Below are 55,820 nucleotides of genomic sequence, written 5' to 3' on the forward strand. Positions count from 1 at the left end.
GTTGCGCCGGGTGCGGTGCACCGCGGTCAGCGGGACGAGGTCGGCGGGGTCGACGGTGACACCGAGCTCCTCGTGGGCCTCGCGCACCGCGGCGGCGGCCGCGTCCTCGCCCGCCTCGACGTGCCCGGCCGCGGCGGCGGCCCAGTGGCCGTCCATGAACCCGGTGCCCGCACGCAGCTGGAGCAGTACCTCGGTGCGTTCACCGGTGCCGCGCAGCAGCAGGACGTAGGACGCCGGGACGACCCGGTAGCGCTCGCTCACGCCGTCGACCCTAGGTGCCGTACCGCCGTTCGCCGACGGCAACACCGGGGTAACCCGGCGGTCCTACCGTCGGGCGGATGGCGGCCCCCACCTCGCGCCCGGCACCGGTCGGCGACCGGCTCGGCGTCGTGCCGCCGCGGGACTCGGAGCTGCGGTTCCGCACCGTGCACGGCTACCGGCGGGCGTTCCGGGTGGCCGGCTCCGGGCCCGCGGTCGTGCTCGTGCACGGGATCGGCGACAGCTCGGCCACGTGGGAGGCGGTGTTCCCCGCACTGGCCCGGCGGCATCTGGTGATCGCCCCGGACCTGCTCGGGCACGGGCACTCGGACAAGCCGCGCGCCGACTACTCCGTCGCCGCCTACGCCAACGGGGTCCGCGACCTGCTCGGGGTCCTCGGGGTGCCCCGCGCGACGCTGGTGGGGCACTCGCTCGGCGGCGGCGTCGCCATGCAGTTCGCCTACCAGTACCCCGAACGCACCGAGCGTCTCGTGCTGGTCGGCACCGGCGGGGCGGGACCGGAGGTCACGCCGCTGCTGCGCGCGGTGAGCCTGCCCGGCGCGCACGCGGTGCTGGCGGCCTCGCAGCTGCCACCGCTGCGGTGGCAGCTCGGGTGGGCCCTGGACGCGCTGCGCCTGGTCGGGGCCGACCTCGGCCGCGACGCCGCCGACCTGCTCCGGCTGGTCGACGCGCTGCCCGACGCGACGTCGCGGACGGCGTTCATCCGGACGCTGCGCGCCGTCGTCGACTGGCGCGGGCAGGTGGTGACCATGCTCGATCGCTGCTACCTGACCCGTGGGATGCCGACCATGCTCGTGTGGGGCGCCCGGGACGCCGTCGTGCCGCTGGCGCACGCCCGCACCGCGCACGCCGCGATGCCGGGCAGCAGGCTGGAGGTCTTCGACGACGCCGGGCACTTCCCGCACCACAGCGACCCGGCCCGGTTCGTCGGGGTGCTGGAGGAGTTCCTGGGGTCCACCGACCCGGCGCGGTGGAGCCCGGAGCAGTGGCGCCAGCTGCTGCGCTGCCCCGCTCCCCCGCCCGCCGGCGTCGCCGGGGCGCGGCCGGGACCGGTCTCGGCGACCTGACCCGGGCCCGCGGTCAGAACACGAACCCCAGCCAGGTGCCGGCACAGCCGTGGCAGGCGCCGTGCGTCGTCGCGGCGCGGTGCACCGGGCGCAGGCAGATCACGCAGTGGGTCAGCCGGCGCCGGGCCCGGCGCAGCAGACCGTCGCGCACCTGGCGGACGGCGAGCCCGGCGTCGCCGTCCGGGTCGTCGCAGCCGGGCAGGACGGGTACCTCCACCGCGTCCGCCGGGTCCAGCACCGGGAGACGGCCGTCCCGTCGTGGTTCCGGGCGGGCCAGCAGCACCGGACCCGCCGGGGCGAACCCGAGCATCAGCTGCGGCGGCTCCCCGGCGACGAACCAGGCCACCGGGTCCGGCGTCGCGCCGGGCGGGAGGAGCCCCGCCGAGCGCAGGTCGGCGTCGGTCCAGCCGCCGCGACGCAGGTCGGCAGGGGTCAGCCCGAAGTGCCGCAGCCCGTCGGCGGGCAGGTCGAGCTCGCGCAGCTCCGTCGGGGACGGGACGCCGACGTAGACGGTCCCGCGCTCCCCCGCCGGCTCCGGGACGGGCCCGGTGTCGTGGCCTTCCGCGACGCGCCACGGGGCGGCGACGAGTACGGCGAGCACCCGCGGGTCGACGCCGAGGCGCCCGGCCACCTCCGCGGTGCGGTCCTCGGTCACGTGGTCCCCGATCCCTGCCTCCATCACACGCGCCGGGGCGGCTCCGGTGTCGGAGCCGCCCCGGTGTGGTGCGGTGTCGGTCAGCTGCAGCCGCTGGTGGAGCCGCAGCCCTCGCAGAGGTAGCAGGACCCGGCGGGGCGCATCTTCGTCCCGCAGGTCATGCACAGCGGTGCGTCGGCGGCCTTGCCCAGACGCAGCTCGAGCAGCTCGGTGGAGCTGCCGACCTCGACCGGCGCCGGATCGACACCGGCCTCCTTGCGCTCCTCGGTCGTCGGCACGGAGGAGCGGAACTCCTCCATGTCGAGCTTCTCGCCGGTGCCGTAGTCGTTCTCGACCTGCGCGGACCGCTCGTCGGAGGAGAAGATGCCCAGCTGGGCGCGCTTCTCGTACGGCAGGTGGTCCAGCGCCAGGCGGCGGAACAGGTAGTCCAGCACCGAGGTCGCGATCCGGACGTCCGGGTCGTCGGTCATCCCGGCAGGCTCGAAGCGCAGGTTGGAGAACTTCGAGACGTAGAACTCCAGCGGGATGCCGTACTGCAGACCCACCGAGATCGACATCGAGAAGGCGTCCATCACGCCGGCCAGGGTCGAGCCCTGCTTGCCGAGCTTGACGAAGATCTCGCCGAGGCCGTCGTCGGGGTAGCTGCCGGCGGTGAGGTAGCCCTCGGCGCCACCGACGGTGAACGACACGGTCTCGCTGGGCCGCTTCTTCGGCAGCCGCTTGCGGACCGGCCGCTGCTCGACGACGACGTGCTTCTCCGGCTCGGCGTCGGCCTTCTTGTCGCCGCCCTTGCCTGCGGACAGCGGCTGGCCGACCTTGCAGTTGTCGCGGTAGATCGCCAGGGCCTTGAGGCCGAGGCGCCACCCCTCGAGGTAGATCCGCTCGACGTCCTCGACGCTCGCCCGCTCGGGCATGTTGACCGTCTTGGAGATGGCACCGGACAGGAACGGCTGCGCGGCGGCCATCATGCGGACGTGGCCCATCGGGGCGATCGTCCGGTCGCCCATGGCGCAGTCGAACACCTCGTAGTGCTCGGGCTTCATGCCCGGGGCGTCGACCACGTGGCCGTGCTCGGCGACGTACTCGACGATCGCCTCGGCCTGCTCGGCCTGGTACCCGAGGTTGTCCAGGGCGCGGCGCACCGACTGGTTGACGATCTGCATGGAGCCGCCGCCGACCAGCTTCTTGAACTTGACCAGCGCCAGGTCCGGCTCGATGCCGGTCGTGTCGCAGTCCATCATCAGGCCGATCGTGCCGGTCGGGGCCAGCACCGACGCCTGCGCGTTGCGCCAGCCGTTGACCTGCCCGATGTCCTGGCACTGCTTCCAGACCTCGGTGGCGAGCTTCTGCACCGGGGTGCTGGAGGCGAAGGTGCGGATGCGGTCGTTCTCCGCGGCGTGCTTGCGGATGACGCGCTGGTGGGACTCGGCGTTGCGGGCGTAACCCTCGTACGGGCCGACGACGCCGGCGAGCTCGGCGGAGCGCTTGTACGCGGCACCGGTCATCAGCGAGGTGATGGACCCGGCGAGCGCGCGGCCGCCCTCGGAGTCGTACGCGTGGCCGGTCGCCATGAGCAGCGCGCCGAGGTTGGCGTAGCCGATGCCCAGCTGGCGGAACTTCCGGGTGGTGTCGGCGATCGGCTCGGTCGGGAAGTCCGCGAAGCAGATCGAGATGTCCATCGCGGTGATGATCAGCTCGACGGCCTTGGCGAAGGTCTCGGCGTCGAACCGGTCGTCGGAGTCGAGGAACTTCAGCAGGTTCAGCGACGCCAGGTTGCAGCTGGAGTTGTCCAGGTGCATGTACTCCGAGCACGGGTTCGACGCGCTGATGCGCCCCGACTCCGGGGTGGTGTGCCAGTCGTTGATCGTGCCGTCGTACTGGATGCCGGGGTCGGCGCAGTTCCAGGCCGCCTCGGCGATGCCGCGGAACAGCTTGCGGGCGTCGACGCGCTCGATGACCTCACCGGTCATGCGGGCACGCAGACCGAAGTCGGTGCCCCCCTCGACGGCGCGCATGAACTCGTCGGTGACGCGGACGGAGTTGTTGGCGTTCTGGTACTGCACCGAGGTGATGTCGGAGCCGCCCAGGTCCATGTCGAAGCCGGCGTCGCGCAGGACGCGGACCTTGGCCTCCTCCTTGGCCTTGGTCTCGACGAACTCCTCGATGTCGGGGTGGTCGACGTCGAGGACGACCATCTTCGCCGCGCGCCGCGTGGCGCCGCCGGACTTGATGGTGCCCGCGGAGGCGTCGGCACCGCGCATGAACGAGACTGGGCCCGAGGCGGTGCCGCCGGAGGACAGCAGCTCCTTCGACGAGCGGATGCGCGAGAGGTTCAGGCCGGCACCGGAGCCGCCCTTGAAGATCAGGCCCTCCTCGCGGTACCAGTTCAGGATCGACTCCATCGTGTCGTCGACCGAGAGGATGAAGCAGGCGCTGACCTGCTGCGGGCTGGCGGTCCCGACGTTGAACCACACCGGCGAGTTGAAGCTGAACACCTGGTGGATCAGCATCCAGGTCAGCTCGTGGTCGAAGATCTCGGCGTCGCCGTCGGTGGCGAAGTAGCCGTGCTCGAGACCGGCCCGCTTGTAGGTGCCGACGACCCGCTCGACGAGCTGCTTGAGGCTGGACTCGCGGGTGTCCGAGCCCACCGCGCCGCGGAAGTACTTGCTGGTGACGATGTTGGTGGCGTTGACCGACCAGCTGCGCGGGAACTCGACGCCGCGCTGCTCGAAGTTGACGGTGCCGTCGCGCCAGTTCGTCATGACGACGTCGCGGCGCTCCCACTCCACCTCCTCGTAGGGGTGGACCCCTTCGGTGGTGAAGACACGCTGCACGGTCAGGCCGGGCGCGCGCTTGGCGCCGGTCTTCCCGCGGCCACGCGACGGCTTGGCAGCCGCGCTCTCACCGGTGTCTGTCGTCGGGCCCCCGACGGTCTCGGTCATGAACTGCCTCCGCACATCCGACGCTTCTCCGCCCGCACGCTGGGGTGCGCGGACGGCTCTCTTCCCGGTACGACCGGCGACGACGACGCGCCGCTCAGCCGTCCGGGTGGTGACCGGCCTCGTCGTCGGCTGCTTCCCCGGCAGCCGCCGAACGCAGGTCGGCGATCTCCTTCTCGAAGTCCTCGATGGAGGAGAAGGACCGATAGACACTCGCGAACCGCAGGTACGCGACCTCGTCGAGCTCACGCAGCGGCCCGAGGATCGCCAGCCCGACCTCGTGGCTGGGGAGCTCCGCCGCCCCGCGCGCCCGCACCGTCTCCTCGACCCGGTGGGCGAGCTGTTGCAGGTCGTCCTCGTCGACCGGCCGGCCCTGGCACGCCCGCCGAACCCCGCCGACGACCTTCTGCCGGCTGAAGGGCTCGGTCACCCCGCTGCGCTTGACGACGGCGAGCACGGCCTCCTCGACCGTGGTGAACCGTCGTCCGCACGAGGTGCAGGACCGGCGCCGGCGGGTGCAGGTCCCGTCGTCGGCGGTCCGGGAGTCGATCACGCGGGAGTCCGGGTGTCGGCAGAACGGGCAGCGCATGGACGCTCACACCCCTCTTCCGTGACGTTCCAGAAACTCTCCGCAGCGATCCGTCCCCCCAACCAGTGGCGGAACGACACCAATGTAACCCCTACATCTAGGGGTACGCCATCCCGGGCCCGGTGCCACGCCGAGCTTCGCCCGATCGGGAACCGAGCCTCGCACACCACGTTCCGCGACCGGTCCGTCGCCGACGATCATGGAGCGGGGCATCGGCGCTGGTGGCGCCGAGGAACGTCGCGGGCGGCGCCGTCCGTCGCGCCGGAGGGACCGCGACCGGCGGCCACCCGATGCGGGGACACGCCCTGCGGACGCGCCCGGCGGCACGTCGCCGACTCCTCCGGCGACATCCCGGCGACCACGTCCCGACACCCGCGCGCCACCCCGCGCACGCCGTCACCCGATGCGACGCCGACGCGGCGTCCGTCGCTCCGCACCGTCACCACCTCGGACCGCCCCGCAGTGCACAGCCGTGCGAACCACGGGGAGCGGCGTCGCGCTGCGCGGCGCCGGCCGACGTCAGCGCACGGCGCCGACCGACGGCACGGCGGCCGCGGGGGCGTTCCAGCCCGCCGCCGCGTCGCCCAGCAGCCCGAGCGCCACCACCGCGGTCGTCGCGCAGAGCAGGGCCGCGACCCCGGTGAGGAACCGCTCCAGGCGCCCGCGGGCGCGGCTGCGGGCCGGACGCGGGCGCGCCGGGACCAGGCAGCGCCGGGACGGCGGACGGACGGTGCGCGGTGCCGGCACGGCCACCGACCGAGGACGGGGCGGCGCCGCGGCCGGCGCGGGCCGCGTCAGGGTCGCCGTCGCCCTCGGGGCCGGGTCCGCGGCGGTGCAGCGGGGCGTCCGGACCGCGGGGTTCGGACCGCCGGCGGGACCGGACACCGGGACACCGGCCCCGGGGGCGCCGGACACCGGAGCGCGCCGGGAACGGGCGGCGGGATGACGGGCCACCGACTCGGTCAGAGCGCGCTCGCGCGCCCCGTGGGCGGCCCACCGGTGGGCCGCGCGCGCGGCGGCCGACGAGCCGGCACCGGCCGCACCGGCGAGACCGTCGGCGGCCCGCACCCGCTCCCGGGCGGCGCGCCGGGCGCGCGAGGTGGGGGTGCCGGGCGCCGGGGCGCCGGTCAGGCAGCCGACCGCGCCGTGGTCGCGGATCCGCTCGTCGAGCTCTCGCATGGTTCCTCCTGCCGTCGGACCGCCCGTCCCCCGGGCGGTCTCGTCTCCCCCGCTCCCGACCGGCCCTTCCCCGAGCCCGGTCGAACGGGCGTACGAGCGGTGTAGCACCCGGCACCGACAACAACCGCGTTTTCGCAGGTCGTCGCCCGTGCCGGGGACGTTCTCAGCGTGGTGCGCCGACCGCGGGCGGCCCGGCCGGGCCGTGGGAGGCGACCGCGACGTCGGCGAGCACCCCGAGCGCGACGACCGCGGCCGCCGAGGCGAGCAGGACACCCGACGCGGCCACCGCACGGCGCACGACGCCCGGCACCCGGCCGGGCCGCACCCCGTCGGTCGCGGTGCGCCCCGGGACCCGCCCGATGACCGTCACGTCCCCGATGACCGCCGCACCCACGATCGCCACCCCCGCTGCCGTTCCCGCTGCCGGTCGCCCCCGCGCGGCCGGACGGCGACGCGGACCGCGTTCGATCGAACCAGTGTTCGATCGAACGCGTGTGCGATGTTGTACCACCGCGGCCCGACGGAATCCACGACACGCCCCGGGCGACTTCGAACGCATGTTTGGCGAACGGGCCCGTGGCGGCTAGGGTCGTCGCCGTAAGTACCCGAGGAGGCGAATGCGATGGCAGCGGACGACACCGGACACGGTGGTCCCGGCGTGACCGGCACCGCCGCGGACCGGGGATCCGCGAAGGTCCGGGAGTTCCCCGACCCCGCGGCCGACACCCGCGGCCTGACCCCGCGGCAGAAGAAGGTCCTGGCCGTCATCCGGGACTGGGTGGACCGGTACGGCTACCCGCCCAGCGTCCGCGAGATCGGTGACGCGGTGGGCCTCACGTCCACCTCGTCGGTGCACCACCAGCTCCGCACCCTGGAGCGCAAGGGCTTCCTCCGGCGCGACCCGAACCGCACCCGCGCGGTCGACGTCCGCAGCCCGGAGCAGATCGCCGGTACCGACGGGACGGACTCCGACACCGACACCGCCGACCTGCGTTCCGCGCGGCCGGCCCCGGCGTTCGTGCCGCTCATCGGCGACATCGCCGCCGGTGGCCCGATCCTGGCCGAGCAGGCCGTGCAGGACGTGTTCCCGCTGCCGCGCGAGATCGTCGGCGAGGGCACGCTGTTCCTGCTCAACGTCAAGGGCGACTCGATGGTCGACGCCGCGATCACCGACGGCGACTGGGTCGTCGTGCGCCAGCAGCCGGTGGCCGAGCAGGGCGAGGTCGTGGCCGCGATGATCGACGGCGAGGCGACCGTGAAGACGTTCCGCCGCAAGGACGGGCACATCTGGCTGATGCCCGCGAACGACGCCTACGACCCGATCCCGGGTGACGACGCGTCGATCCTGGGCCGCGTCGTGGCGGTCCTGCGCCGCCTCTGACCTCCTCGGACGGCGCCCGCTCCCGCGATCAGCGGGACCGGCGGCGCCGTCCGTGCAGGGACATCGCGACGGCGCCGGCGGCCAGCAGCGCCCCGAGCGCCGCGGCCCCGCCCGCGGCAGGCAGCCACGACGGGTACGTGCGGTACTCGGGCACCGCGGCGGGCTGAGGCACGACCGGTGCCTGCGGAACGGTCGCCGCGGACACCGCGCCCGGGACGACCGTGACCGCCGCCGCGGTCAGGCCCCGCGCCTCGCTCCCGGAGTGCAGCGCGCCCCGGCCGTCCGGGGCGATCGCCTCACCCTGCGCCTCCCCCGGCAACGGCACCGGCAGCGGTGCCCCGCCCAGGGCCGCGACCAGCGCGTCGGCCGTCGCCGGTCCGCCGGCGGGCAGCGGGAACACCCAGGCGTCGGTGTAGGTCCGCAGCACGGCGGCGCGCCCGCCGCCGGCCCCGGCCGGCGAGAGCCCGCCGCCGGTGACCGTACGCGACCCGGCGGCCCCGAGCGGCCCGCCGCCGGTGCCGGACCAGGGCAGCACCACCTGTGCCACCCGGCGCAGCTCCACGGGGCCCCCGCCGTCGCGCAGCGGCGCGGCGGGCCGGTACACCCCGGCGGCCCCGGTGGTCTTGTCGACCAGCAGGGGCACGCCGTCGTCGCCGACCAGCAGTGCCTCGACGTCGCGCGGACCGTCGGGGTGGACGAGGTCGTGCACCCGTGGCGGCCCGGACGGGGGCAGCACGACGAGCCGGACCGACCCGCGACGCGCCCCGTTGTCGCCGGTGTCGGCGAGCCACAGCTCCCCGCCCGGTCCGAGGCCGAGGTCCTCGACGTCGGTGACCGGGACGTCGGCCTGCCGGGTGCCGGTGACCGCACAGCCGGCCGGGTCCAGGGTGAACGTCCGCGCGGTCCCGCCGCCGTCGACGACGGCGTGGTAGCGCTGCGGGGCCGCGCCGGGCGGGCCCTCGGCGACCAGCCCGGACAGCTCCGCCAGCCGCGGGTCGTCGATCGAGCAGGCCGGGATCGCCCCGGGCGGCGGCGCGGCCGCACCCGTGAGCGCGCCGGTCAGGCAGAGGACCGCGGTCAGGCGGCGGGCCACGGTCCCGGGACCCGGCCGCCCGGCCGGTGGGACGCTCAGTGGCCCGCCGCCGTCGCCGGCAGGTCGGTGCCGGTCCCGGTCGGCAGGGCCGAGCCCGCCACCGCGAACGGCAGCACCGCGGTGCCCAGCTCGGGCTTCACCCGCGCCCGGATCCGGGTGCCGTCGGCGGTGTGTTCCTCGGCGAGGATCTCGCCGTCGTCGTGCAGCCGCGCGACCAGCGCACCCTCGGTGTAGGGCAGCAGGAGGTCGACCTCGTACTCCGGGCGCGGCAGTCGCTCGGCGATGCTCTCCCGGAGCCGGCTGATCCCGTCACCGCTGTGCGCGGAGACGAACACCGCGTCCGGCTGGGCGTGCCGCAGCCGGGCCAGCGCGAGGTCACCGGCCGCGTCGGTCTTGTTGATCACGAGCAGCTCGGGCGGCATCGTGTCGCCCGCAGCCTCACCGACCTCGACGAGCACCTGGCGGACCGCGGCGATCTGGTCGTCGGGCAGCGGGTCGGACCCGTCGACGACGTGCACCAGCAGGTCGGCCCGGGCTGCCTCCTCCAGCGTGGAGCGGAACGCCTCGACGAGCTGGTGCGGCAGGTGCCGCACGAACCCGACGGTGTCGGTGAGGGTGTACTCGTGCCCGTCGGGCGTCTGCGCCTTGCGGGTGGTCGGGTCCAGCGTCGCGAACAGCGCGTCCTGCACCAGCACGCCGGCGTCGGTGAGCTGGTTGAGCAGGCTCGACTTGCCCGCGTTGGTGTAGCCGACGATCGCGACCGACGGGATCTCGTTGCGGCGACGGCTGCCGCGCTGGGTCTCGCGGACCTGGCGCATCGCACCGATCTCGCGGCGCAGCTTCGACATGCGCGCGCGGATCCGGCGCCGGTCCAGCTCGATCTTCGTCTCACCGGGGCCACGGCCACCGATACCGACACCGCCCGCGGCGCGGCCACCGACCTGCCGGGACAGCGCCTCACCCCAGCCGCGCAGCCGCGGCAGCAGGTAGGACAGCTGCGCGAGCTCGACCTGGGCCTTGCCGTCCCGGGAACGGGCGTGCTGGGCGAAGATGTCGAGGATCAGCGCGGTCCGGTCGATGACCTTGACCTTGAGCCGCTCCTCCAGCTGGCGGAGCTGGCCGGGTGACAGCTCGCCGTCGCAGATGACGGTGTCGGCGCCGGTGGCGCGGACGGTTCCGAGCAGTTCCTCGACCTTGCCGGAGCCGATGAACGTGGCCGGGTCCGGGCTGGAGCGGCGCTGGACCAGGCCGTCCATCACCTCGGAACCGGCGGTCTCGGCGAGGCGGGCCAGCTCGGTCATCGAGTTCTCGGCCTGCTCGGCCGTGCCCTCGGTCCAGACGCCGACGAGCACGACCCGCTCCAGCTGGAGCTTGCGGTACTCGACCTCGGTGATGTCGGTGAGCTCGGTGGACAGCCCGTGGATCCGGCGCAACGACGTGCGCTCCTCCAGGTCGAGCTCGCCACCCGTCGGAACCGGGTTCGACGCGGAGGGGGTCACGGAGGGGTGCGTGTGGGCATCAGTCATCTCGACCCCATCCTCCCACGTCGCGGGGCCCGTGTCCGCCCGGATTCGCGACGCTCAGGCGGGCGCGTCCCACCACGCCCGGTCCAGCTCCCCGGACGCGAGCAGCACGGCCGGGCCGTGCAGCGTCGTGGGCCCGGTCCGTTCGTCGGTACCCGCCTCCACCGTCACCCGCAGCAGCCCGCCCGGGACGGTGACCTGCACGTCGCCGGCGGAGTGCCCGGCGTGCCGCAGCGCGGCGACGGCGGCGGCGACGGTCCCGGTGCCGCAGGAACGGGTCTCCCCCACGCCGCGCTCGTGCACCCGCATCCGGATCCGGCCGCCGTCGGCGGGACCGTCCAGCGGGGTCAGGAACTCGACGTTCACCCCGTTCGGGAACAGCGCCGGGTCGAACGAGGGCGCGTGGGTCAGGTCGAGGGTGTCCGGGTCGGCCGCGGTGACGCAGGCCAGGTGCGGGTTGCCGACGTCGAGGGCGATGCCGTCGACACGCGCGTCGCCGCTGGTGGCGACCGACGCCGGGCCGACGCCGACCGTGCCGAGCCCGACCGAGACCCCGTCCGGCCCGACCGCGGTGTCGAGCACCCCGTTGCGGGTGCCGACCGGCCCGCCGGTGGCCCAGCCGCGCTCGTGCAGGTAGCGGGCGAACACGCGCAGGCCGTTGCCGCACATCTCGGCGAGCGAGCCGTCGGCGTTGCGGTAGTCCATGAACCACTCGACGCCGTCGGCGGGCTCACCGACGCCGGGCTCCCCGGCGAGCTTCGCCCAGCGCACGACCCGCAGCACCCCGTCCGCGCCGAGGCCGCGGCGGCGGTCGCACAGGGCGGCGACGCGCGCCGGGGTGAGGTCGAGCGCGGCGTCCGGGTCGGGCAGCACCACGAAGTCGTTCTGCGTGCCGTGCCCCTTGCTGAACGCGATGCCGCCGGTCATGCCACCAGCCTACGAGCGAGCACCGCGCGCGCCGCGGCCACCAGGTCCGGGTCGGCACCGTCGAGCCAGTGGATGCGGCGGTCGCGGCGGAACCAGGAGCGCTGGCGGCGCACGAACCGCCGGGTCGCCCGGACCGTCTCCTCCCGGACACCGGCGAGGTCGGGGTGGGCGGGGTCGCGGTCGAGGGCCTCGATCACCTGCCGGTAGCCCAGCGCGCGGGACGCCGTGCGGCCCTGCGCCAGCCCGTGGCGGAGCAGGGTGCGGGTCTCGTCGACCAGACCGTCGTCGAGCATCCGGTCCACCCGCAACGCGACGCGCTCGTCGAGCTCGGCGACGTCGCGGTCCACGCCGAGCAGCACGGCGTCGTAGCGGGGGGTGCCCGCGCCGGGCAGCGTCGCCCGGAACGGCCGGCCGGTCAGCGCGATCACCTCGAGCGCGCGGACGATCCTCCGCCCGTTCGAGGGCAGCACCTGCTCCGCGGCGACCGGGTCGACCGCGGCGAGGCGGGCGTGCAGCGCGCCGGACCCGTCGCGGTCCAGCTCGGCCTCCAGCGCGGCGCGCAGCTCCGGGTCGGTGCCGGGGAACTCCAGCTCGTCCAGCACGGCCTGCACGTAGAGACCCGAGCCGCCGACGAGCACCGGGGTGCGTCCGGCGGCGCGCAGCTCCTCGACGACCGCCCGGGCCTCGCGCTGGTAGGCCGCGACCGAGGCGGTCTCGGTGACGTCGAGGACGTCGAGCTGGTGGTGGACGATGCCGCGCCGCTCGTGCGGGGCGAGCTTCGCGGTGCCGACGTCCAGGCCGCGGTAGAGCTGCATCGCGTCGGCGTTGACGACCTCCCCGCCCAGCGCCAGTGCCAGCTCCAGCCCGAGGTCGGACTTGCCGGTCGCGGTCGGCCCGACCACGACCACGAGCGGCGGTGCCGTCGACGGAGGGGCGTTCACGCCGGTTCCCACAGCGCCACGTGGTAGGCGACGCCGTAGGGCATCGAGGTGTGCCGGTGCGCCGCCGTCCAGGCCCGCCCGCGCGCGGCACCCGCGAGGACCTGCCAGGGCGCGCGGCCGGACGCCCAGAGAGCGGCGGCGCCGTCCGGGTCGAGCCGGGCGAGCGTCTCGGGGTCACCGGCGTCGAACGCGGCGGCGACGACGGCGTCGAACGCCTCGGCGCGGCCGTCGAACCCGCCGGGGGCCTTCGCGGTGTGCTTGGCCGCGCCGTCACCGACGACGAGCAGCCCGACCCCCTCGCCGGCGAGCTCCGCGCCCAGCGCCAGGCAGTCGGCGACCGGGGCGTCCGGCGCGACGAGCTCGCCGCGCGCCGACCCGACCCCGGCCGGCACCGCGGCCCAGGCCGCGACCAGCAGCGGGAGCGGGAGCTCCGGGCCCTCGTCGGGACCGGCCGGACCGGGCAGCGCGACGGGGACGTCGCGGCCGTAGCCGGCGAAGGTGCCGCGGGTACCCGGGGCGACGGTGCGCCGCCCGCCGGGATCGGCGCCGACGACGACCCAGCTGTCCGCGGCCGCGGCCAGACCCGTCACGGCGGTGGCGACGGCCTCGCGCAGCCCCTCGGTCTCGACCGCCGCGTCGCCGCTCAGGGCGGGGACGAGGAGCGGGGGCTGGGGCAGGACGGCGATCGCGGCGGGCACGGGATCCGAGGGTAATCAGCGCTCCCCCGCCGCGACGCCCGTACCCGGCCGGGGGCGCGCGGTTCCCCCGAGGGCGGTGGACCTGCTTGAATCGCCGTTCCGGCCTCCGCACCGCGCGAGGGGCCCGGTGCGCGCACGGCCCCGGACGGACATCCGCACCGGGGCGCCCGCCCCCGCGGCGGGCCGAACGAGGAGGACCTACCGGTGTCCGAGACCCACGCGACCGACGCTGCAGGACAGGGTGCCGAGCCCACCCGGCCCACCCCGCCGAAGCCGGGGCCGCCCCGGCCCGGCCCACGGCCCGGACCGCCGCCCGCCGCGCGACCCGCGCCCACCCCGGCCGCGGTCGCACCGCCCGCGCCGCCCGCAGCGCTGCCGTCGCCGGTGCCCTCGGCGGCCGGTGACCCGGGGCGCTGGGGCCGCGCCGACGACGACGGGACCATCACCCTGGTCACCGCCGACGGCGAGCGGGTCGTCGGCTCCTACCAGGCCGGTCCGCCCGCGGAGGGCCTGGAGCACTACGCGAAGCGGTTCGACGCGCTGGTCACCGAGACCGAGGTGCTCGCCGCCCGGATCGCCGGCGGCGGGGACGCGAAGGCGTCGCTCACCGCGCTCACCGCGCTGCGCGAGGGCCTCGGCGAGGCGCACGTGGTCGGGGACGTGCCCGCCCTGCGCGAGCGGCTCGACGAGCTGGTCGGCCGGGCCGAGCAGGGCGTCAGCGCGGCGAAGGAGGAGCGCGAGCGCGCCCGGCACGACGCCGTCGCCCGCAAGGAGGCGCTCGCCGTCGAGGCCGAGAAGATGGCCGCGGACTCGACCCAGTGGAAGCAGGCCGGGGACCGGTTCAAGGCGATCCTCGACGAGTGGCGCACCGTCCGCGGCGTCGACAAGAAGACCGACGAGCAGCTGTGGAAGCGCTTCTCGAAGGCCCGTGAGGCGTTCAACCGGCGGCGCGGCTCGCACTTCGCCGACCTCGACCGCCAGCGGGTCACCGCGAAGGCCCGCAAGGAGGAGCTCGTCGACCGGGCCGAGGCCCTGGCCGACTCCGACGAGTGGAACGCGACCGCGGCCGCCTACCGCGACCTGATGACCGAGTGGAAGGCGGCGGGCCGCGCCCACCGCGAGGCCGACGACGCGCTGTGGGCCCGCTTCCGCGGCGCGCAGGACCGCTTCTTCGCCCGCCGCGGGGAGCACTTCTCCGCCCGCGACACCGAGTTCGCCGAGAACGCCGAGGCGAAGCGGGCCCTGCTCGCCGAGGCCGAGACGATCGACCTGTCCGACCCGGACGGCGCACGGGCCCGGCTGCGCGAGGTCCAGGAGCGCTGGGAGGCCATCGGCAAGGTCCCGCGCGAGGAGATCCGCACCCTGGAGGGGCGGCTGCGCGGGATCGAGGACAAGGTCGCCGCCGCCGCGGACGCGCAGTGGCGCCGCACCGACCCCGAGGCCCAGGCCCGCGTGGAGCAGTTCCGGGTGCGGGTCGAGCAGTTCGAGGCGCAGGCGGAGAAGGCCGAGGCGGCCGGCGACGGCAGGCGCGCCGAGCAGGCCCGTGCGCAGGCGGCGCAGTGGCGGGAGTGGCTGACCGCCGCCGAACAGGCGGTCGACGAGCGGTAGGGGGTCAGTCGCGCTGCAGCGCGGCGCCCGCCCACACGAAGGTCAGCAGCACGACCGCGATCACGCCGAGGACCATCCCGAACCCGGGGCCGGCCTCGGCGCCGGTCTGCTGCGACCAGATCGCCCACAGCCCGTTCACCGAGGAGATCCCGCAGCCGAAGGCCGCGAGCCACGCGAGCGCCCACAGCCGGGTCAGCAGCGCGGCCGCGGACACCACGACGGCGAACCCGGTCATCGTGAACGAGAACAGCGTCGGCAGCGGCCCGGAGGTGCCGGAGGCCAGCACCTGCCAGCCCGGGGTGCCCGCCACCCACGGGAGCAGCAGCGCGGCGACGGCGGCGACGATCGCCACCGCGATCAGCATGGCGCGCGCGCCCGGGTCGATCCGGCGGGCGACACCGCGCCCGGCCCGGTCGATCTCGGCGCGGGTCTCCGGGGACACGTCGCTCATCGGGTACCTCCGGTGGTGGCGGGGACGCCGCAGGACGGCGCGGCGGGTGCCGGCTCGGGCGCCGGGGCGCCGAACGCGGGCAGTCCCAGGGTGGTGGGTGCCCCGGACGGGCGCTCGCCGGCCTCGGCGGCGTCACCGGCGCGGGTGCGGCGGTGGGTGAGCACACCGCCGTCGGCGACGAGGTGGTGCGGGGCACCGCGGTCGATCCGGACCGTGACGATGTCGCCCGGCCGGATGCCGGTCGCGTCCCCGGGCGCGAAGTGCACGAGACGCCCGTCGCGGGCGCGGCCGGTGAGCCGGGCGGTCGCCGCGTCCTTGCGGCCCTCGCCGGTGGACACCAGCAGCTCGACCTCGGTGCCCTCCTGCCTGCGGTTCTCCTCCCAGGAGATCCGCTCCTGCAGCGCGACGAGGCGCTCGTAGCGCTCCTGCACGACGGCCTTGGGCAGCTGGTCGGGCAGGTCCGCGGCAGGCGTCCCGGGGCGCTTCGAGTACTGGAAGGTGAACGCCGCGGCGAACCGGGCCCGCTCGACGACGTCGAGGGTGTCCTGGAAGTCCTGCTCGGTCTCGCCGGGGAAACCGACGATGATGTCGGTGGTGATCGCCGCGTGCGGGATCGACTCCCGCACCTCGGCCAGGATCGACAGGAACCGCTCCGAGCGGTAGCTGCGGCGCATCCGGCGCAGGACGTCGTCGGAGCCGGACTGCAACGGCATGTGCAGCTGCGGGCAGACGTTCGGGGTCTGCGCCATCGCGGCGATCACGTCGGAGGTGAAGTCGCGCGGATGCGGGCTGGTGAAGCGCACCCGCTCCAGCCCCTCGACCTCGCCGCAGGCCCGCAGGAGCTTGGAGAACGCCTGCTTGTCGCCCATGTCCGAGCCGTAGGCGTTCACGTTCTGGCCCAGCAGGGTCACCTCGAGCACGCCGTCCGCGGCGAGGGTCTGCACCTCGGCGAGCACGTCGCCGGGGCGCCGGTCGCGCTCCTTGCCGCGCAGCGACGGCACGATGCAGAACGTGCAGGTGTTGTTGCAGCCCACCGAGATCGACACCCAGCCGGCGTAGGCGGAGTCGCGGCGCGCGGGCAGCGTCGAGGGGAACACCTCGAGCGCCTCGGCGATCTCGACCTGTGCCTGTTCGTTGTGCCGGGCCCGCTCCAGCAGCGTCGGCAGGGCGTGCACGTTGTGCGTGCCGAACACGACGTCGACCCACGGGGCCCGCCGCGTGATCGTGTCGCGGTCCTTCTGGGCCAGGCAGCCGCCCACGGCGATCTGCATGTCCGGGTTCGCGACCTTGCGGGGGCGCAGGTGCCCGAGGTTGCCGTAGAGCTTGTTGTCCGCGTTCTCCCGCACCGCGCAGGTGTTGAACACGACGACGTCGGCGGTGTCGGGGTCCTCGGCCCGGGCGTACCCGGCGTCCTCCAGCAGACCGGCCATCCGCTCCGAGTCGTGCACGTTCATCTGGCACCCGTAGGTGCGCACGGTGTAGCTGCGGCTCACACACCCGAGGGTAGGCGCCCGGTGCGACGACGCCGGGACGGGGCCGTCGGGGATGATGGGCGGGTGCACCGGCCCGGGCCCCCGCTGACGAGGCGCACCGTGCTGCGCGCGGGGGCGGCGTTCGGTCTGGGGGCGGGGCTGGCCGCCTGTACCGGGCCCCGGCCCGCCGCCCCGCTGGTGATCGCCGGCGGGGTGCAGCCGGGGGTGTACATCAACCTCGCGCGCACGCTGTCGGAGATCTGGCGGGAACGGCTCGGGCTCGCCGCGGCCCCGCAGGTGCTGGAGACCGCGGGCAGCGCTCAGAACATGGAGCTTCTGACCACCGGGGCGGCCGCGGTCACGATCAGCCAGGTCGACGTGGCCGCCGACGTCGCCGCCCGCACCACCGGCCCGGCCGAGCCGCGCGCACTGGCCCGGCTCTACGACGACGTCACCCACATCGTCGTGCGCGCCGACTCCGGCCTGCGCAGCATCGCCGACCTGCGCGGACGACGGGTGTCGATCGGCCCGGGTGGCAGCGGCTACCAGCCGATCGCGATCCGGCTGCTCGACGTGGCCGGGATCGGCGTCGCGGGCCTGGGCACCCGCGCGGAGCTGGGCCTCCCGGACGCGGCGGCGGCGCTGCGCGAGAACGGCCTCGACGCGTTCTTCTGGTCCGGCGGGGTCCCCACCGACGGCGTGCGGGAGCTGGCCGCACAGGTCCCGATCCGGCTGCTGGAGCTCGGCGGCGTGCTCGACCGCATGCGCGACCGGTACCCCGTCTACTCGGTGGCGACGGTCCCCGCGAACACCTACGGCCTGCCCGGCCCGGTGTCGTGCCTGTCGGTGCGCAACGCTCTGCTGGTCACCGAGGGGATGGCTGCCGACCTGGCGGGCGCGCTCATCCGCGCCGCCTTCGACGAGCAGCCGCGACTGGCCCAGGCCAGCCCGGCCGCGGTGACCGTCGACTCCCGCTCGGCGATCGGCACCCAGCCGATCCCGCTGCACGACGGCGCCGTCGCGTTCTACCGGGCCACCAAGGGCTACTGAGCCGCCCCCGGGCGCAGCCACAGCGTGACCCGCAGCCCGCCGCCCGGGGCGGCGCCCAGCTGCAGGCTCCCGCCGGCCGCGGCGGCGGTCCGCACCGCGATGGCCAGACCCAGCCCGCTGCCCTCGACGTTGGTCTGACCGGGCGCCCGCCAGAACCGGTCGGTGGCCCGGGCCCGGTCCTCCGGCGCCAGGCCGGGCCCGCCGTCGACGACGCTGACGCCGATCCGGTCCGCGGTGCGCAGCGTCGCGACCCGCACCCGTCGCCCGGCCGGGGTGTACTTGAGCGCGTTGTCCAGCAGCGCGTCGAGCACCGACTCCAGCGCGGGCTCGCCGATCAGGGCGTGCAGGCCGTGCGGGCCGCTGCGGCGCAGCTCGATCCCGGAGTGCTCGGCCAGCGGCCGCCAGTTGTCCACCCGCTCGGCGATGACGACGTCGAGGTCGGTGTCCTCGGCGTCACCCGGGTCCTCCACCGCGCGCTCGGCGCGGGCCAGCGCGAGCAGCCCGTCGAGCACCCGGGACAGCCGCTCGGCCTCCTCCATCGCCGCGAGGTGGTCGTCGGCGGCGGCCGGGTCGACGTGCCCGTCGAGGTTGGACAGCCGCAGGCGCAGCGCCGTGAGCGGGTTCCGCAGCTGGTGGGAGGCGTCGGCGACGAACGCGCGCTGCGCGGCCAGCGCCTCGCGCACCGTCTCGGTCATCCGGTCGAACGACCCGGCCAGCGAGCGCAGCTCCGGCGGGCCGCTGCGCCGCGACGGCGGACCGGGCGGCCCCCCGGCGACGACGGCCGTCCCGACCCGGCCCATCGCCTCGTCGAGCCGGCGGACCGGGCGCAGCACCCAGGCGGTCAGCGGCAGCGCGACCAGGGTGCCGGCGAGCAGCGCGAACACCGCGGCCCCGGCGATCAGCGACCAGGTGCGCACCGCCTCGGCCCGCAGTGCGTCGGTCGGTGACACCGTCGCCACCGCGCCGACGACCTCGCCGTCGACGAGCACCGGCTCGGCCAGCACCAGCGGCCGGGCGTCCCACGGCATCAGCAGCGGGTAGGTCGACGAGCGGCGCCCGGCCAGCGCGACCGCGGTCCGCTCCGTGGCGTAGTCCCCCAGCTCGGGCAGCCGGTCTGCCGGGCGGGACGCGGTCAGTGTCCGGCCGGTCCGGTCGAGCACGAGCACCGCGACGCCGTAGACGTCGTCGTAGCGGGTGATCTCGTCGGTGAAGGTGGTGAGCGCGGAGCTGCCCGCGGGGGCCTCGATGAGCGGGCGCTGCGCGGTGGAGGCGAAGGAGATCGTGTCGGTGAGCCGGTCGGTGAAGACCTCCTCCTGGGCGCGCTGGGCGGCGGTCCAGGCCAGCGGGACGCCCAGCCCGGCGGCGAGCAGGCCGACGAGCACGAGCACGACCAGCAGCAGCCGGCTGCGCACGGGTCAGTCCTCGGTGGCGGCGAAGCGGTACCCGACGCCGCGCACGGTGCGCACCAGCTCGGGGCGGCCGAGCTTGGTCCGCAGGGTCGCCACGTGCACGTCGAGCGTCCGGTTCGCGCCCGCCCAGCCGCGCCCCCACACCTCGGCGACGATCTGGGCGCGGGTGCAGACGGCGCCGTCGGCGCGGGCGAGCAGCGACAGCACCTGGAACTCCTTGCGGGTGAGCACCACCTGCTCCCCGGCGACGGTGACCTCGTGCCGTTCGGGGTCGACGCGGACGTCGCCGACGGTCACCGGGGCCGACCCGGCCGGGGCGACCGACCCGTCGTCACCGACCTTGCGGCGGCGCTGCACCGCGTGCACCCGGGCCACGAGCTCGCCGATGTCGTAGGGCTTGACCAGGTAGTCGTCGGCGCCCGTGTGCAGCCCGGCGATGCGGTCGGTGACCTCGCCGCGGGCGGTCACCATCAGCACCGGGACCTCGGAGACGGCGCGGATCGCACGGCAGACGTCGAGCCCGTCGGCGTCGGGGAGGCCCAGGTCGAGCAGCACGACGTCGACGCCGTCGAGGTGGTCGACGGCGCCGCGGCCGTGGTCGAGGCGGGTCGTGGTCATCCCGTGCCGGTGCAGCGCCGGGCGCAGCGCGGCGGCGACCCGGTCGTCGTCCTCGATCAGCAGGATGTGCACCGCTGCCCGCCCTTTCCGTTACGTGGCCGAGACCCTAAAGGTTCCTCAAGGTGGTGGACTCGCATGTCCGTTCCGTCCAGGCTCTCGCCATGTCCGGAGGCAGCATGACCAGCCCGCCCGCGTCCAGCACTCCCATGGTGCGGATGGCCGGGGTGCAGAAGCACTTCGGCGACCTCCACGTGCTGCGCGACATCGATCTCGACGTCGCCCGTGGTGAGGTCGTCGTCGTCCTCGGCCCCTCCGGTTCCGGCAAGTCCACACTCTGCCGCACGATCAACCGGCTCGAGCCGATCGACACCGGCACGATCGAGATCGACGGCACCGCACTGGCGGCGGAGGGCAAGGCGCTGGCCGCCCTGCGGGCCGACGTCGGCATGGTCTTCCAGTCGTTCAACCTGTTCGCGCACAAGACGATCCTGGAGAACGTCACGCTGGCCCCGCTCAAGGTCCGCGGCGCCTCCAAGGCCGAGGCCGAGAAGACCGGGCTGGCGCTGCTGGAGCGCGTCGGCATCGCGAACCAGCGCGACAAGTACCCGGCGCAGCTGTCCGGCGGCCAGCAGCAGCGCGCGGCGATCGCCCGCGCGCTGGCGATGAAGCCGAAGGTGATGCTCTTCGACGAGCCGACCTCGGCGCTGGACCCGGAGATGGTCAACGAGGTGCTCGACACCATGACCTCGCTGGCCAAGGAGGGCATGACGATGGTCGTCGTGACCCACGAGATGGGCTTCGCCCGCCGGGCCGCGCACCGCGTCGTGTTCATGAGCGACGGCGAGATCGTCGAGGACGCGACCCCGGACGAGTTCTTCACCGCCCCGCGCAGCGACCGCGCCAAGGACTTCCTCGGCAAGATCCTCTCGCACTGAGGACACCTTCCACCACCACCCCCGACGAGCGGAGCGAACCGTGAAGAGAACCCGCATCCTGGTGGCTGCCGCCCTGGCCGCCACCCTCGCCCTGGCCGGCTGCGGCCGCGAGGGAGCCCCCGGCGCCGAGGGCTCGGGCTACCAGCCGACCGTCGCGCAGAACGTGACCGTCGAGGGCTCTCCCACCTTCGACGCCATGAAGCAGCGCGGCCGCGTCGTCATCGGTGTCAAGGACGACCAGCCGAACCTGGGCTTCCGCGACGCCACCACCAACGAGTTCTCCGGGTTCGACATCGACATCGCCCGGATGGTCGCGGGCGGTCTCGGCTTCTCCCCCGACCAGATCGACTACAAGGTCATCCCGTCGGCGGCGCGCGAGGACAACATCGAGCGCGGCGACGTCGACTTCTACGTCGGTACCTACACGATCAACGACAAGCGCAAGCAGCGCGTCGGGTTCGCCGGTCCGTACTACGTCGCCGGGCAGAGCCTGCTCGTCCGCGCCGACGACGACACGATCACCGGCCCCCAGACCCTGCAGGGCAAGCGGGTCTGCTCGGTCACCGGCTCCACCCCGATCCAGCGGGTCAAGGACCAGAAGCTGACCGACCAGGTCGTCGAGTTCCAGACCTACACCCAGTGCGTCGACCAGCTGATCAACAACCAGGTCGACGCCGTCACCACCGACGACGCGATCCTGCTCGGCTACGCCGCGCAGAACCCGCAGCAGCTGAAGGTCGTCGGCGAGAAGTTCTCCTCCGAGCCCTACGGCATCGGCGTCCCGAAGGCCGACACCGCGCTCCGCAACAAGATCAACGACCTGCTGCAGGCGTCGATCGACGACGGCACCTGGAAGACCATCTACGACGGCACCCTGGGCAAGTCCGGTACCCAGACCGAGCCGCCGGCCATCGAGCGCTACTGATCCCGCCCGCGGCCCGGCGGGGCGGTGCCCGCGCCCCCGCCCCGCCGGGCCGCGGCGGGTCCAGACACGTCGGGACCAGAGAAAGGAGAGCCGCCCGGTGGATGTCCTGCTGGACAACCTCGACCTCTACGTCGGCGGGTTCGCCGGCACGATCGGCCTCTTCGTCGTCGCCGCGATCGGGTCGCTGCTGCTCGGCACGCTGGTGGCGGGCATGCGGGTCAGCCCCGTCCCCGCGCTGCGTGCCTTCGGCACCGGCTACGTGACGATCCTGCGGAACACCCCGCTGACGCTGGTGCTGTTCTTCTTCGCGTTCGCCTACCCCCGCCTCGAGCTCGTCCAGCTCAGCTTCTTCGCGCTGGCGAGCGTCGGCCTGATCCTCTACACCGCCGCGTTCGTGTGCGAGGTCGTGCGGTCGGGCATCAACACGGTCCCGGTCGGACAGGCCGAGGCCTCCCGGGCGCTGGGCTTCACCTTCACCCAGACCCTCGGCCAGGTGGTGCTCCCGCAGGCGGTGCGCGCCACCGTCCCGCCGATGACGAACATCCAGATCGCACTGCTGAAGAACACCACGATCGCGTCCGGCTTCTCGGTGTTCCAGGCCGGCGGCATCTACCAGAACCTCTCCGAGCGCGGCTACAACGTGCTCGTCGGGCTGCTGTGGGTGGCGCTGATCTTCGTGATCCTGGTGGCCCCGCTGACCTGGATGCAGCGCCGCCTCGACGCCCGCTGGGGGGTGGCCCGATGAGCTCGGTCCTCTACGACATCCCGGGCCCGGCGGCCCGTGCCCGCAACCGCACGATCGGCGTCGTCGGCGTCGCGGTGATCGTGGCGATCCTCGGGTTCGTCGTCTACCGCTTCTGGGCCACCGGCCAGTTCAGCGGCCGGATGTGGGACTGGATCACCTACGAGGCGATCCAGATCCGGATCCTCGAGGCGCTGTGGAACACCATCCGCGCGTTCGCCGTCGCGGCGGTCCTGTCCCTGCTGTTCGGGGCGGTGTTCGCCGCCGGGCGGCTGTCGGACCACGCGTGGATCCGGGTCCCGTGCACCGTGATCGTGGAGTTCTTCCGCGCCGTCCCGCTGCTCGTCCTGATCTTCATCATGTACTACGGCATGTCGCAGGGCGCGGGCATCGAGATCACCGCGTTCTGGGCCGTCGTGCTCGGCCTGATGCTCTACAACGGCTCGGTGCTCGCCGAGGTGTTCCGCGCCGGGATCAACGCGGTCCCGCGCGGGCAGAGCGAGGCCGCCTACGCCCTGGGGCTGCGCAAGACCCAGGTGATGTCCTCGGTGCTGCTCCCGCAGGCGGTCCGCTCGATGCTGCCGACGATCCTGTCGCAGCTGGTGGTGGTCCTGAAGGACACCGCGCTCGGCTTCCTGATCCTCTACGAGGAGCTGCTGCTCGTGGCCCGCCAGCTCGGCAGCCAGGTACAGCTCGGGTCGCCGATCCTGCAGGTCGCGCTCGTCGTCGCGGTCATCTACATCGGGCTGTGCCTGATCCTGACCGGGCTGTCCCGGCTGGTGGAGAAGCGGCTGTCGCAGGGCCCGCGCAAGGCCACCGCGCAGGCGGCTCCGGAACCCGTGCCCACCGGCGGCGCGTCGGTCTGAGGCCCGTCGCCCTACAGGTGCCGCAGGAACGCGTCGGGGTCGGCGAGGAACCCCCGGGTCAGGACGACCGGGAGCGCCTCGTCGTACCCGACGCGGCGGACCGCGCCGTCGTCGCCGATCTCCAGGATCGTCGCCCCGGGCAGCGCGAGCAGCACCGGCGAGTGGGTGGCGACGACGAACTGGCTGCCCTGCGCGGTCAGGTCGGTCATCCGGGCGAGCACCGCCAGCGCCCCGGTGACCGACAGGGCGGCCTCCGGCTCGTCGAGCAGGTACAGCCCGCGCGGGGAGAACCGGTGCCTCAGCAGCGCGACGAACGACTCGCCGTGGCTGCGCTCGTGCGGCGAGCCCCCGAACGCCGGCGACAGCGGCGGGCCGCCGCCCTCCCGGTCGAGGCGTTCGACCTCGGTCGCCACGTTGTAGTACGACTCCGCGCGCAGGAAGAAGCTGGTCCGTTCCCGCCCCGGCCGGCGCACCGTCCGCAGGTGCGTCCCGAGGTCGGACTCGCTGGCCCGGGTCGCGAACCGGAACGACGCCGAGCCGCCCTCCGCGTTGAGCCCGAGCGCGACGGCGAGCGCTTCCAGCAGGGTGGACTTGCCGGACCCGTTCTCCCCGACCAGGAACGTGACGCCCGGGTAGAGCGCGAGGCCGCCGTGCGCGCGCAGCCACCGCACGACGCCGAGGTCGAACGGGTAGCCGTCGGCGGGCGCGTCGGGGTCGAGGGTCACACGGGCGACGAAGTGCCCGGCGCTCACAGGTTCTCGATGTCCACCGGCTCGATGCCCTCCTCCGCGGGCAGCGCGAACCCGAACACCCGGGAGTAGAACGCGAGCTCGGCGTCGAGGGCCCGGCGGATGTTCGCGGCCTGCCGGAAGCCGTGCTGCTCCCCGGCGAACAGCAGGTAGGCGACCGGCACCCCGCGCTCGCGCAGCGCGTCGACGATCATCTCCGACTGGTTGGGCGGGACGATGGCGTCCTCGTCGCCCTGGAGCACGATCAGCGGGGTGCGGAAGCGCCCCACGTGGGTGAGCGGGGAGCGCTCGGTGTACACCGCCTCCGCCGCGGGCCACGGCCCGACCAGGCCGTCGAGGTAGCGGGACTCGAACTTGTGGGTGTCCCGGGCGAGGGCGGCCAGGTCGGCGACGCCGAAGTGGTCGGCCCCGGCGGAGAACGGGGTGTCGTCCCGGGCGAGGGCGGCCAGGGTGGTGAACCCGCCCGCGGAGCCGCCGCGGATCGCCATCCGGGCCGGGTCGACGCGGCCGGTGTCGGCGAGCGTGCGGGCCGCGGCGAGGCAGTCGGCGACGTCGACGATCCCCCAGGCGCCCTTCAGCTGCTCGCGGTAGGCGCGGCCGTAGCCGGTGGAGCCGCCGTAGTCGACGTCGACGACGCCGAACCCGCGGCTGGTCCAGTACTGCACGGCGACCGAGAGGACCGGGGTCGCGGAGCCGGTCGGCCCGCCGTGGATGACGACGAGCAGCGGCGGCAGCTCGCCCTCGGGGGCGTCGTGGCCGGCCGGCGGCGGGTAGAACAGCGCGTAGCCGGTGCGCGGGCTGCCCGCGGCGTCCGAGGACAGGAACGTGATCGGCTCGGGCACCGACACGGTCTCCGGGCGCAGGCCGAGGTCGCGCGGGGCGCGCAGGGTCTGCACCCCGGCCGCGCCGGGCTCCCCCGCGCCGTCCGGGGCGGGCACGACGCGGTGCACGCCCGGCTCGGCGGTGGGCGACCCGGCGACGCAGACGACGGCGTAGGGCCCGTCGGCGCGCACCGAGCCGATCGCGGTGAACGGGGTGTCGAGCTCGATGATCCGGCCGTCGACCTCCCGCACGACCAGCGCGTCGAAGCCCCGCGAGGAGCGGGCGAACACGACGCGGCCGTCCTCCAGGACGGCGTAGCGCGACCCGCCCAGCACCCAGCCGGGCACGCCGATCTCGGCGTCGATGCGCACGAGCGCCTCGATGTCGTGGCCGGGCAGCCAGCGGTAGAGGTTCCACCAGCCGGTGCGGTCGCTGATGAAGGTGAGCGACCCGTCGGGCTGCCACTGCGGCTCGGTGACCGACTCCCCCGGCCCGCCCGCGACGACGGTGTCCACCCCGGACGCCAGGTCGCGGACGGTGAGCTCGACGTCGTCCCACGGCATCGACGGGTGGTTCCAGGACAGCCAGGCCAGCGTGCCGCCGTCCGGGGAGATCCGCGGCGCGGCGACGAAGTCCGGGCCGCCGACCAGCACCTCCGGCTCCGACGGGGCGCGGGCGTCGAGCCGCACGATCTCGTTGACGACCTCGGCGGCCGGGGTGTGCGCGGCGTGGTGGCGCTCGCGGACCACGACCATCCAGGTGCCGTCGGGGGCGACGTCGCCGTCGGCGTGGCGGTCGCCACGGGGCACCGCGGGCTCCGGGGTGAGCGCGACCGGGGCGGCGCCGCGGTCGAGCCGGTACAGGCGCTGGTCGGCCCACTCGACGTACCAGACGACGCCGGGGCTGCCGGCGTGCAGCCACCACGCGCCGCCGCCGTACTCGTGGACCGCCGAGCGGGCGTTCGCGCCCTCGGGCAGCAGGTCGGTGCGCGAGCCCGCGGCGTCGCCGCCGGTACGGCGCACCAGCTGGGTCCGGCCGCCCTCCGCGGCGCGGCCCTCGGCCCAGACCACGCCGGTGTCCTCGGTGCCGGGTGCACCGTCGGGGCGGACCTCCCCGAGCCGCACCGCGGCCGTCACCACCACTTCGGACGTGACCGGTGTCGGCCACGACCCGTACCCGGAGATCGTCACGGCGCCCACGCTAGTCATCGCCGGGCCGCCGTGCCCGTAGGTTGTCGCCGTGCCGACACTGCGAGCGCTGGAATGCCTGGTGGCCGTGTTCGACCACGGCTCGGTCACCGCTGCCGCCGCCGCGCTGCACCTGTCCCAGCCCGCGCTGTCGCACCAGCTCGCCCAGCTGGAGCGGGAGGTGGGGACCCCGCTGCTGGAGCGGCTGCCGCGCGGGGTGCGCCCGACCGTCGCGGGCCGGGCGGTGCACGCCGACGCCGTCGCCGCGCTGGCGGCCGCGGACCGGGTGCTGACGACCGGGCGCGCGGTCGCCCACGGCGGCGCCGGGGTGCTGCGGGTGGCGTGCGCGGAGACGATGACCGCGGGGCTGCTCGCACCGGTGCTGCGGGCCTCCTCCGGCGCCGCCGCCCGGACCCGGGTGGAGCTCACCGAGCTGACCAGCGCCGACGAGATCGCGGCCCGGGTGGCCGACGGCGCGGCCGACGTGGGGGTGTCCCCGCGCCCCGGCCGCGACGGCGTCGACGCCGAGGTGCTCGGCCGCGAGCCGCTGGTCGCGGTGCTCCCCCGTCACCACCCGCTCGCCGACACACCGGGCCCGGTCCCGGTCGCCGCGCTCGGCGACGGGCCCGTGGTGCACTACGACCCCGGCAACGGCCTGGCCGGCTGGCTCGACACCCTCGCCGCCGGGCACGGCGTCGCCCTCGACGCGGTGACCCGCACCCGCAGCGCGACGACCGCGGCCCGGCTCGCCGACGCCGGGCTGGGCGTCGCGGTGGTGCCGGTGACGGCGCTGCCCGCGGGCGCCCCGGGCGTGGTGCGGGCGCTGGACCCGGCGCAGGACCGGGAGGTGGTCGCGCTGACCCGGCCGGGCCGGGACCCGGTGGTGACGGCGTTCGTCGCCGCGCTGCGACGGCGCGGGGTGCCCGTGCACGCCGCCGTCGCCGCGCAGCTCACCCCCTAGAACTGCGCCGCCGGTCAGGCCAGCCGGCCGCCGCCGTCGACGTGCAGGGTCGTGCCGGTGACGAAGGGGTTGGTGAGCAGCGACCGGGCCGCCGCGGAGACCTGTGCCGGGGTCCCCGTGAGCCGTGCCGGGTTGGCCGCGGCGGTGGCGGCGAGGAAGGCGTCCTTCCCGTCGCCGAGCCGGTCCCACTGGCCGGAGTCGACGATGCCGGGCGAGAGCGCGTTGACCCGCACCGGGGCGAGCTCGACGGCCAGCGCCTCGGCGAGGAACGCGACCGCGCCGTTGGTCGTCGCCATCACCGACCGTCCGGGCGCCGGGCGCCAGGCCGCGACCCCGGAGAACAGCAGGAACGAGCCCCGCACCAGCGGGGCGAGGTGCTTGGCCAGCAGCAGCGGGCCGACGACCTTCGCGTCGAACGCGGTGTGGACGGCGTCGCGGTCCAGCTCGGCGACGGGCCCGTTCGCCGGTGCGGCGGCCAACGACACGACGTGATCCAGCGGCCCCGAGGTCGCGGCGAAGGCGGCGATGCTCCCCTCGTCGGTCAGGTCGATCCGGGCGGTGGCGGCGCCGACCTGCGCGGCCACCGGGGCGAGCCGCTGCGGGTCGCGCCCGGCGAGGGTGACCGTGGCCCCCTCGGCGACGGCGTCGGCGGCGAGCGCGCGGGCGATGCCCGAGCCGCCGCCGACGATCAGCAGGTCCTGTCCGGCCAGTGTGGTGATGTCCATGCCCGGTACAGCGCCGCCGGACCGTCGCGCAGTCCCGTCGGGCGATCGATGCTTCCGAGCGCTGCGATAGACGCCGTCTATGCCTCGGCCAGTCGTAGCGTCGCCCGGGCCCGGGCGAGCACCGGTGCGTCGACCATCTCCCCGCCGAACCGGAAGACCCCGGGGTGCCGCTCCGCCTCGGCGAGCAGGGCGCGGGCGTGCTCGGTCTCGGCCTCACCGGGCCGGAACCCGCGGCGGACGACCTCCACCTGCGACGGGTGGATGCACACCTTCGCCGCGAACCCCGCGTTCGCCGCGTCGACGGAGTCGACGAGCAGGGTGTCGGTGTCGGCGATGTCGGTGAGCACCGTGTCGACCGGGGCCCGGCCCGCGGCGCGGGCGGCGTAGAGGATCCGGGTGCGGGCCTCGGCGAGGGCCGGTCCGTAGCCGCCGCCGGCCGCGCGCCCGGTGCGCCCGCCCAGGTCGGCGAGCAGGTCCTCGCTGCCCCACATCAGGCCCGCGCAGTTCGACGCCCGGGCGATCGACGGCGCCTCCAGCACCCCGTGCGCGGTCTCGCACAGCGCGATCACCGGGTGCGGGGCCAGCGCCTCCACCGCGGCGGCGCTCGTCGCCATCGGCAGCATCAGGGTGAGGTCGGGGTGGGCGGCCAGCGCGGCGACGTCGCCGTCGTGGGCGGGGGCGCCGGGCGCGTTGACCCGCACGACCACCCGGGTGCGGTCCAGCTCCGCCAGCGCGGCGACGACGGCGTCCCGAGCGCCGTCCTTGTCGTCCGGGCCGACGGCGTCCTCCAGGTCGAGGATGACGGCGTCGGCCGCGGCGAGCGCCTTGGCGAACCGGTCGGGCCGGTCGCCGGGGCAGAACAGCAGGGCCGGCCCGTGGTCGAGGGGGCGGGCGACGGTGTCCACGGGTGGGTCCCTCCGGTCGGACGGCGAGTCGGGTCCGACCAGGATCTCCGGTGCGTCGACGGCCGGCTCACCGGGGCCCGGCCTCAGCGCCGTACCGCGGCCGCCTCCCGCAGCAGCCGGACCGCGACCGGCAGCGCGCCGGGCCGCAGCACCGGCGCCAGCCCGACGATCCCGCGCATCCCGGTCCACCAGCGGACCTGCCCGTCGGTGCGGAGCACACCGACCGCGGGCGCCCGGCACCCGGCGACGGCGGCCGGCAGGTTCGGGTAGATCTCGGCCAGCCGTGGCTCGTGGCAGGACCGCGCACGGACCCGGACGGTCACGCAGCCCGGCAGCTCCCGTGCGATCCGCGAGCACGGCGCGCAGGCCGCGTCGTGCACCACCACCAGCTCCCGGATCCGCGTGCGTGCCACGGCGCCATCATCGCCTGCCCTCAGCGAGCGAGCACCGCCGCGGCCAGCGCGCCGGGGTGCGACAGCATCGGGTGGTGCCCGCCGGGGACCATCTCGGGCACGACGCCGCGCAGCCGCCGGGCGAGCATCGTCCGGACGAACGCGGCCGGGAACAGCTTGTCCTCGCGGCACAGCAGGTACCGGGTCGGCACGTCCGGCCAGGCCGCACGCGGCCACGGCTGGGTCCACGGCGTCGCGGACTGGTCGCGCTCGTGACGCAGTGCCTCGTTCGCCACCGACTCCTCGACGTCGTGGTAGAAGAGCCCGACGACGTCGTCGGGGTCGCGCCCGTCGCGGGCGTCCTGCTCGGCGAGCGCCACCCCGGCGCCGGTCGCGTCGCCCCACTGCGCCGCGGACTCGCCCGGCAGCGGCACCATCGCCGTCACCAGGACGAGCCCACGCACCGCGATCCGGTCGCACACCAGCGGTGCGCTGAACCCGCCGAAGGAGTGCGCGACGACCACGAGGTCGTCGGCACCGCCGACCGCGGCCACGATGGCGTCGGCGTAGGTCTCCAGCCCGGCGGTGTCGTCGTCGCAGGGCAGCTCGACCGGCACCGCGCGGTGGCCGCGCCGGGTCAGCTCCCGTTCCAGCGGACCCCAGTACCAGGTGTCGGTCCCCGCCCCGGGGACGAGTGCGAAGGTCGTCATGCCGGTGACGACCGCCCACCGGGGGCGTTCTCATCGCCTACCGTCGGGGGCGGAACCGAGGAGGCCCGATGACCGACCCGACCCACCTGCCCGCCGTCCCCGACCCGGAACCGGCCGTGCCCGACCCTGCCGTCCCCGACCCGGTCGAGCCCGTCACCGACTACACCGACCACGGCGTCCCCACGTTCTCCTACGTGCGCGACCGCATCGAGGGCCGCGCCGCCACCGCGGCGGCCGCCGAGGAGCTCGCGGGCGGCGACGCGCGCGCCGCGGAGGCGGAGGACGCGTTCGCCGAGCGCGAGCGCAAGGCCGCCGACCGGCTCGCCGAGATCCGCCGGTCGATGGAGCGCTGAGCGACCCGTCGCACCCCCGGGGCGGTCCCCGCACCCCGTGCGGCGGGTGCGGCGCCCGCCGCCGGGGTGCGCGGGCACGCTCAGCTCCCGGAGCGCCGGAAGATCTTGTCCCCCAGCCACACCAGCGGGTCGTACTTGCGGTCCACCGCGCGCTCCTTGAGCGGGATGAGCGCGTTGTCGGTGATCTTGATGTGCTCGGGGCACACCTCGGTGCAGCACTTGGTGATGTTGCAGAACCCCAGCCCGTGCTCCTCCTGGGCCTCGACGGCGCGGTTGCCGTGCGCGTCGAGCGGGTGCATGTCCAGCTCGGCCATCCGCATCAGGTAGCGCGGCCCGGCGAACGCCTCCTTGTTCTCCTCGTGGTCGCGGACCACGTGGCAGGTGTTCTGGCACAGGTAGCACTCGATGCACTTGCGGAACTCCTGGCTCCGCTCGACGTCGACCTGCGCCATCCGGTACTCGCCCGGAGCCACGCCCTCGGGCGGGGTGAAGCTGGGGATCTCGCGGGCCTTGGTGTAGTTGAACGACACGTCGGTCACGAGGTCGCGGATCACCGGGAAGCTGCGCAGCGGCGTGACGGTGACGACCTCCGCGTCGTCGAAGGTGTTCATCCGCGTCATGCACATCAGCCGCGGCCGGCCGTTGATCTCCGCCGAGCACGAGCCGCACTTGCCCGCCTTGCAGTTCCACCGCACGGCCAGGTCGCCGGCCTCGGTGGCCTGCAGCCGGTGGATGACGTCGAGGACGACCTCGCCCTCGTTCACCTCCACCGGGTAGTCGACCAGCTCGCCCTTGGTGTCGTCGCCGCGCCAGACGCGGAAGTGGTGCAGGTGACTGCTCACTGGTTCCCCTCCGCGGAGTCGGCGCGGTGACCGCCCAGCTCGTCTCCGGTGTAGTACTTCTTCAGCTCGTCCATCTCGAACAGGTCGAACAGGTCCGACCGCATCGGGAGCTGCTCCTGACGGGTCAGCTCGACGTCGTCCTCGCCGATCGCCCGGCACACCAGCAGCAGGTGCCGCCAGTCCGAGTCCATGACCGGGAAGTCGTCGCGGGTGTGCCCGCCCCGGGACTCCTGGCGCTCCAGCGCGGCCTTGCCGGTGCACAGCGCGACCAGCAGCATGTTCCGCAGGTCCAGGGCCAGGTGCCAGCCGGGGTTGAACCGGCGGTGCCCCTCGACCGAGACGGTGCGGGTCCGGGTCGCGATGTCCTCGAGCTTCTTGAGGGCGAGCTCCATCTCGTCGCCCTTGCGGATGATCCCGACGAGCTCGTGCATCGTCTTCTGCAGTTCCTGCTGCACCACGAACGGGTTCTCCCCGCCCTCGGTCGCGCTGGAGAACGGCAGCATCGCCCGCTCCAGCGCGGCGGCGACGTCGGACTCGGCCACGGCGGGCCGGCCGGCGTCGGCGTGCTGCGCGGCGTGCAGCCCGGCGCGACGGCCGAACACCAGCAGGTCCGACAGCGAGTTGCCGCCGAGCCGGTTGGAGCCGTGCATGCCGCCCGCGACCTCGCCCGCGGCGAACAGCCCCGGCACCTTCGACATCGCGGTGTCCGGCTCGACCTCCACCCCGCCCATCACGTAGTGGCAGGTCGGGCCGACCTCCATCGGCTCCTTGGTGATGTCGACGTCGGCCAGCTCCTTGAACTGGTGGTGCATCGACGGCAGCCGCTTGAGGATCTCCTCGGGCTTGAGCCGGGTGGACACGTCGAGGAACACCCCACCGTGCTCGGTGCCCCGGCCGGCCTTCACCTCGGAGTTGATCGCCCGGGCCACCTCGTCGCGGGGCAGCAGCTCCGGCGGGCGCCGGTTGTTGTCCGGGTCGGTGTACCAGCGGTCGCCCTCCTCCTCGGAGGTCGCGTACTGCTCCTTGAACACGTCCGGCACGTACTCGAACATGAACCGCTTGCCGTCGGTGTTGCGCAGCACGCCGCCGTCGCCGCGGACCGACTCGGTGACCAGCAGGCCCCGCACCGAGGGCGGCCACACCATGCCCGTCGGGTGGAACTGCAGGAACTCCATGTTGATCAGCGTCGCGCCGGCGCGCAGGGCCAGCGCGTGACCGTCGCCGGTGTACTCCCAGGAGTTCGACGTGACCGAGTAGCTCTTCCCGACCCCGCCGGTGGCGAGCACGATCGCCGGGGCGTCGAAACGCACGAACCGGCCGTCGCCGCGGAAGTAGCCGAAGCAGCCCGAGATCGCGCCGTCGGTGGTGAACAGCTCGGTGATCGTGCACTCGTGGAAGACCCGGATGCGGGACTCGGCATCGCCGGTCTCGGCGAGGTCCTCCTGCTGCAGCGAGACGACCTTCTGCTGCAGGGTGCGGATCAGCTCCAGGCCGGTCCGGTCGCCGACGTGCGCCAGCCGCGGGTAGGTGTGCCCGCCGAAGTTGCGCTGGCTGATCTTGCCGTCCGTGGTGCGGTCGAACAGCGCACCGTAGGTCTCCAGCTCCCAGACCCGGTCCGGGGCCTCCTTGGCGTGCAGCTCGGCCATCCGCCAGTTGTTGAGGAACTTCCCGCCGCGCATGGTGTCGCGGTAGTGGACCTGCCAGTTGTCGTTCGGGTTGGCGTTGCCCATCGACGCCGCACAGCCGCCCTCGGCCATCACGGTGTGCGCCTTGCCGAACAGCGACTTGGAGATGATCGCCGTCCGCTTGCCCTGCAGCCGCGCCTCGATCGCCGCCCGCAGGCCGGCACCGCCGGCCCCGATGACGACGACGTCGTAGTCGTGCCGCTCGATCTGTTCGTCCATCTCGGTGCTCACCCCACGATCCGCAGGTCGCTGATCCAGCCGGCGGAGACGGCCATGACGTAGAAGTCGGTGACGGCGAGGCTCACCAGCGTCGCCCACGCGAACTGGTTGTGCCGCGTGTTCAGCTTCGAGACCTGGGTCCAGAGCTTGTAGCGGACCGGGTGCTTCGAGAAGTGGTTGAGCCGCCCGCCGACGGCGCTGCGGCACGAGTGGCACGAGAGCGTGTAGCCGAACAGCAGCACCACGTTCACGACCAGGATGATGTTGCCCAGCCCCAGGCCGAACCCGCCGCCGGGCTTGGCGAAGGCCAGCACCGCGTCGTAGGCGTTGATCAGCGTGATGATCCCGGCGATGTAGAAGAAGTAGCGGTGCGCGTTCTGCAGGATCAGCGGGAAGCGCGTCTCACCGGTGTAGCGGCGGTGCGGCTCGGCCACCGCGCAGGCCGGCGGGGAGAGCCAGAACGCCCGGTAGTAGGCCTTGCGGTAGTAGTAGCAGGTCAGCCGGAACAGCAGCAGGAACGGCAGGGAGACCGCCGCGTAGGGCAGCCACCAGACGTCGGGCAGGAACCGGCCGAAGTGCGACGCCTCCTCGACGCAGCCCGTCGAGACGCACGGCGAGTAGAACGGCGTCAGATAGCCGTACTCGGGGACGAAGTAGTAGTTCTGCATGAACGCCCGCACGGTCGCGTAGGCGACCCAGGCGACGAACGCCACGAAGGTGGCCAGCGGGGGAAGCCACCATCGGTCCGTGCGCAGCGTGCGCGCGGCGATGGTGGCCCGGCCGGTGGACGCGTCAGTGGTGGATGACACGTACGGGAGCTCCTGTCGTCTCGACGACGCCGAAGAGACCTGACACGACGTCGTGTCCTCGTGAACACCCGCCGCACACACGGTGCGGTGGTCGCCAGAGAGTACGACCCAGATCACATGTGATCTACGTCGGGACGGTGATTGGGCGTCGCATCGAGACGTGGCTCACACGTCACGGGCCGTCGAGACCCGATTCGCGCAGCGTGACGTTCAGCCGCCCGGACCGCAGGCCGGTACCGGGCGGTCCGGGGTCGTCGAGCAGCCGGGGCACCCCGTGGAACGCCAGCCGGCTCGCCCCGCCGAACACGACGAGGTCACCGGAGTACAGCTCGACGTCGGTCCACGGCCGCCCGCGGTGCCCGGCGGAGCCGAGCCGGAACAGGCACGCCCGCCCGACCGACAGCGACACCACCGGGGCGGGCGAGCGTTCCTCGCGGTCCTGGTGCAGGCCCATGCGGGCGTCGCCGTCGTAGAAGTTGACCACCGCGACGTCCGGCCGGTACGCCTGCGCGTCCGGGTGGCCGGTCGCGGCCAGCGCGGCCCGGCCGAGGTCGGCCAGCCACGACGGGACCGGTGGGACGGCACCGCCGTCCTGGTCGTCGCGGGTGCGCGAGTAGCGGTAGGGCAGCCAGTGCCATCCCAGGCAGACGCTGCGGACCGACATCACGCCACCGCCGGGGAACGTCACCGTGCGCAGACCGGGGCCGTCGCGGACCCACTCCCGGCAGGCGTCGGCCAGCCTGCGCTGCCCGGGGAGGTCGAGCCAGTCCGGGACGTGCACCGCGCCGGGCCCGAGCGCACGCCGCTCCCGTCCGAACAGTCCGTCCACGACCCCTCCCCCACGACGCACGACGGCCCGGGCACCCCGCGGAAGGGGTGGCCGGGCCGTCGCGACGGTGTGTCCTACTTCTTCCGGCCGCCCACCGTGGCCGCGAGGTAGTCGCGGTTCAGCTGGGAGATCACGTCGAGCGGGATCTCCTTCGGGCAGGCGGTGGCGCAGGCACCGGTGTTGGTGCAGCCGCCGAACCCGGCGGCCTCGTGCTCCTCCACCATGCTGACGACGCGCTCGTAGCGCTCCGGCTGGCCCTGCGGCAGCTCACCCAGGTGGGTCAGCTTGGCGCCCAGGAACAGCGACGCCGACCCGTTCGGGCAGGCCGCGACGCAGGCACCGCAGCCGATGCAGTTCGCCGCGGCGAACGAGCGGTCCGCGGCGACCTTCGGCACGGCGTTGGAGTTGGCCTCCGGCGCCGACCCGGTGTTCACCGAGACGTAGCCGCCGGCCTGGATCATCTTGTCGAACGCGGCGCGGTCGACGACGAGGTCCTTGATGACCGGGAACGAGCCCGAGCGGAACGGCTCGATGACGATCGTGTCGCCGTCGGAGTAGTGCCGCATGTGCAGCTGGCAGGTGGTGGTCGCCCGCTGCGGGCCGTGCGGCCGGCCGTCGATGACCATGCTGCACGAGCCGCAGATGCCCTCGCGGCAGTCGTGGTCGAACGCGACCGGCTCGTCGCCGGAGAGGATCAGCTTCTCGTTGAGCACGTCGAGCATCTCGAGGAACGACATGTCCTCGTCGGCGTCGACGGTGTAGGTGACCAGGCGCCCCTTGTCGACCGCGTCGCGCTGGCGCCAGACCTTCAGGTTGAGCTTCATGTCCGTCGGTCCTCTTACTTGTAGCTGCGCTGGGTCGGGTGCACGTACTCGAACGTGAGCTCCTCCTTGTGCAGGACCGGAGCCTGCCCGCGGCCGGTGTACTCCCAGGCCGAGGTGAAGGAGAAGTTCTCGTCGTCGCGCTGCGCCTCGCCGTCCTCGGTCTGGCTCTCCCCGCGGAAGTGACCGCCGCAGGACTCGCGACGCACGAGCGCGTCGAGACACATGAGCTCGCCGAGCTCGAGGAAGTCGGCCACCCGGCCGGCCTTCTCCAGGCTCTGGTTGAGCTCCGCGCCGGTACCCGGCACCTTGACGTTGTTCCAGAACTCGCGACGGAGCTCGGGGATGCGGTCCAGCGCCTTGCGCAGACCCTCCTCGGTGCGCTCCATCCCGCAGTAGTCCCACATGATCTGGCCCAGCTCGCGGTGGAACGAGTCCACCGTGCGGGTGCCGTTGATCGACAGGAACTGGTCGATCCGGTCGGTGACCGACTGCACGGCCTCGACGACCTCGGGCGCGTCGTCCGGGACGGCGTCGAGCTCGTTCTTGGCCAGGTAGTCGCCGATCGTGACCGGGAGGACGAAGTAGCCGTCGGCCAGGCCCTGCATCAGCGCGGACGCACCGAGCCGGTTCGCGCCGTGGTCGGAGAAGTTGGCCTCGCCCGCCACGTAGAGACCCGGGACGGTCGACTGCAGGTCGTAGTCGACCCAGAGGCCACCCATCGTGTAGTGCACGGCGGGGAAGATCCGCATCGGGACCTCGTACGGGTTCTCACCCGTGATCCGCTCGTACATCTCGAACAGGTTGCCGTACTTGTTCTCGACGGCCTTGCGGCCGAGCCGCTGGATGGCGTCGTCGAAGTCCAGGTACACGCCCAGGCCCGACGGTCCGACGCCGCGCTTCTCGTCGCAGACCTCCTTGGCGGCCCGGGACGCGATGTCGCGGGGCACCAGGTTGCCGAACGCCGGGTACTTGCGCTCGAGGAAGTAGTCGCGCTCCTCGTGCGGAATCTCGTTCGGCCCGCGGTCGTCGCCGAGCTTCTTCGGGACCCAGACGCGGCCGTCGTTGCGCAGCGACTCCGACATCAGGGTCAGCTTCGACTGGTGGTCGCCGGAGACCGGGATGCAGGTCGGGTGGATCTGGGTGAAGCAGGGGTTCGCGAACAGCGCGCCCTTGCGGTGCGCCCGCCAGGAGGCGGTCACGTTGCAGCCCTTGGCGTTCGTCGACAGGTAGAAGACGTTGCCGTAGCCGCCGGAGGCGAGCACGACCGCGTCGGCGGTGTGCACCTCGATCTCGCCGGAGACCATGTCGCGCGCGACGATGCCGCGGGCGCGCCCCTCGACGACGATCAGCTCCAGCATCTCGTGCCGGGCGTACATCTCGACGGTGCCGGCCTTCACCTGGCGCTCCAGCGCCTGGTAGGCGCCGATCAGCAGCTGCTGGCCGGTCTGGCCGCGGGCGTAGAAGGTGCGGGAGACCTGCACGCCGCCGAACGAGCGGTTGTCGAGCAGACCGGCGTAGTCGCGGGCGAACGGGACGCCCTGCGCGACGCACTGGTCGATGATCTGGCGGGAGATCTCGGCGAGCCGGTGGACGTTGGACTCCCGCGCACGGAAGTCGCCGCCCTTCACGGTGTCGTAGAACAGCCGGTAGACGCTGTCGCCGTCGTTGCGGTAGTTCTTCGCCGCGTTGATGCCGCCCTGCGCGGCGATCGAGTGCGCGCGCCGCGGGCTGTCCTGGTAGCAGAACGTCTTGACGTGGTAGCCGGCCTCGCCGAGCGTGGCGCTCGCGGAGCCGCCGGCCAGGCCGGAGCCCACGACGATGATCTTCTTCGAGCGCTTGTTCGCCGGGTTGACCAGCTTGACGCCGAAACGACGGCGCTCCCAGCGGGTCTCGATGGCGCCCGAGGGGACCGCCTTGTCGACGACCGGCTCACCGGTCGCGTAGTCGGCGTAGGCCACGTGGTGGGACGAGGCGTCAGTGCTGTCAGTCATGGGATCAGACCACTCCGAACGTGACGGCGAGGGGCACCGAGATGAAGCCGAGGGTCAGCACGGCGGCGAAGACCGTCGACACCACCTTGATGGTGCGCTCACGGCTGTTCGACGACCACCCGAGCGTCTGGATGCCCGAGAAGATGCCGTGCTGGACGTGGAAGCCCAGCGCGACCACCGCGAGGACGTAGAACAGGGTGACGTACCAGCGGGCGAGGGTGAAGTCGGCCGCGAGGTTGTCGGCCACCGCGAGGTGCACGCCGTTCGGGTTCAGCGTGCCCGCGGTGAGGTCGAGCAGGTGGTAGATCACGAACAGCGCGATGATCACGCCGCCCCAGCGCATGGTGCGGGCCGCGTAGCTGCCCTTGACCTGGTAGGAGCCACCCGCGTACTTGATCGGGCGGGCCCTGCGCGCACGCAGGGCGAGCATCGTCGCCGACCAGATGTGGGCGACCACCGCGACGACCAGCACCACGCGGACGATCCAGAGCATGCCCGAGTAGGGCAGCGCCGGCTCCAGGATGGTGCGCAGCCAGGCCGCGTAGTGATCGATCGCCTCGGGGCCGAAGAAGATCTTCAGGTTCCCGATCATGTGCAGCGTGACGTAGCCGAGCAGCACGACGCCGCTCACCGCCATCACGAACTTCAACAGCGCACTGGGCGTGCGCGGGCGCCGGGGTGCGGCGGGCTTGGCTCCGCCGCCGGCCCGGGACTTCTCGGACATCGTGACCACGTCCTCCAGTGGACATACCAACGGGTAAGGCAGTCCAATGCATGAAACGGTCTCCGCTCATAGCCGTAAGCTATGCACGTGACACTTCAGCAGCTCATGTACTTCGTCGCCGTGGCGAACGTGCGCAGCTTCACTCGGGCGGCCGACCAGGTGGGTGTCGCCCAGCCGACCCTGAGCCGCGCGCTGCGGGCGCTGGAGGACGAGCTGGGCTCCCCGCTGATCAACCGCGGGTCGGCCGTCACGCTGACCCCGGCCGGTGAGGCGGTGCTGCCACTGGCACGCAGGATGCTCGCCGATTCCGACATGGTCCGCACGACGGTGGCCGAGATGGTCGGCCTGCGCAGCGGCCGGGTACGGGTCGGGGCGACGCCGTCGCTGTGCATCGGCGTGCTGTCCGACGTGCTGCGGGTCTTCCACGCCCGGCACCCCGAGATCGCCGTCGAGCTCGCCGAGGACGGCTCGCAGCCGCTGGAGGCGGCGCTGGTGCAGGGGGAGCTGGACGTCGCGCTGGTGATCGTGCCCCCCGACGGTGTGGACCCGACCCTGCACACCGCTCCCCTGCTGCGCGAACGGCTCTCGGTCGCCTCGCCGCGGGCGCGCAGGCCGCTGACCCCGCGCGGGTCGATGACGGTGTCCGAGCTCGCCCGGCACGACCTGGTGATGGTGCGCCGGGGCTACGACCTGCGGGAGGTGACCCTGCGGGCCTACGCCGTCGCCGGGGTCACGCCGCGGATCGCCGTCGAGGGCGGTCAGATGGACGCGGTGCTGCGCATGGTCGAGGCCGGCACCGGGGTGGCGGTGGTGCCGGACCTGACGTTCATCGGGCGGCCGCGGCTGCGGCGCACGGTGCTCAACCCGGCGATCCACCGCACGGTGGCGCTGGCGCGACGGGCCGACATCGCCCCCACCCCGGCCGTCATCGCCTTCGCGGACACGCTGCTGGAGCACATGTCCGACACCTCGGCGTCGCTGCGGGAGGGCACGACCGACGTCCAGGTGCTGCACCGGCACCGGACCGGCCGGGAGCTGCTCGGCTGAGGGCCGGGGTCAGTCGGGCACCGGGAACAGCGGGGCGTGACCCCCGGGGCTCTCCGGCGGCGGGTGCGGGTCGAGCACCCGCAGGTGCTCGCACGTGCCGGTCACCTGCAGGACCCGGCGGACCTGGCGCGCCGCGCCGCAGTACAGCTCCAGCACGACCCCGGCCGCGGCGGCGTCGCGGTGGCAGTCCAGCAGCGCCGCGATCCCGGCCGAGCCGAGGAAGCCGACCGCGGACAGGTCCAGCACGATCCGCGGGGCCGCGGCGAACCAGGCGCCCACCTGCTCGGCCAGGAACGGCGCGGTCGCGACGTCGACGTCGCCGACGGCGTGCAGCGCCACCGGCCCCGACGGGTGCGGCACCGCCTCCAGGGCCAGGCCGCCGCCCTCCGCGGTCGCGGCGGACAGGCCGGGCACTCCTCCCGGGCCCTCCGTCGGATCGGTCATCACCGGCCGCCTCCCGCGGGGCGCCGCGCCACCGCCGGGGCCAGAGTGCCAGTACCGCACGCTGATCGCCCGATGGCGGCGGTGTCGACGCCCCGTCGACGCGCGGGACGCCGCCGGTCTTCCTACGCTCGGCGGGTGGCCCATCACGATCTCGCAATCGTCGGCACCGGATCCGGGAACATGATCGTCGACGACCGCTTCGACGGTCTCGACGTCGCCCACGTCGAGGCGACCCGGTTCGGCGGGACCTGCCTGAACGTCGGCTGCATCCCGACCAAGATGCTCGCCTACACCGCCGAGGTCGCCGAGACCGTGCGGGCGGCGTCGTCCTACGGCGTGGACGCCCGGATCGACCGGATCCGCTGGAGCGACATCCGCGACCGGGTCTTCGCCCGGCTCGACCCGATCGGCGACGAGGGCCGCGACCACCGCCGTGCCCACGGCACCGTCTACGACGGCACGGCCCGCTTCACCGGGCCGCGCGCGATGACGGTGGATCTGGCCGACGGCGGCACCGCGGAGTTCACCGCGGACCGGATCGTGCTCGCCGTCGGGGGACGGCCGGTCGTCCCGCCACCGGTCGCGGACTCGGGCGTCCCGTTCCACACCTCGGACACGATCATGCGGATCGACGAGCTGCCCGAGCACCTGGCGATCATCGGCGGCGGCTACATCGCGGCCGAGTTCGCGCACGTGTTCGGCGGGCTGGGCTGCGAGGTCACGATCGTCGAGAGCGCCGACACCCTGCTCGGAGGGATGGACGAGACCGTCGTGAAGCGGTTCACCGACGCCGCCCGCGAGCGCTTCACCGTCCACACCGGCCGGACGGTGGAGAAGGTCACCGGCGGCGAGGGCGACGTGCGGCTGCACCTCGACGACGGCACCGAGGTCCGGGCCGACCGGCTGCTCGTCGCGGCCGGGCGCCGTCCGAACTCCGACCGGCTCGACCCGGACCACGCCGGGGTCGACACCGACGACGCCGGCCGCGTCGTCGTCGACGCCTACGGCCGCACCACCGCCGACGGGGTGTGGGCGCTGGGTGACGTCTCGACCCCGCACCCGCTCAAGCACGTCGCGAACCACGAGGCCGAGGTCGTCGGGCACAACCTCGCCCACCCCGACGACCTGCGCGAGGTCGACCACGGGTTCGTGCCGGCCGCGGTGTTCACCACCCCGCAGATCGGCTCCGTGGGGCGCACCGAGCAGCAGTGCCGCGAGGAGGGCCTGGAGTTCCGGGTCGGGTTCCACGAGTACGCCGACGTCGCCTTCGGCTGGGCGCTGGAGGAGCAGCGCGGGTTCTGCAAGGTCCTCGTCGCCCCCGACGGCACGCTGCTGGGGGCGCACCTGCTCGGCCCGCAGGCGTCGACGATGGTCCAGCAGCTGGTGCAGGCGATGGCGCTGGGCGTGACCGCGCAGCGGCTCGCCGACGTCCAGTACTGGATCCACCCCGCCCTGACCGAGGTGCTGGAGAACGCGCTGCGCGACGCCGTCGAGGAGGACTAGGCGCGCCGCTCGGTCAGCTCGGTGACCACGGCCAGCCCGACCACCACGGCGAGCACGACCAGGCCGATCACGATCGCGGGCAGCGCGTGCCCGGCGACGAGCGCGACCGCCGCGGCCACGACCAGCACGGCCGCGGCGACGTAGCGCGACCGCCCGACCGTCCCGGTGCGGCCCTGCAGGTAGAGCTTGTTGCCCACGAGGTAGAGCAGCGGACCGCCGACCGAGGTCAGCACCAGGGCCGGGGTGTTCTCCGGGTGTGTGAGGTGCAGGTCGATCGCGACCGCGAACAGCACCGCGCCGGCCACCATCAGGCCGTGTGCGTAGGCGAACGCGGCCCGCGCCGCGCGGGTCGACCCGTCGCCGGAGGCCGCCCGGGTGCCGTGTCCGGCGAGCGCGAAGTAGGACCACCACAGCGCGACCAGTCCGGCGAACCCGAGCAGGGTGATCACCACCGCGTAGGGAGGGGGTCACGACCTCCATCTCCGACAGCGTGAAACCCATGATCAGGATCGACTCGCCGAGCGCGATGATGAACACCAGCCGGTTGCGCTCGGCGAGGTGCTCCACGTCGGTCGGCCACTCCTCCATCGGGGTGCGGCCGAGCCCCGGCACCCGGAACTCGAACCGCGGGCCCGCCATGTCGACGGCGACGGCGACGGCCCAGACCACGAGCCGCGCCACCGGCGGGAGGAACGCGCCGAGGACCATCAGCACCGACGCGGCCGTGCTCCACACCAGCAGGTTGCGGTAGTTGCGGGCCATGACGTGCCCGCGCACGGTCACGACGAGGAACAGCGGGCGGCCGATCTGGGCGGCGGCGAAGCACAGCGCGAACAGCAGGCCCGAGTCGCCGAACGCGCCCGGCAGCGCCAGGGCCATCCCGAGTGCCGCGAGCATCAGCCCGGCGTTGAGCATCCGGACCGACGGCCGGGCCGGGTCCAGGTAGTTCATCGCCCAGGCCGAGTAGTTCCACAGCCACCAGACCGCGGCGAACAGGACCGCCGTCTCCAGCGCCCCGACCGGAGTCAGGTGGTACAGCAGCGTGTGCGAGACCTGGACGATCGCGAACACGTAGACGAGGTCGAAGAACAGCTCGATCGGGGCGACCTCGGAGTCGCCCGCCCGGCGCAGCACCCGTGGCCGGGTGTCCGGTGTGGTGTCCGGTGTGGTCATCGGTGGGTCCTTCCCCGTGTCGGCGCAGCCGAAGGGTAGTGCGGCGCGCAACGATGGCCGGTGTGAACCTCGGTCTGCGCGCGATGCGCCCCCGCGACCCGGACGAGCCCCACCGGGCGGCCAGTCCGCTGGAGCTGTTCTTCGACCTGGTGTTCGTGGTGGCGGTGTCGCTGTCGTCGGCCGCGCTGCACCACTCCGAGTCCGGCGGGCACATCGGTGCCGGGGTCGGGTCGTACCTGCTGGTGTTCTTCGGCATCTGGTGGGCCTGGATGAACTTCACCTGGTTCGCCTCGGCCTTCGACGTCGACGACTGGCTCTACCGCGTCACCACCCTGGTGCAGATGGCGGGGGCGCTGGTGCTGGCCGCGGGGACCCCGTCGGCGATGGCCGGCGAGGGCTACGGCGTGCTCGTCGCGGGCTACGTGGTGATGCGCCTGGCGATGGTCACGCAGTGGCTGCGGGCGGCCCGCTCGCACCCGGAGCTGCGGGTCACGGCGCTGCGCTACGCGGGCGGCATCGTCGTCGTCCAGCTGCTGTGGATCGCCTGGGTGCTGGTCGATCCGCACCCGGTGGGGTTCGTCGTGCTGGCGCTGGCCGAGCTGGCGGTCCCGGTGGTCGCCGAGCGGGCGCGGACGACGCCGTGGCACCCGCACCACATCGCCGAGCGCTACAGCCTGTTCACCCTGATCCTGCTGGGCGAGTCGGTCCTCGCGTCGACGACGGCCGTGGTCGACGCGCTGTCCTCTGCCGAGCACCTCGGCCCGCTGCTGCTGCTCTCGGCGTGCGGGCTCGTGCTGGCCGCGGGCATGTGGTGGGTCTACTTCGCCCGCGACCAGCACGAGCACCTGCGGGCCATGCCGCGGGCGCTGGTGCACGGCTACGGCCACTACCTCGTCTTCGCCGCGGCCGGGGCGTTCTCGGCGGGCATCGAGGTGGCCGTCGACGTCGACACCACCGCGACCGGGCTGTCCGCCGCCGCGGCCGGGGCGACGCTGACCGTGCCGGTCGCGCTGTTCGTCCTCGGGGTGTGGGCGCTCGCGCTGCGCCCCACGCTCACCGCCGGGCGCAGCGCCGCCGTCGTCGTGCTGGCGGGGCTGCTGGGGCTGTCGGCGTTCGCGCCGTTCACCCCGGTCGTCGCCGCGGTGGTGATGGTGGCGGTGGTCGTGACCGTCGAGACAGCACCCGCCCGGAACACCGTCGCCGCGTGACGGGTTCGGAGGTGACATGGGCCGGGTGTGGATCGACAAGCAGACCCCCGAGGTGTTCCGGGCGATGACCGACGTCGTCGCGGTCGTGCGCGAGCGCGCCGCCGCGGCCGGGGTGGACCGGGACCTGCTGGAGCTGGTGAACCTGCGGGTCTCACAGATCAACGGCTGCGAGACCTGCCTGGACACGCACTGGCGGTCGGGGCTCGCGGCCGGGCTGACCCCGCAGCAGATGGCGCTGCTCCCGGCCTGGCGCGACAGCGCCCTCTACGGCGACCGCGAGCGCGCCGCACTCGGTCTCGCCGAGGCCGTCACCCGGACCGCCGGGACCCACCTCGACGACGACGCCTACGCCGCCGTCCGCGGTGACCTCACCGACGACGAGGTGTCGGTGCTGGTCTGGGCGGCGATCACGATCAACGCGTTCAACCGGGTCTCGATCCTGTCGGCGCACCCCGTCCCCGAGCGCGACACCGACGGCCGCGTGGTGCGCCGCCGGGCGTCCTGAGAGGCTGAGCACATGTCCGGCGACACCGACGACACCGTGGTCACCCACGACACGGGCCACCACCGCTACGAGATCCTGCTCGACGGCACCGTGGTCGGCCGGGCCGAGTACGTCGACGACCACGAGCAGCGGATCTTCCACCACACCGAGGTCGACCCGGAGCTGTCCGGGCGCGGGCTCGCGAGCACCCTGGTCCGCTTCGCGCTGGACGACACCCGCGCCGCCGGGAAGCGGATCGTGCCGGTCTGCCCGTACGTGCGGCGCTGGGTGTCGACCCACCAGGGCTACGCCGACATCCTCGACCTGGTGACGCCCGACGCCGTCGCCACCGTCCGGCGGAGGGCGCGGTGAGCAACGTCGAGACCGTGCCGGAGGAGGTCGTCTGCGGGGGCGACACCGCCGCCGCGGAGCTGGTGACCCCGCGCGACGTGCCGTTGGGCGGGCCGCGTGCGATGACGGTGCGCCGCACGCTGCCCCGTCGCACCCGGTCGCTGATCGGGGCGTGGTGCTTCCTGGACCACTACGGCCCGGACCGGGTCGCCGACACCGGCGGGATGGCCGTGCCGGGGCATCCGCACACCGGGCTGGCGACGGTGTCGTGGCTGTTCACCGGGGAGGTCGAGCACCGCGACACCACCGGCGCGCACGCGGTCGTGCGCCCGGGCGAGCTGAACCTGATGACCGCGGGGTCCGGCATCGCACACTCGGAGTTCTCCACACCCGGTACCGAGGTGCTGCACGGGGTGCAGCTGTGGCTGGCGCTGCCCGCCGCGCACCGGGACACCGCACCCCGCTTCGAGCACTACGCGCCGCCCCGGGTGCGGGCCGGGGACGCCGCGCTGCGGGTGTTCCTCGGGTCGCTGGCCGGGTCGTCGTCGCCGGTGGAGACGTTCACCCCGCTGCTGGGCGCCGAGGTCGTGCTGCCCGCCGGGGCGGCGGTGACGCTCGACGTCGACGCCGGGTTCGAGCACGGCGTGCTGGTCGACACCGGCGCGGCGCGGGTGTGCGGGACGGCGGCCGCGTCGGCCGAGCTCGTGTACCTCCCGCCGGGCCGTACGACCCTGGACCTGCACGCCGGCGACGACGGCGCGCGCCTGGTGCTGCTCGGCGGGGAGCCGTTGGGCGAGCAGATCGTGATGTGGTGGAACTTCGTCGGTTCCACCCACGACGAGATCGCGGCCTTCCGGGAGCAGTGGCAGGACGAGCGTGCCGCCGGGGGGCGGGACGGCGGGCGCTTCGGGGTGTTCCCGGACGTCTGGGAGTCGACGTTGCCGGCGCCGGAGCTGCCGAACGCGCGGTTGACCCCTCGGGGGTAGCCCCGGATCAGCCCAGGTCGGCGCGCACCACCGGCACGACCCGGCGCAGCTGCTCGAGGAGCAGGTCGGCGTCCCGGCCGTCGCGGGTGACGACGAGGTCGACCCTGCCGATCTCGCCGGACATGTCGACCCGCAGCGAGCGGACCCTCCAGCGGCGCGACCGCAGCGTGGTGAGGACCTTGTACAGGCCGTCGTCGGCGTCGGTCAGCAGCAGCGAGACGACGTGACCGTGCTCGGCGGGATCGCTTCCGGGACGGGTGCGCTCGGCGGTGGGGGCGTTCATCGGATCTCCGGTGTTCGAGGGCGAACGTCAGGATCCGGCCAGGTCCGGCGGGCACGACGTGCCACGCGCCGGCTCCCTGGCTTCAGCCGGCGCGCCGGGTAATGATCCGACCGCGCACGAGCCGAGGGTAACAGCCGTCACCACCCCCGGGCCGAACCGTGGCGGCCGCGACGCGGATGCTGACCCCGTGCGGTACGTGGCGATCGGGGACAGCTTCACCGAGGGCGTGGGCGACGAGGACGCGGCGGGCATCCCCCGCGGCTGGGCCGACCGGGTCGCCGCCGGGCTGGCCGGCGCCTCCGGCGAACCGGTGCACTACGCGAACCTGGCCGTACGGGGCCGGCTGCTGGCCGACGTCGTCGGGCCACAGCTGGACGCCGCGCTGGCGCTGGACCCCGCACCGACGCTGATCACGCTCAACGGTGGCGGGAACGACATGCTGCGGCCCCGCACCGACGTCGCCGGGCTCGCCGCGCTGACCGCCCGCGCCGTCGACCGCTGCGCGGCGGCGGGGGTCCGGCTGGTGCTCCTCAGCGGCGCCGACCCGTCGGACCGGCTCCCGCTGGGACGGGTCGTCCACCGCCGCGGCGCCGAGCTGTCGGCGACGGTGCGCACGCTCGCCGCCGCACACGGGCTCACCTTCGTCGACGTGTTCGGCGACGCCGAGATCCGCAGGCCGGGCTACTGGTCGGACGACCGCCTGCACCTGGGCACGCCCGGGCACCTGCGCGCCGCCGGGCTGGTGCTGGAGGCACTCGGGGTGCGCGGCGCGACGCCCGCGACGACCGTCGCCGCGACCTCGCCGACCGGGCCGGCCGCGGGACTCGCCTACTACCGCGCCCACGTCCTGCCCTGGGTCGGACGACGCCTCCGAGGACGGTCCTCCGGGGACGGCCGTCCGGCGAAGGCCCCGGCCTGGACGGTCGTCCCGGCACGCTGAGCTGCGCCGATCTGTGACTGCGCCATCACGGAAGCCGCTGAAAGTGATCACCCCGATGGATCACCGTCCGCCATACCGTTGCGACTGGCAACGATTTCGGTGGAAGGAGCAGACCATGACAGGGATCAGCAGGCGACGGGCCCTGGGCGCGGGTGTCGCGGGGATGGCGGGACTGGCCGCGACGGGCGGGACCGCCGGGGCGGGTGCTCCGACGCCGCCGCGGACCGGGCAGCCCGGCCACCTGTTCCACCTCGCGGCGACCGAGCCCAACAACTTCGACGGCGGATGGCTGCGCGGGGCGAACGAGCAGAACTTCCCGGTGCTCGCCGGCCAGCAGGGGTCGGTGTACCTGGCCCACCTCGACCCCGGCGGGATCCGGGAGCCGCACTGGCACCCGACCGCGTGGGAGCTGAACTACATCGTCTCCGGCACCGCGAAGTGGACCATCCTCGGCACCCACCCCGACGGCGAGTACCACAACGACGTCTTCACCGCGGAACGCGGTGATCTCGTGTTCGCGCCGACGGGCCTGTTCCACTACTTCGAGAACGCGTCGACGACCGAGCCGCTCGACGTGCTCATCGTCTTCAACACCTCGACCGCCGAGCCGGACGACGACATCGGCATCGTCGGCAGCCTCAACGCGATCCCCCGGGACGTGCTGGCCGCGTCGTTCGGGGTGCCCGAGTCGGCGTTCGCGCAGGTGCCCCAGCGGATCGAGCCGGTGGTGATCACCCGCCGCCGCTGAGCACCGGGCGGGCTCAGACACGACCCATCAGAGGTCGGCGAGCGCGGACAGCGGCGACTCGACGGCGTCGGCGACGAAGCGGAGGAAGCCGCCCGCGGTGCCGCCGTCGCAGACCCGGTGGTCGAACACCAGTGACAGCTGGGTGATCGACCGCGGGACGACCGCGCCGTCGACGACCCACGGCCGCGGCAACACCCGTCCGACGCCCATCATCGCGACCTCGGGATGGTTGATGATCGCGGCGCTGCCGTCGACGCCGAGCACCCCGTAGTTGTTCAGGGTGAACGAGCCGCGGGTCAGCTCCGCGGCGGTGACCGAGCCGTCCCGGGCGGCTGCGGTGAGCCGGCGGATCTCGGTGTCGAGGCCGCGCATCCCGAGGCGATGGGCGTCGGCCACCGACGGGACGACCAGGCCACGGTCGGTCTGCGCGGCGATACCGAGGTGCACCCCGTCGAGGTGCACGATCTCCCCCGCCTGCGTGTCGACCCGGGCGTTGAGCTCGGGGAACCGCGCGAGACCGGCGACGACGAACCGGGCCAGGATCGCGAGCAGCCCGACCGGGCGGCCGTCGGCGCCGGTGAGCTGCGGGCGCAGGGCGAGCAGGTCGGTGGCGTCGACGTCGACCCAGGTCGTGGCCTCGGGGATCTCGGCGCGGCTGCGGGTCAGGGTCTCGGCGACGGCGCGGCGGACCCCGCGCAGCGGCACGATCCCCCGCACCGCGAGCCCGGTGCGGGGGTCGCGGCCCGGTGCGGTGCCGGTCGTCGGAGCGGACGGTGCAGCAGCAGGCGGCTCGGCGGCGGGCGGCGCGGCGGCGCTCTCCGCCGCGCGGGCGGCGGCGAGCGCCACGTCGTGGCGCAGCACCATGCCGCCGGGGCCGGTCCCCTCGACGGTCGCGAGGTCGATGCCGTGGTCGCGGGCGAGCCGCCGCACCACCGGGGACTGCACCGGCCGGCGCTCCCCCGGCGCGCGCTCGGCAACGGACGCCGCCACGACCGCGGGCGCGGCAGCCTGCTCGGGCTCGGGCGGAGCCGCGGGCGCGGGCGCCTGCTCGGGCTCGGGCGGAGCCGCGGGCGTGGCGGCACGCATCGCGGCCCGGCGGCGCCGGCGGGCCCCCTCGTGCCCGCCGGACGTGCCGTACCCGATCAGGACGTTGCCCGACCCGGCTTCCTCGGCGTCCCCGACCGACACCAGCGGCTCCCCGACCCGCAGGGTCTCGCCCTCCGCGCCGTGCCGGGTCAGCACCGTGCCCGCGTACGGCGACGGCACCTCGACCACGGCCTTCGCCGTCTCCACCTCGGCCACGGGCTGGTCGACGCCGACGGTGTCCCCGTCGGCCACGAGCCAGCGGACCAGCTCGGCCTCGGTCAGTCCCTCCCCCAGGTCGGGCAGGGTGAACACCTGGGCACTCACGCCGCGTCCTCCCAGCCGAGCGAGTCGACGGCGTCGAGCACCCGGTCCACCCCGGGCAGGTGGTGCTGCTCCAGCTTCGGCGGCGGGTAGGGCACGTCGAACCCGGTGACCCGGCGCACCGGCGCCTCGAGGTGGTGGAAGCACCGCTCGGAGACCCGGGCGGCGATCTCGGAGGCGACCGAGGCGAAACCCGGGGCCTCCGCGACGACGACCGCCCGCCCGGTCCGGCGGACCTGCGCGCAGACGGTCTCGTCGTCGAACGGGACGATCGACCGCAGGTCGACCACGCCCAGGTCACGGCCCTCGCGGGCGGCCTCCTCGGCGGCGGCGAGCGCGACCGGCACCGTCGGGCCGTAGGCGATGAGCGTCGCGTCGACCCCGGGGCGGCGGACGACGGCCCGCCCGATCGGCGGCACCGGGACGGTCGTGTCCACCTCCTCCTTGGTGAAGTAGTGCCGCTTCGGCTCCAGGAAGACCACCGGGTCCGGGTACGCGATCGCCGCGCGGAGCAGGCCGTGGGCGTCGGCGTTCGTGGCCGGGGCGAGCACGGTCAGCCCGGCGGTGTGGGCGTAGTACGCCTCGGAGGAGTCGCAGTGGTGCTCGACGCCGCCGATCCCGCCGGCGTAGGGCACCCGGATGACCATCGGCAGCCGCATCCGGCCCGAGGTGCGGTTGCCGAACTTCGCGACGTGGCTCGCGATCTGCTCGAACGCCGGATACGCGAACGCGTCGAACTGCATCTCGACGACGGGCCGCAGCCCGTTCATCGCCATCCCCACCGCCGTGCCGACGATGCCGGACTCGGCGAGCGGGGTGTCGAAGCAGCGGTGCTCGCCGAACTCGGCGGCGATCCCGTCGGTGACCCGGAAGACCCCGCCGAGCGGACCGACGTCCTCCCCGAACACGACGACGGTCGGGTCGGCGGCCATCGCCTCGCGCAGCGCCGTGGTGATCGACTGCGCCATGGTGAGCTTCACGGGTCCGGTGTTCACGGCGTGACCTCCAGCTCGGCGCGCAGCCGGTCGCGCTGCTCGCGCAGCTGCGGGGTGGGGTGGGCGTAGACGTGTGCGAACAGGTCCTCGGGGTCCACCGGGGACTCGGCCGCGATGCCGGTGCGCAGGTCGGCGGCCATCCGCTCGGCGTCGTCGGTGAGAGCGCGCTCGGCGTCGTCGTCGAGCAGGTCGTCGGCGCGCAGCCGGGCGCGCAGACGCAGCAGCGGGTCGCGGCCGGCCCAGGAGGCGACCTCGCTCTCGTCGCGGTAGCGGCCGGCGTCGTCGGCGTTGGTGTGGGCCTCCATGCGGTAGGTGTCGGCCTCGACCAGGGTTGGGCCGCCCCCGTCGCGGGCGCGGCGCAGCGCCTCGTCGAGCACGGTGAGCAGGGCGGGCAGGTCGTTGCCGTCGACGCACACCCCGGGCATGCCGTAGCCGAGCGCCTTGTCCGCGAGCCGGGCCGCGGCACTCTGCCGGTGCAGCGGCACCGAGATCGCGTACTTGTTGTTCTGCACCAGGAACACGACCGGGGCGCGGAACACCGCGGCGAAGTTCAGCGCCTCGTGGAAGTCGCCCTCGCTGGTGGCGCCGTCGCCGCAGAGCGCCAGGACGGCGTCGGGCTCGCCCTTGAGCCGCGCCGCGTGGGCGACGCCGACCGCGTGCAGCAGCTGCGTCGCGAGCGGGGTCGCCTGCGGGGCGACGCGGTGGGTGGCGACGTCGTACCCGCAGTGCCGGTCCCCGCGCAGCATCGTGAGCACCTCGACCGGGTCGACGCCGCGGGCGACGATCGCGGCGGTGTCCCGGTAGGTCGGGAAGAGCCAGTCGCCGTCGGCCAGCACCATCGCCGCGGCCACCTGGCAGGCCTCCTGGCCACGCGAGGACGGGTACACGGCCAGGCGTCCCTGCCGGACCAGTGCACCGGCCTGCTCGTTGAGCCGCCGGGCGTGCACCAGGCCGCGGTAGCCGGCGAGCAGCCGGTCCGGCGGCGGGAGCTGCGCGCCGGGCACGGTGGTGCCGTCCGGTTCCAGCAGACGGACGGTCTCGCGCCGGTCGTCCACGATGACTCCCCTCCGTGCGGACACAGTGCCTCGAGAATGGCGCATGATCCGTACGATCGACTGCGAACAGTGAGATGACGAGACGAACGGCCCGCAGCGCGGCACCGCTCCGGACGAGTGGTCCGGGTCACCGGTGCCCGGCGGGGCGCGGCGAGACGAACGGAGGGGCCGGTGCTCGACGACATCGACCGGCGGATGGTCGCGGAGCTGCAGCGCGACGGCAGGCTGACCGGGCGCGCGCTGGCCGAGCGCCTGACGATCTCGCGGGCGAACGCCTACGCCCGCCTCGCCCGGCTCGTCGACGATCGCGTGGTCACCGGGTTCACCGCACTCGTCGACCCGGACAAGGTGGGGCTGCACACCTCGGCGTACGTGACGCTGACGGTGCGCCAGAACAGCTGGCGCGAGCTGCGCGAACAGCTGCGCGCGATCCCCGAGGTCCGGCACATGGCACTGGTCGGCGGGGACTTCGACGTGCTGCTGCTGGTGCGCACCACCGGCAACGACGCGCTGCGCAGCGTCGTGCTCGAACGCCTGCAGGCGCTGCCGGCGGTCGTGTCGACGCGGACGATCCTGATCTTCGAGGACGAGTCCCGCTGACGGGTCAGGCCTTCGGCTCCCGGTGGTCCTTGAGCCGCTGCAGCTTGCCGACCGAGCGCTCCAGGGTGTCGGGGTCGACGACGTCGCAGGTCACGGAGATGCCGACGGTCTCCTTCACCGCGCGCACGAGCTCCGCGGCGGCCGGGGCGCGACGGTCGGCGGGTGTATCGCCGCGGGCCTCCACGCGCACGGTCATCGCGTCGAGCCTGCCCTGGGTCGTCAGCTCTAGCTGGAAGTGCGGCGCGAGCCCGGGCGTGCGGAGCACGATCTCCTCGATCTGGGTCGGGAACACGTTCACCCCGCGCAGGATGATCATGTCGTCGGACCGGCCGGTGATCTTGGCCATCCGCCGCATCTGCGGCCGCGCGGTGCCCGGGAGCAGCGTCGTGAGGTCGCGGGTGCGGTAACGGATGATCGGCAGTCCCTCCTTGGTGAGACTGGTGAACAGCAGCTCGCCCTCGGAGCCGTCGGGCAGCGGGGTGCCGTCGAGCGGGTCGACGACCTCGGGCAGGAAGTGGTCCTCCCAGATGTGCAGGCCGTCCTTGGTCTCCACGCACTCCTGCGAGACACCGGGTCCCATGACCTCGGACAGCCCGTAGATGTCGACGGCGTGGATGCCGGCCCGCTCCTCGATCTCGGCGCGCATCTGCTCGGTCCACGGCTCGGCACCGAAGATCCCGACCTGCAGGCTCGTCGACCGGGGGTCGACACCCTGGCGCTCGAACTCGTCGAGCAGGGTGAGCATGTAGCTCGGGGTCAGCATGATGACCTCGGGTGAGAAGTCGCCGATGAGCTGCACCTGGCGCGGCGTCATCCCGCCGGAGACGGGGATGACGGTCGCGCCCAGCTTCTCCGCGCCGTAGTGCGCGCCGAGCCCCCCGGTGAACAGGCCGTACCCGTAGGCGACGTGCACACGGTGCCCGGGCCGGCCGCCCGCCGCGCGGATCGACCGGGCGACGAGCCCGGCCCACCGGTCGAGGTCGCCCGCGGTGTAGCCGACGACGGTCGGGCGGCCCGTGGTGCCCGACGACGCGTGGATGCGCGCGATCCGCTCGCGCGGCACCGCGAACATGCCGAACGGGTAGTTCTCCCGCAGGTCGGCCTTGGTCGTCGTCGGAAACCGCGCGATGTCGGCGAGCTCGCGGCAGTCGTCGGGGTGGACGCCGTGGGCGTCGAACCTCGCACGGTAGTGCGGCACGTTGTCGTAGGCGTGCCGCAGCGACCACTGCAGACGCTCCAGCTGCAGCGCGCGCAGCTCGTCGACCGACATCCGCTCGGCGGGGTCCAGCAGCTCGGCCGGGGGCGCGTCGCCCGGGCGCTTCGTGGCGGTCGTCATCACGCGTCCTTCTTCGCGACGAGGGTGAGCACGTCGTAGCGGGCGACGGACTCGCCGTCCTGCCGCGTGACGTCGGCGTCCCAGCGGACCTCGCCGTAGCCGGCGGACTCGCGCGGGGTGAGCTGCTTGCAGGTCAGGGTCACGGTGAGCTCGTCGTCGAAGCGGACCGGGGTGAGGAACCGCAGCCCGTCGACGCCGAAGTTCGCGAGCACCGGGCCCGGGTCCGGGTCGACGAACAGGCCCGCGGCCAGCGAGACGACCAGGTAGCCGTGCGCGACGCGCTGCCCGAACAGCGGGTTCGCCGCGGCGGCGGCCTCGTCCATGTGCGCGTAGAACGTGTCGCCGGTGAACTCGGCGAAGTGCTCCACGTCCTCCCGGGTCACCCGGCGCGGGCCGGCGACCAGGCAGTCGCCGGGGCGCAGCTCCTCGAGATGCCTGCGGAACGGGTGCACGTCGGTGGTGTGGCGCTGCGCGCCGGTGACCCAGCGGCCGGTGATCGCGGCGAGCGAGTCGGGGTCGGCCTGGACCGCGGTGCGCTGCATGTGGTGGAACACCCCGCGCACGCCGCCCATCTCCTCGCCGCCGCCGGCCCGGCCCGGGCCGCCGTGGACGAGCTGCGGCAGCGGCGACCCGTGCCCGGTGGACTCGCCCGCGTCGCGGGCGTTGAGCACGTGCACGCGGCCGTGGAACGGCGCGACACCGAGCACGACCTCGCGGACGAACCCGGGGTCGGCGGAGACGACGGACCCGGCGAGCGAGCCCTGGCCACGGGCGGCGTAGTCGATCAGCTGCGCAGGAGTGTCGTAGGGCAGCACGGTCGACACCGGGCCGAACGCCTCGACCTCGTGCGGCTCGGCGCGGTCCGGGTCACCGACCAGCAGCAGCGGGGAGACGAACGCGCCACGATCGGCGTCGGCGCCGGTCACCTCGACGCGGTCGGGGTCGCCGAACACGATCCGGCCGGCGTCGCGCAGGGCCTTCACGCTGCGGCGGACCTCCTCGCGCTGGTCGAGGCTCGCGAGCGCCCCCATCCGGACGCCCTCGGCGCCGGGGGCGCCGACCACGACCGACGCGAGCCGTGCGGTGACGGCCTCGACGACGGCGTCGACGTGTGCGCGCGGCACGAACGCGCGCCGGATCGCGGTGCACTTCTGTCCGGCCTTGACCGTCATCTCGGTGGTCAGGGCCGTCACGAACAGGTCGAACTCCTCGGTACCGGGCGTCGCGTCCGGGCCGAGCGCAGCCAGGTTCAGCGAGTCGGCCTCGGCGGAGAACCGAACGGAGTTCCGGACGATCCCGGGGTGGCTGCGCAGGGTCTGCGCGGTCGACGCCGAGCCGGTGAAGCTCACCAGGTCCTGCCCGGTGAGGTGGTCGAAGCAGTCCCCCAGCGACCCGGCGACGAACTGGACCGCGCCGTCGGGGAGCAGACCCGAGTCCACGATCAGCTCGACCAGCCTCGCGGTCAGGAACGCGGTCGGCGACGCCGGCTTGATCAGCGTGGGGACACCGGCGAGGAACGCCGGGGCGAGCTTCTCCAGCGGCCCCCAGACCGGGAAGTTGAACGCGTTGACCTGCACCGCGACTCCGTGGCGCGGGGTCAGCACGTGCTGGCCCAGGAAGCTGCCGCCGCGGCCCAGCGGCTCGACCGCGCCCTCGACGAACACGGTGTCGTTGGGCAGCTCACGCTTGGCCTTCGAGGCGTAGGCGAGCAGGACCCCGATGCCGCCGTCGATGTCGAACTTCGAGTCGCCGAGGGTCGCGCCCGTGCGCGCGGAGACGGCGTAGAGCTCCTCACGGTGCTCGCGCAGGTGCCCGCCGAGTGCCTTCAGCAGCGCGGCGCGCTGGTGGAAGGTCAGCTCGCGCAGGGCCGGGCCACCGGTGCGGCGACCGTGGGCCAGGGCCGCGCCGAGGTCCAGACCCTCGGCGGAGACACGGGCGACCTCGTCGCCGGTCACCGCGTCGTACAACGGGCGGCCGTCCCCGGATCCGGTCTGCCAGGTACCGGAGAGGTGGCTGCGGAGCAGGGTCATCGGCGAGCCTCCGTCGCACTTCGTCGTCGAAGTCAGCATTGAACCGACCGTTCGTTCGGGAAAACGTAGCACCGGACCTCGCCGACGCACCAGACTCACGTCGCACCGGGGACCGATCGTTCGGTCGGCCGCTACGCTCACCGGATGACCTCCCCCGCCGCCGGCACCGATCCCGCCGTCCTCGTGACCCGCGACGAGACCGACCCCTCGGTCGCGGTGGTCACGCTGAACCGGCCCGCGAAGTACAACGCGCTCACCGTCGAGCTCAAGGAGGCACTGCTCGCGGCGGCCGTGGAGGTCGCCGCGGACGAGACGGTGCGTGCGGTCGTGCTGACCGGCGCGGGGAAGGCGTTCTGCGTCGGGCAGGACCTGGGCGAGCACGCCGCAGCGCTCGACGCCGACCCGGTCGACGCCCTGGGCACCGTGCGCCGGCACTACAACCCGTTGATCCGCGCGCTCAACGAGGCACCGAAGCCGGTGGTCGCCGCGATCAACGGACCCTGTGTGGGCGCCGGTCTCGGCATCGCGCTGGCCACCGACCTGCGGATCGCCGCGGAGGGGCTGAAGTTCGCGACCGCGTTCACCGGGATCGGGCTGTCCACCGACAGCGGCCTCGCGGCGTCGCTCGCGCACGCCGTCGGCGTCTCCCGGGCGACGGAGCTGGTGCTGCTGAACGAGCAGTTCACCGCCGAGGACGCCCGCAACTGGGGCCTGGTGCGCGACGTCGTCCCGGCCGACGAGGTTCTCGGCACCGCACTGGAGCTCGCGCGCCGGCTGGCCGCCGGGCCCACCCGCGCCTACGCCGAGGTGAAGGGCGCGCTGCGCTTCGGCGCGGTCAACGAGCTCCCCGCCGTCCTGGAGTACGAGGCCGACGCCCAGGTCCGGCTGTCGACCACGCGCGACCACCAGCAGGCCGTGAGCGACTTCCTCGCGAAGAAGAAGCCCGTCTTCGAGGGCCGATGAGCTCGCCGGTCAAGCGGGCCCGGCGGCCCAGTGGCGGCCGCGACGCGCTGCTCGAGACCGCGGTCGGGGAGTTCATCGACCGCGGCTACGACGCGACGTCGATGGAGGACCTCTCGCGGGCCGCCGGGATCACGAAGTCGTCGTTCTACCACCACTTCGCGGGCAAGGAGGCACTGCTGCGCGCGGCGCTGGA

At 74.0% G+C, this 55,820-nt stretch carries 57 protein-coding genes and 1 pseudogene (2 of these 58 only partly in view); 21 read left to right on the forward strand and 37 right to left on the reverse strand.

The features are described 5' to 3' along the window. On the reverse strand, positions 1–261 hold the 5' portion of the coding sequence (locus ND486_RS23285; protein ID WP_251786604.1) for an NUDIX domain-containing protein. Its footprint begins 249 nt before the window's first position; the window shows 261 of its 510 coding nt (coding positions 1–261); it begins with the start codon at positions 259–261; its stop codon lies off the left edge, out of view. Positions 262–338: 77 nt separating this feature from the next. Between ND486_RS23285 and ND486_RS23290 the strand changes: the two genes are divergently transcribed. Continuing rightward, positions 339–1,346: an alpha/beta fold hydrolase gene (locus ND486_RS23290; protein ID WP_083474253.1), complete on the forward strand. Its 1,008-nt coding sequence runs from the start codon at positions 339–341 to the stop codon at positions 1,344–1,346. Between the two features lie 13 nt (positions 1,347–1,359). Here ND486_RS23290 and ND486_RS23295 read toward each other — a convergent pair whose 3' ends face one another. From ND486_RS23295 to ND486_RS23315, 5 genes are all read right to left on the reverse strand, one after another. Continuing rightward, positions 1,360–2,001: a hypothetical protein gene (locus tag ND486_RS23295; RefSeq protein WP_251786605.1), complete on the reverse strand. Its 642-nt coding sequence runs from the start codon at positions 1,999–2,001 to the stop codon at positions 1,360–1,362. 80 nt (positions 2,002–2,081) lie between these two features. Next, complete coding sequence (locus ND486_RS23300) at positions 2,082–4,943, reverse strand: vitamin B12-dependent ribonucleotide reductase (RefSeq protein WP_062396651.1); 2,862 nt, start codon at positions 4,941–4,943, stop codon at positions 2,082–2,084. A gap of 94 nt (positions 4,944–5,037) precedes the next feature. Further along, positions 5,038–5,529 carry a transcriptional regulator NrdR gene (gene nrdR, locus ND486_RS23305; RefSeq protein ID WP_062396654.1) on the reverse strand — a complete coding sequence of 164 codons (492 nt, stop codon included), beginning with the start codon at positions 5,527–5,529 and terminating at the stop codon, positions 5,038–5,040. A 519-nt stretch (positions 5,530–6,048) separates the two neighbouring features. Further along, on the reverse strand, positions 6,049–6,708 hold the full coding sequence (locus ND486_RS23310) for a hypothetical protein (protein WP_251786606.1): 660 nt from the start codon (positions 6,706–6,708) through the stop codon (positions 6,049–6,051). Positions 6,709–6,871: 163 nt separating this feature from the next. Continuing rightward, a complete protein-coding gene (locus tag ND486_RS23315) occupies positions 6,872–7,102 on the reverse strand; it encodes a hypothetical protein (RefSeq protein WP_251786607.1) in 231 nt (76 codons plus the stop codon). 228 nt (positions 7,103–7,330) lie between these two features. Between ND486_RS23315 and lexA the strand changes: the two genes are divergently transcribed. After that, positions 7,331–8,089, forward strand: a complete 759-nt coding sequence (gene lexA, locus ND486_RS23320; protein ID WP_062396661.1) for a transcriptional repressor LexA — start codon at positions 7,331–7,333, stop codon at positions 8,087–8,089. A gap of 28 nt (positions 8,090–8,117) precedes the next feature. Here the strand turns inward: lexA and ND486_RS23325 are convergent, their stop codons facing one another. From ND486_RS23325 to ND486_RS23345, 5 genes are read right to left on the reverse strand one after another with little or no spacing between them, the layout of a single operon-like run. Further along, the gene (locus tag ND486_RS23325) at positions 8,118–9,182 is read right to left on the reverse strand and encodes a hypothetical protein (protein ID WP_251786608.1); all 1,065 of its coding nucleotides are present in this window, start codon (positions 9,180–9,182) and stop codon (positions 8,118–8,120) included. Between the two features lie 35 nt (positions 9,183–9,217). Continuing rightward, positions 9,218–10,708, reverse strand: a complete 1,491-nt coding sequence (hflX, locus tag ND486_RS23330; RefSeq protein WP_251786609.1) for a GTPase HflX — start codon at positions 10,706–10,708, stop codon at positions 9,218–9,220. 54 nt (positions 10,709–10,762) lie between these two features. Then, a complete protein-coding gene (gene dapF / locus ND486_RS23335; protein WP_251786610.1) occupies positions 10,763–11,632 on the reverse strand; it encodes a diaminopimelate epimerase in 870 nt (289 codons plus the stop codon). After that, the gene (gene miaA / locus ND486_RS23340; RefSeq protein ID WP_251786611.1) at positions 11,629–12,573 is read right to left on the reverse strand and encodes a tRNA (adenosine(37)-N6)-dimethylallyltransferase MiaA; all 945 of its coding nucleotides are present in this window, start codon (positions 12,571–12,573) and stop codon (positions 11,629–11,631) included. The genes dapF and miaA overlap by 4 nt, the downstream gene beginning before the upstream one ends. Further along, a complete protein-coding gene (locus ND486_RS23345) occupies positions 12,570–13,271 on the reverse strand; it encodes a hypothetical protein (protein WP_251786612.1) in 702 nt (233 codons plus the stop codon). The genes miaA and ND486_RS23345 overlap by 4 nt, the downstream gene beginning before the upstream one ends. A 372-nt stretch (positions 13,272–13,643) precedes the next feature. Here ND486_RS23345 and ND486_RS23350 point away from each other — a divergent pair, with 372 nt between their 5' ends. Then, on the forward strand, positions 13,644–14,879 hold the full coding sequence (locus ND486_RS23350) for a DUF349 domain-containing protein (protein WP_208821050.1): 1,236 nt from the start codon (positions 13,644–13,646) through the stop codon (positions 14,877–14,879). Between the two features lie 4 nt (positions 14,880–14,883). On the opposite strand, the gene ND486_RS23355 is transcribed toward ND486_RS23350, so the two are convergent. Beyond that, positions 14,884–15,330, reverse strand: coding sequence for a hypothetical protein (locus ND486_RS23355; RefSeq protein ID WP_226350500.1), 447 nt, complete (start codon positions 15,328–15,330; stop codon positions 14,884–14,886). Next, the gene (miaB, locus tag ND486_RS23360) at positions 15,327–16,823 is read right to left on the reverse strand and encodes a tRNA (N6-isopentenyl adenosine(37)-C2)-methylthiotransferase MiaB (RefSeq protein ID WP_308215875.1); all 1,497 of its coding nucleotides are present in this window, start codon (positions 16,821–16,823) and stop codon (positions 15,327–15,329) included. Before miaB ends, ND486_RS23355 begins: the two co-directional genes overlap by 4 nt. Positions 16,824–16,886: 63 nt before the next feature. Here miaB and ND486_RS23365 point away from each other — a divergent pair, with 63 nt between their 5' ends. Continuing rightward, complete coding sequence (locus tag ND486_RS23365; protein WP_251786613.1) at positions 16,887–17,852, forward strand: TAXI family TRAP transporter solute-binding subunit; 966 nt, start codon at positions 16,887–16,889, stop codon at positions 17,850–17,852. Here ND486_RS23365 and ND486_RS23370 read toward each other — a convergent pair. Next, on the reverse strand, positions 17,846–19,264 hold the full coding sequence (locus ND486_RS23370) for a HAMP domain-containing sensor histidine kinase (RefSeq protein ID WP_073577426.1): 1,419 nt from the start codon (positions 19,262–19,264) through the stop codon (positions 17,846–17,848). The two genes, ND486_RS23365 and ND486_RS23370, sit on opposite strands and share 7 nt — an antisense overlap. Before the next feature lie 3 nt (positions 19,265–19,267). Then, the gene (locus ND486_RS23375) at positions 19,268–19,951 is read right to left on the reverse strand and encodes a response regulator transcription factor (RefSeq protein WP_251786614.1); all 684 of its coding nucleotides are present in this window, start codon (positions 19,949–19,951) and stop codon (positions 19,268–19,270) included. A 134-nt stretch (positions 19,952–20,085) separates the two neighbouring features. Here ND486_RS23375 and ND486_RS23380 point away from each other — a divergent pair, with 134 nt between their 5' ends. The 4 genes from ND486_RS23380 (at position 20,086) to ND486_RS23395 (ending at position 23,347) form a co-directional block, all read left to right on the forward strand. Then, a complete protein-coding gene (locus ND486_RS23380) occupies positions 20,086–20,814 on the forward strand; it encodes an amino acid ABC transporter ATP-binding protein (protein ID WP_251786687.1) in 729 nt (242 codons plus the stop codon). A gap of 40 nt (positions 20,815–20,854) precedes the next feature. Beyond that, positions 20,855–21,739 (forward strand): glutamate ABC transporter substrate-binding protein, encoded by an 885-nt coding sequence (locus ND486_RS23385; protein WP_251786615.1) that lies wholly within the window; start codon positions 20,855–20,857, stop codon positions 21,737–21,739. 97 nt (positions 21,740–21,836) lie between these two features. Continuing rightward, positions 21,837–22,484 (forward strand): amino acid ABC transporter permease, encoded by a 648-nt coding sequence (locus ND486_RS23390; protein ID WP_208820948.1) that lies wholly within the window; start codon positions 21,837–21,839, stop codon positions 22,482–22,484. After that, positions 22,481–23,347: an amino acid ABC transporter permease gene (locus tag ND486_RS23395; RefSeq protein ID WP_251786616.1), complete on the forward strand. Its 867-nt coding sequence runs from the start codon at positions 22,481–22,483 to the stop codon at positions 23,345–23,347. The genes ND486_RS23390 and ND486_RS23395 overlap by 4 nt, the downstream gene beginning before the upstream one ends. Before the next feature lie 11 nt (positions 23,348–23,358). Here the strand turns inward: ND486_RS23395 and ND486_RS23400 are convergent, their stop codons facing one another. Beyond that, a complete protein-coding gene (locus ND486_RS23400) occupies positions 23,359–24,099 on the reverse strand; it encodes an AAA family ATPase (RefSeq protein ID WP_251786617.1) in 741 nt (246 codons plus the stop codon). After that, entirely contained in the window at positions 24,096–26,108 is a 2,013-nt protein-coding gene (locus ND486_RS23405) for a prolyl oligopeptidase family serine peptidase (RefSeq protein WP_251786618.1), read from the reverse strand. The genes ND486_RS23400 and ND486_RS23405 overlap by 4 nt, the downstream gene beginning before the upstream one ends. 49 nt (positions 26,109–26,157) lie before the next feature. Between ND486_RS23405 and ND486_RS23410 the strand changes: the two genes are divergently transcribed. Next, complete coding sequence (locus tag ND486_RS23410) at positions 26,158–27,066, forward strand: LysR family transcriptional regulator (RefSeq protein WP_251786619.1); 909 nt, start codon at positions 26,158–26,160, stop codon at positions 27,064–27,066. 14 nt (positions 27,067–27,080) lie between these two features. Here the strand turns inward: ND486_RS23410 and ND486_RS23415 are convergent, their stop codons facing one another. From ND486_RS23415 to ND486_RS23430, 4 genes are all read right to left on the reverse strand, one after another. Next, positions 27,081–27,791 (reverse strand): SDR family oxidoreductase, encoded by a 711-nt coding sequence (locus ND486_RS23415; protein WP_251786620.1) that lies wholly within the window; start codon positions 27,789–27,791, stop codon positions 27,081–27,083. Positions 27,792–27,868: 77 nt separating this feature from the next. Next, complete coding sequence (locus ND486_RS23420) at positions 27,869–28,696, reverse strand: CoA ester lyase (RefSeq protein WP_251786621.1); 828 nt, start codon at positions 28,694–28,696, stop codon at positions 27,869–27,871. Positions 28,697–28,779: 83 nt separating this feature from the next. Continuing rightward, on the reverse strand, positions 28,780–29,109 hold the full coding sequence (locus ND486_RS23425; RefSeq protein ID WP_073577418.1) for a hypothetical protein: 330 nt from the start codon (positions 29,107–29,109) through the stop codon (positions 28,780–28,782). Positions 29,110–29,129: 20 nt separating this feature from the next. Then, a complete protein-coding gene (locus ND486_RS23430; protein WP_251786622.1) occupies positions 29,130–29,798 on the reverse strand; it encodes an alpha/beta fold hydrolase in 669 nt (222 codons plus the stop codon). 68 nt (positions 29,799–29,866) lie between these two features. Here ND486_RS23430 and ND486_RS23435 point away from each other — a divergent pair, with 68 nt between their 5' ends. Then, positions 29,867–30,151 carry a hypothetical protein gene (locus ND486_RS23435; protein ID WP_251786623.1) on the forward strand — a complete coding sequence of 95 codons (285 nt, stop codon included), beginning with the start codon at positions 29,867–29,869 and terminating at the stop codon, positions 30,149–30,151. An 80-nt stretch (positions 30,152–30,231) separates the two neighbouring features. Here ND486_RS23435 and ND486_RS23440 read toward each other — a convergent pair whose 3' ends face one another. The 7 genes from ND486_RS23440 to ND486_RS23470 all read right to left on the reverse strand — a co-directional run bounded on the left by ND486_RS23440 (position 30,232) and on the right by ND486_RS23470 (position 38,074). Beyond that, a complete protein-coding gene (locus ND486_RS23440; RefSeq protein WP_224401794.1) occupies positions 30,232–30,993 on the reverse strand; it encodes a succinate dehydrogenase/fumarate reductase iron-sulfur subunit in 762 nt (253 codons plus the stop codon). Further along, positions 30,990–32,897: a fumarate reductase/succinate dehydrogenase flavoprotein subunit gene (locus ND486_RS23445; protein ID WP_224402406.1), complete on the reverse strand. Its 1,908-nt coding sequence runs from the start codon at positions 32,895–32,897 to the stop codon at positions 30,990–30,992. Before ND486_RS23445 ends, ND486_RS23440 begins: the two co-directional genes overlap by 4 nt. 8 nt (positions 32,898–32,905) lie before the next feature. Beyond that, on the reverse strand, positions 32,906–33,706 hold the full coding sequence (locus tag ND486_RS23450) for a hypothetical protein (protein ID WP_251786624.1): 801 nt from the start codon (positions 33,704–33,706) through the stop codon (positions 32,906–32,908). Positions 33,707–33,878: 172 nt separating this feature from the next. Beyond that, positions 33,879–34,535: an alpha-ketoglutarate-dependent dioxygenase AlkB gene (locus ND486_RS23455; RefSeq protein WP_251786625.1), complete on the reverse strand. Its 657-nt coding sequence runs from the start codon at positions 34,533–34,535 to the stop codon at positions 33,879–33,881. A 74-nt stretch (positions 34,536–34,609) separates the two neighbouring features. After that, positions 34,610–35,359: a succinate dehydrogenase/fumarate reductase iron-sulfur subunit gene (locus ND486_RS23460; RefSeq protein ID WP_208820962.1), complete on the reverse strand. Its 750-nt coding sequence runs from the start codon at positions 35,357–35,359 to the stop codon at positions 34,610–34,612. Between the two features lie 14 nt (positions 35,360–35,373). Next, a complete protein-coding gene (locus tag ND486_RS23465) occupies positions 35,374–37,350 on the reverse strand; it encodes a fumarate reductase/succinate dehydrogenase flavoprotein subunit (protein WP_251786626.1) in 1,977 nt (658 codons plus the stop codon). A 4-nt stretch (positions 37,351–37,354) separates the two neighbouring features. Then, on the reverse strand, positions 37,355–38,074 hold the full coding sequence (locus ND486_RS23470) for a succinate dehydrogenase cytochrome b subunit (protein ID WP_178372991.1): 720 nt from the start codon (positions 38,072–38,074) through the stop codon (positions 37,355–37,357). 87 nt (positions 38,075–38,161) lie between these two features. Here ND486_RS23470 and ND486_RS23475 point away from each other — a divergent pair, with 87 nt between their 5' ends. Then, the gene (locus ND486_RS23475) at positions 38,162–39,121 is read left to right on the forward strand and encodes a LysR family transcriptional regulator (RefSeq protein WP_251786627.1); all 960 of its coding nucleotides are present in this window, start codon (positions 38,162–38,164) and stop codon (positions 39,119–39,121) included. A 9-nt stretch (positions 39,122–39,130) separates the two neighbouring features. Here ND486_RS23475 and ND486_RS23480 read toward each other — a convergent pair whose 3' ends face one another. Then, positions 39,131–39,565, reverse strand: coding sequence for an STAS domain-containing protein (locus tag ND486_RS23480; protein WP_251786628.1), 435 nt, complete (start codon positions 39,563–39,565; stop codon positions 39,131–39,133). A gap of 135 nt (positions 39,566–39,700) precedes the next feature. On the opposite strand from ND486_RS23480, the gene ND486_RS23485 reads away from it, so the two are divergent. Next, on the forward strand, positions 39,701–41,068 hold the full coding sequence (locus ND486_RS23485) for a mycothione reductase (RefSeq protein ID WP_251786629.1): 1,368 nt from the start codon (positions 39,701–39,703) through the stop codon (positions 41,066–41,068). Here the strand turns inward: ND486_RS23485 and ND486_RS23490 are convergent. Together ND486_RS23490 and ND486_RS30080 are read right to left on the reverse strand one after the other, a co-directional pair. Further along, on the reverse strand, positions 41,065–41,517 hold the full coding sequence (locus tag ND486_RS23490) for a low temperature requirement protein A (protein ID WP_251786630.1): 453 nt from the start codon (positions 41,515–41,517) through the stop codon (positions 41,065–41,067). The two genes, ND486_RS23485 and ND486_RS23490, sit on opposite strands and share 4 nt — an antisense overlap. A 79-nt stretch (positions 41,518–41,596) precedes the next feature. After that, a pseudogene (locus tag ND486_RS30080) lies at positions 41,597–42,241 on the reverse strand (low temperature requirement protein A); the annotation flags it as partial. A gap of 53 nt (positions 42,242–42,294) precedes the next feature. Here ND486_RS30080 and ND486_RS23495 point away from each other — a divergent pair. The 4 genes from ND486_RS23495 to ND486_RS23510 are packed head-to-tail and all read left to right on the forward strand — an operon-like array spanning position 42,295 to position 45,270. Beyond that, positions 42,295–43,449 (forward strand): low temperature requirement protein A, encoded by a 1,155-nt coding sequence (locus tag ND486_RS23495; protein WP_251786631.1) that lies wholly within the window; start codon positions 42,295–42,297, stop codon positions 43,447–43,449. Positions 43,450–43,465: 16 nt separating this feature from the next. Then, complete coding sequence (locus ND486_RS23500) at positions 43,466–43,954, forward strand: carboxymuconolactone decarboxylase family protein (protein ID WP_251786632.1); 489 nt, start codon at positions 43,466–43,468, stop codon at positions 43,952–43,954. Positions 43,955–43,966: 12 nt separating this feature from the next. After that, positions 43,967–44,305, forward strand: a complete 339-nt coding sequence (locus ND486_RS23505) for a GNAT family N-acetyltransferase (RefSeq protein ID WP_179762151.1) — start codon at positions 43,967–43,969, stop codon at positions 44,303–44,305. Next, the gene (locus ND486_RS23510) at positions 44,302–45,270 is read left to right on the forward strand and encodes a pirin family protein (protein ID WP_251786633.1); all 969 of its coding nucleotides are present in this window, start codon (positions 44,302–44,304) and stop codon (positions 45,268–45,270) included. Before ND486_RS23505 ends, ND486_RS23510 begins: the two co-directional genes overlap by 4 nt. A 7-nt stretch (positions 45,271–45,277) precedes the next feature. Here ND486_RS23510 and ND486_RS23515 read toward each other — a convergent pair whose 3' ends face one another. Next, on the reverse strand, positions 45,278–45,553 hold the full coding sequence (locus tag ND486_RS23515) for an ACT domain-containing protein (protein ID WP_251786634.1): 276 nt from the start codon (positions 45,551–45,553) through the stop codon (positions 45,278–45,280). A gap of 187 nt (positions 45,554–45,740) precedes the next feature. Between ND486_RS23515 and ND486_RS23520 the strand changes: the two genes are divergently transcribed. Together ND486_RS23520 and ND486_RS23525 are read left to right on the forward strand one after the other, a co-directional pair. Further along, positions 45,741–46,493: an SGNH/GDSL hydrolase family protein gene (locus tag ND486_RS23520; RefSeq protein ID WP_251786635.1), complete on the forward strand. Its 753-nt coding sequence runs from the start codon at positions 45,741–45,743 to the stop codon at positions 46,491–46,493. 115 nt (positions 46,494–46,608) lie between these two features. Next, the gene (locus ND486_RS23525; RefSeq protein WP_251786636.1) at positions 46,609–47,241 is read left to right on the forward strand and encodes a cupin domain-containing protein; all 633 of its coding nucleotides are present in this window, start codon (positions 46,609–46,611) and stop codon (positions 47,239–47,241) included. 27 nt (positions 47,242–47,268) lie between these two features. Here ND486_RS23525 and ND486_RS23530 read toward each other — a convergent pair whose 3' ends face one another. Genes ND486_RS23530 through ND486_RS23540 form a run of 3 tightly spaced genes read right to left on the reverse strand, consistent with a single transcriptional unit; the run spans position 47,269 to position 50,698 of the window. Beyond that, complete coding sequence (locus ND486_RS23530) at positions 47,269–48,651, reverse strand: dihydrolipoamide acetyltransferase family protein (protein ID WP_251786637.1); 1,383 nt, start codon at positions 48,649–48,651, stop codon at positions 47,269–47,271. Next, complete coding sequence (locus ND486_RS23535) at positions 48,648–49,616, reverse strand: alpha-ketoacid dehydrogenase subunit beta (RefSeq protein ID WP_251786688.1); 969 nt, start codon at positions 49,614–49,616, stop codon at positions 48,648–48,650. The genes ND486_RS23530 and ND486_RS23535 overlap by 4 nt, the downstream gene beginning before the upstream one ends. Positions 49,617–49,639: 23 nt before the next feature. Then, positions 49,640–50,698 carry a thiamine pyrophosphate-dependent enzyme gene (locus ND486_RS23540; protein ID WP_374231680.1) on the reverse strand — a complete coding sequence of 353 codons (1,059 nt, stop codon included), beginning with the start codon at positions 50,696–50,698 and terminating at the stop codon, positions 49,640–49,642. A gap of 195 nt (positions 50,699–50,893) precedes the next feature. Between ND486_RS23540 and ND486_RS23545 the strand changes: the two genes are divergently transcribed. Beyond that, positions 50,894–51,298 (forward strand): Lrp/AsnC family transcriptional regulator, encoded by a 405-nt coding sequence (locus ND486_RS23545; protein WP_246353855.1) that lies wholly within the window; start codon positions 50,894–50,896, stop codon positions 51,296–51,298. A gap of 4 nt (positions 51,299–51,302) precedes the next feature. Here the strand turns inward: ND486_RS23545 and paaK are convergent, their stop codons facing one another. Together paaK and paaZ are read right to left on the reverse strand one after the other, a co-directional pair. Continuing rightward, positions 51,303–52,634 carry a phenylacetate--CoA ligase PaaK gene (paaK, locus tag ND486_RS23550; RefSeq protein ID WP_251786638.1) on the reverse strand — a complete coding sequence of 444 codons (1,332 nt, stop codon included), beginning with the start codon at positions 52,632–52,634 and terminating at the stop codon, positions 51,303–51,305. Further along, entirely contained in the window at positions 52,634–54,664 is a 2,031-nt protein-coding gene (gene paaZ, locus ND486_RS23555; RefSeq protein ID WP_251786639.1) for a phenylacetic acid degradation bifunctional protein PaaZ, read from the reverse strand. Before paaZ ends, paaK begins: the two co-directional genes overlap by 1 nt. A 144-nt stretch (positions 54,665–54,808) precedes the next feature. Here paaZ and ND486_RS23560 point away from each other — a divergent pair, with 144 nt between their 5' ends. After that, positions 54,809–55,627 (forward strand): enoyl-CoA hydratase/isomerase family protein, encoded by an 819-nt coding sequence (locus ND486_RS23560; RefSeq protein WP_251786640.1) that lies wholly within the window; start codon positions 54,809–54,811, stop codon positions 55,625–55,627. Beyond that, positions 55,624–55,820, forward strand: the beginning of a protein-coding gene (locus ND486_RS23565; RefSeq protein ID WP_062396736.1) for a TetR/AcrR family transcriptional regulator. The gene runs 400 nt beyond the window's last position; 197 of the gene's 597 nt are visible here — the first part of the coding sequence; its start codon is at positions 55,624–55,626; its stop codon lies off the right edge, out of view. Before ND486_RS23560 ends, ND486_RS23565 begins: the two co-directional genes overlap by 4 nt.

This window comes from Pseudonocardia sp. DR1-2 (assembly GCF_023717215.1).
Lineage (GTDB): Bacteria > Actinomycetota > Actinomycetes > Mycobacteriales > Pseudonocardiaceae > Pseudonocardia > Pseudonocardia alni.

Excerpts from the sequence above, each read along its gene's own strand:
- ND486_RS23470 (WP_178372991.1), bottom strand. The coding sequence starts at position 38,074 with ATGTCCGAGAAGTCCCGGGCCGGCGGCGGAGCCAAGCCCGCCGCACCC.
- dapF (WP_251786610.1), bottom strand. The coding sequence starts at position 11,632 with ATGACCGGCGGCATCGCGTTCAGCAAGGGGCACGGCACGCAGAACGAC.
- ND486_RS23300 (WP_062396651.1), bottom strand. The coding sequence starts at position 4,943 with ATGACCGAGACCGTCGGGGGCCCGACGACAGACACCGGTGAGAGCGCG.
- ND486_RS23355 (WP_226350500.1), bottom strand. The coding sequence starts at position 15,330 with ATGAGCGACGTGTCCCCGGAGACCCGCGCCGAGATCGACCGGGCCGGG.
- hflX (WP_251786609.1), bottom strand. The coding sequence starts at position 10,708 with ATGACTGATGCCCACACGCACCCCTCCGTGACCCCCTCCGCGTCGAAC.
- lexA (WP_062396661.1), top strand. The coding sequence starts at position 7,331 with ATGGCAGCGGACGACACCGGACACGGTGGTCCCGGCGTGACCGGCACC.
- ND486_RS23495 (WP_251786631.1), top strand. The coding sequence starts at position 42,295 with ATGGCCGGTGTGAACCTCGGTCTGCGCGCGATGCGCCCCCGCGACCCG.
- ND486_RS23500 (WP_251786632.1), top strand. The coding sequence starts at position 43,466 with ATGGGCCGGGTGTGGATCGACAAGCAGACCCCCGAGGTGTTCCGGGCG.
- ND486_RS23515 (WP_251786634.1), bottom strand. The coding sequence starts at position 45,553 with ATGAACGCCCCCACCGCCGAGCGCACCCGTCCCGGAAGCGATCCCGCC.
- paaK (WP_251786638.1), bottom strand. The coding sequence starts at position 52,634 with ATGACGACCGCCACGAAGCGCCCGGGCGACGCGCCCCCGGCCGAGCTG.
- paaZ (WP_251786639.1), bottom strand. The coding sequence starts at position 54,664 with ATGACCCTGCTCCGCAGCCACCTCTCCGGTACCTGGCAGACCGGATCC.
- ND486_RS23535 (WP_251786688.1), bottom strand. The coding sequence starts at position 49,616 with ATGGCGCAGTCGATCACCACGGCGCTGCGCGAGGCGATGGCCGCCGAC.
- ND486_RS23380 (WP_251786687.1), top strand. The coding sequence starts at position 20,086 with ATGGTGCGGATGGCCGGGGTGCAGAAGCACTTCGGCGACCTCCACGTG.
- ND486_RS23505 (WP_179762151.1), top strand. The coding sequence starts at position 43,967 with ATGTCCGGCGACACCGACGACACCGTGGTCACCCACGACACGGGCCAC.
- ND486_RS23525 (WP_251786636.1), top strand. The coding sequence starts at position 46,609 with ATGACAGGGATCAGCAGGCGACGGGCCCTGGGCGCGGGTGTCGCGGGG.
- ND486_RS23445 (WP_224402406.1), bottom strand. The coding sequence starts at position 32,897 with ATGGACGAACAGATCGAGCGGCACGACTACGACGTCGTCGTCATCGGG.
- ND486_RS23430 (WP_251786622.1), bottom strand. The coding sequence starts at position 29,798 with ATGACGACCTTCGCACTCGTCCCCGGGGCGGGGACCGACACCTGGTAC.
- ND486_RS23480 (WP_251786628.1), bottom strand. The coding sequence starts at position 39,565 with ATGACCGATCCGACGGAGGGCCCGGGAGGAGTGCCCGGCCTGTCCGCC.
- ND486_RS23290 (WP_083474253.1), top strand. The coding sequence starts at position 339 with ATGGCGGCCCCCACCTCGCGCCCGGCACCGGTCGGCGACCGGCTCGGC.
- nrdR (WP_062396654.1), bottom strand. The coding sequence starts at position 5,529 with ATGCGCTGCCCGTTCTGCCGACACCCGGACTCCCGCGTGATCGACTCC.
- ND486_RS23545 (WP_246353855.1), top strand. The coding sequence starts at position 50,894 with ATGGTCGCGGAGCTGCAGCGCGACGGCAGGCTGACCGGGCGCGCGCTG.
- ND486_RS23395 (WP_251786616.1), top strand. The coding sequence starts at position 22,481 with ATGAGCTCGGTCCTCTACGACATCCCGGGCCCGGCGGCCCGTGCCCGC.
- ND486_RS23415 (WP_251786620.1), bottom strand. The coding sequence starts at position 27,791 with ATGGACATCACCACACTGGCCGGACAGGACCTGCTGATCGTCGGCGGC.
- ND486_RS23460 (WP_208820962.1), bottom strand. The coding sequence starts at position 35,359 with ATGAAGCTCAACCTGAAGGTCTGGCGCCAGCGCGACGCGGTCGACAAG.
- ND486_RS23560 (WP_251786640.1), top strand. The coding sequence starts at position 54,809 with ATGACCTCCCCCGCCGCCGGCACCGATCCCGCCGTCCTCGTGACCCGC.
- ND486_RS23310 (WP_251786606.1), bottom strand. The coding sequence starts at position 6,708 with ATGCGAGAGCTCGACGAGCGGATCCGCGACCACGGCGCGGTCGGCTGC.
- ND486_RS23465 (WP_251786626.1), bottom strand. The coding sequence starts at position 37,350 with ATGACTGACAGCACTGACGCCTCGTCCCACCACGTGGCCTACGCCGAC.
- ND486_RS23435 (WP_251786623.1), top strand. The coding sequence starts at position 29,867 with ATGACCGACCCGACCCACCTGCCCGCCGTCCCCGACCCGGAACCGGCC.